Source organism: Erwinia rhapontici (genome assembly GCF_012271765.1).
GTDB lineage: Bacteria > Pseudomonadota > Gammaproteobacteria > Enterobacterales > Enterobacteriaceae > Erwinia > Erwinia rhapontici.
The window spans coordinates 115,344-173,014 of the sequence record NZ_VRKO01000014.1 but is presented as its reverse complement, the minus strand read 5'-3'; the positions used below and the strand labels follow the sequence as shown (position 1 = coordinate 173,014).

Sequence of the window (57,671 nt, the reverse complement as noted above, 5' to 3'; positions counted from 1 at the left end):
TCCCGCGCCGGAGGGGCCAATCAGGCCGATTTTTTCACCGGGCCGGATGGTCAGCTGCAGGTCATTAATCACCGTGCGTTCGCCGCCGTAGTTAAAGCGGATAGCCTCAAACTGGATTTCGCCCTGCTGCACCCGCAGCGCCGAAGCCTGGTCTTTATCACTGACTTTGACGGGCTGGGCAATGGTTTGCAGGCCATCCTGCACCATCCCGATATTTTCAAAGATGCCGTTCACCACCCACATAATCCAGCCGGACATGTTGACGATGCGGATTACCAGCCCGGTAGCCAGCGCAATCGCCCCAACGCTTAACAGTGACTGCGTCCACAGCCACAGCGCCAGCCCGGTAGTGCTGATAATCAGCAGACCATTCAGCGTAGTGATCACCACATCCATGCCGGTGACCATACGTCCCTGGCTGCGGGTTTTTACCGTCTGGTCGCCAATCGCCTCGCGGGCGTACTGACGCTCCAGATCGCTGTGGGCAAACAGCTTCAGGGTGGTGATATTGGTGTAACCGTCAACAATGCAGCCCATCAGACGGGAACGGGAATCGCTCGACGCCACCGAACGGGCTTTGACGCGCGGCACAAAGTAGCGTAGGCACAACACGTAACCGACAATCCAGATCAACAGCGGGATGGTCAGCCGCCAGTCTGCTTCGGCAAAGAGCACCAGCGTGGTGACGGCGTAAATCAGCACGTGCCACAGGGCATCGACCGCCTGCACCGCAGAGTCGCGCAGCGCGTTGCCCGTCTGCATAATGCGCTGGGCGATACGTCCGGCGAAATCATTCTGGAAGAAGTTCAGGCTCTGACGCAGCACGTAGTTATGATGCTGCCAGCGGATCATGCTGGTCATGCCGGGGTTGATGGTCTGGTGCACCAACAGGTCGTGCAGGCCAATAAACAGTGGCCTGAAGATCAGCGCCACCACCACCATCCACAGCAGTTCGCTGCCGTGGTCGCTAAAGAAGGTGGCGGCGGGGCTGCTATTCACCAGGTCGATGATACGGCTGAGATAGCGGAACAGCGCTACTTCGATCAGTGAGGCTACCAGTCCAATCACCAGTAACAGCGCGAAGCACGGCCACACCTGACGCAGATAGAACAGATAGAATGCCCAGAGGTTGTTGGGTGGCGTGTCGGCCGGGGCATCCCTGAAGATGTTGATCATCCTTTCAAAACGGCGATAAAGCATAAAGCAGGCTCATGTGTACGGCAGGATTGTTCAGCTTAGTGCATAACCGGGGTGAGGGTCGACCTCATAGAGCCCCCCACAAATTTTAGTGGCTGACAGTATGGCTTCGGGTCTGAGGCCAGTTTGAGCATGCCGAATAAGCAACGACCGCATCCCTGCGGGCCTCGCCACGCCGCTACGCGAGCGTCACTACCCGCAGCCGATCCCCATATTTCGTTCGCTGTTTCAGGGCCGGGGACTCCTCGGTGATAATCAGCGCGATTTCCGCCAACGGACACACATGTGCAAGCGCGCGATAGCCCATTTTACTGCTGTCCACCAGCACCACGGTTTTCTCTGCCGCCGCGATCATCGCCTTCTTCACCGGGATTTCGACGGTGTTGATATTGGTGATACCGCTGTCAAAGTGCACCCCTTCCGCCCCAAGAAACGCCCAGTCGACGTGCAGACTGTTAATCTTATCCACCGTCTCCTGGCCAATCAGGGTATAGACAGCATTCAGCATCATGCCCCCGGTGACGTGAATGGTGATCCCCGGGCAGGCACTCAGTGCCACGGCGGTCAGGACGTCATTGGTCACCACAGTCAGATTACGCTTATCGCGCAACGCCAGCGCCAGTTCATAGACGCTGGAGCCGTTATCCAGGATCAACGACTGACCGTCCTGCACCAGGCTTGCCGCATAACGTGCAATCGCCGCTTTCGCCGGATTGTTCATCTGACGGCGTACGCTGTAAGGCGTATCCAGACTGCTCTCCGTCACGCCGGATACCGGCAGCAATCCCCCATGCGTGCGCATCACCATCCCGTTTTTTTCCAGCAACGACAGGTCGCGGCGGATAGTCGAACTATCAACACCGAACACTTCGGACAGCTCTACGGCGTTCAGATAGCCCTTTTCCCTGATCATCTCAATTATTTGCAATCGTCTTTTTGATGCGCTCATGTGTCCTTCCTGTTGCGATACCTGCACACTTTCATGCACATACTGTACGAACATTGCCCTGATGTCAGTATAGCAGACAAAAAACAGGCAAATATTTGTGCTATTGCGCGAATAATGCACATTGACTGCACGAATTCGTGCAGCTACATTTAACTCATCGGTAACAACTTTCGGGAGGGCACTATCGATGTCAGCAACGATTCTCAGCGACTACGAAAAAGATATTGAGCAGCAGGTCGAGGCCCTGCGTGACCAGTTAGCTTACCAGCTACCGCAGGCACTCAGCGCACTGGATCTCAATCACTACGATCGTATTGTGCTGGCCGGAATGGGATCCTCTGATTACGCCCTGATCCCGATCGAACGTGAACTGATCGAGCGCGGTTACCCGGTATGGCGTATTGATGCGGGCAGATTGCTCGATATGCCAAACCTGGTCACCGCCAACAGTCTGCTGTGGCTGACATCGCAGTCAGGAATGAGTGGCGAAGTGGTGGCGTTGCTGAACAGCATCACCCCGCCAAAAACGCTGATTGGCATCACCAATGATACCGCCAGCGAACTGGCAAAAAAGGCACAGGTTCAGGTATTGCTGCACAGCGGGTCAGAAGCCACCGTCAGTGCGAAAAGCTACCTCAACACGTTAGTCGCCAGTTACCGGGTGTTGTACGCCCTGACCGGGCGGAATGAGAAACCTTTGCTGGCGACCGTGCATGCTATTCTGCCCGATATCGCGCAAATTATTCGCCAGCGCGCCGAAGCACAAACGCTCAGCGATGCGCTGCTGGCCCATAACCTGCCCCGCGTCGCGATGATTGGTATCGGGGCCGATGCCGCTACGGCGTTAACCGGAGCACTGATTACCAAAGAAGCGTCCAAAGTGGCCGCAGAAGGTTTTATTGGTGGCCAGTTCCGCCACGGTCCGATGGAAACCTCCGGCGCGGGGATGCTGGCCCTCCTGTTTGGTGATGGCAGCGACAACACCCTGAACACCCTGGCAGCCGATTTGCGCCAGAACGGGACGCTGGTGGTCAGCGTAGGGCCGGAGAAGTACGCCGACAGCGTGCATCTGCCCACACCCACCGAACCGCTGCCGCGTTTACTGTGTGCAATGCTGTGGGTCCAGCATCTGACTGTCACGCTGGCGCGTGGCAATGGGCGGATACCAGGGGAATTTCTCTACGGCCAAAAGATAACGGTGAAAACATGACAACCTCTGACGCACTCTCTCTACAGGCAGGCATGGATATCGGGGGTACCGGCACACGCATTATTTTGCTGGCCGGGCAGCGCGAAATCGCGTCAGAAACCGTACCGACCGCGTGGTTCGCCACGCTGCCCGCCTGGCAACGTGCCAGCGCACTGGCAGAGAAAGTGCGTCAGTTAGTGCCCGCCGGGCAGCGTTTAGCCAGCCTCGGCATCGGTGCCAGCGGCCCGGTGAACATGAACAATGAGATCATTGAAAACGAGGACACGCTGGCCTGCTTCTCCGGCTTCCCACTGGTGTCACAGTTGCGGGAACTGCTGGGTGTCCCCGTGGCAATCGACAACGATGCCGTTGCCGCCGCCCTCGGTGAGTTTCACTTAGGGGCAGGCCAGGGCAGCGGCCGCATGCTGATGGTCACACTCGGTACGGGAATTGGCGTAGCGATGCTGGAAGGCGGCACCCCGTTTCGCAACATTGATGGCAGCCATCCGGAAGCGGGCCACATCCCGGTTTCCGATGACCCGGTAGTGTGTTACTGCGGATTGCAGGGTTGCTGGGAAATGCTGGCCTCACGCGGCTGGCTACAGCAGGCGCTGACCGCCGCGATTCCCGACCTGCGCTGGGATGCCACGCTCAGTCAGAGATTAAGCCATCTGGCCGCGGAAAATCCGCGCATCAGCGGCATTCTTTATCAGTACGGCCAGATCGTTGGCCGGGGGCTAAATACCCTGCTGGCGCTGTATGGACCGGATGTGACGGTTCTCAGCGGCAGCGCAGCAGCACTGTTTCCGCTGTTTCAGGGAGGAATGGAGAAAGCGCTGGCGCGGGCCAGCGGCTATGCGGTTAACAAGCATATTATTCCATCTTCTCTGGGCGACGCGGCGGGCGCGCTCGGGGCGGCGATACTGCCAACACTCAGGGGAACCCGTCAACCATAATAAGCACGACCTATAAAGCAGTTCTTGATAATAAAGTTCTACCTTTGAAATATTTACGACAATAATAAATGTCTGGGCCGGTTAAGTTGTGCGGCTCAGCCATTCTATTGATCCAGGCGAATAAGAACGTGTTCTGACCGCTTCCTTTTTAGGTTAAATGGAGAGTAAGTAATGAAGAGATCCACCGCTTGCCTGATGACCCTGCTTGCTCTGAGCGCCTCCGGCGCTGCCTCTGCAAAAACCCAACTCAACGCCCTGTTTATGTCTCAGGCCGCCTACAGCGAAAGCGACGTGCGTGCCATGACCAGCGATTTTGAAAAAGCCAATCCGGGTGTCACCGTTAATCTTGAATTTGTGCCCTATGAAGCCCTGCACGATAAAATTATCGCGGCACGCGGCGCAGGTAGCGATGGCTACGATGTGGTGCTGTTTGACGATATGTGGCCCGCAGAATTTGCCAAATTTGGCCTGCTAAAAGATATCACCCGCCAGGTCAGCGCCGATGAGAAAGCGAAGGTGTTCGACGGCGCCTGGAGTACGGTCAGCTGGGACAAAAAACTGTGGGGCATGCCGTGGATCCTCGATACAAAATACCTCTTCTACAACAAAGCCATGCTCGCTAAAGCAGGTATTGCGAACCCACCGACCACCTGGCAGCAGGTGATGGATCAGTCCAAAATTTTGCAGGATAAAGGCATCGTTAAATATCCGCTGGTGTGGAGCTGGTCCCAGGCTGAAGCGCTGGTGTGCGACTACACCACCCTGGTGTCAGCCTTTGGCGGCCAGTTCTACCAGAACGGTAAGCTGAACTTCAGTGATGCCGGATCGGTGAAAGCCGTCACCTTTATGAAAGAATCGCTGGATAAAGGCGTCACAAACCCGAACTCACGCGAGTATCTGGAAGAGGATGTGCGTAAGGTGTTTTCCAATGGCGATGCGGCCTTTGCCCTGAACTGGACCTATATGTACAACATGGCCAACGATCCGAAGCAGAGCAAGGTCGCCGGTGATGTGGGAATTGTTCCGGCCCCCTCTGAACAACCGGGCAAAGTCGCAGCAATGAACGGTTCGATGGGATTGGGCGTGACCCAGACCAGCGCCCACCAGGATCAGGCCTGGCAGTATATCCGTTACCTGACCTCCCAGCCGGTGCAGAATAAATACGCCAAACTCAGCCTGCCTGTCTGGAAAGACTCCTACGACGATCCCGCCGTGCAGAAAGGCCAGGAGCCGTTAATCGCAGCCGCGAAAAAATCCCTCGATGTGATGCTGATGCGCCCGATTACCGCCGACTACTCACGTCTGTCGAACAGTCTGCAACAGCAACTGCAGCAGGTCCTTCAGGGCCAGCAAACGCCGCAATCCGCAATGGAAGCGGTGACGAAAAGCGCAGCCCGACTGCGTTAAGGGAACGCCATGCTCAGTCTGCAACGTCGTGAGCAGCGTCAGGCATGGGTGCTTCTGGCACCCATGCTGATTGTGATGGCCCTGTTAACCGCCTGGCCACTGCTGCGCACTATCTGGCTCAGTTTTACCGATGCCGAGCTGATTGGCAGCGGTGCACAGACCGGCTACATCGGACTGGATAACTACCTCTACGCCCTGACCGACCCGGATTTTCGTGCGGCGATTGGCCGTACGCTCTATTTCACGATGATATCAGTGGCGCTTGAGGGAGTGATCGGCGTACTCGTCGCGCTGCTGCTGAACCAAAAATTTATCGGGCGCAACGTGCTGCGCGTGCTGGTGATCCTGCCCTGGGCGCTGCCCACCATTGTTAACGCCATGATGTGGCGACTGAATTTCAACCCGGATTACGGCAGCATCAATGCGCTGCTGACTCAGGCAGGCATTATCGACGGCTACCGCAGCTGGCTCGGTTCCCCGGACTCAGCCCTCAATGCGGTGATGCTGGCTGACGTATGGAAAAACTATCCGCTGGTGACACTGCTGGTGCTGGCCGCCATGCAGTCGATTCCTGAAGATCTGTATGAAGCTGCACGTCTGGACGGTGCGCCGGCGTGGCGACGTTTTCGCGCCATCACCTTTCCGGCCATTGTCGGTGCACTGAGTGTGGCGTTGGTGCTACGCACCATCGACGCCTTCAAAGTGTTCGACATTATCTATGTGATGACGCGCGGCGGCCCGGTCGACAGCACCAAAACCCTCAGTTTCTATGTCTATCAGGAATCCTTCAGCTATCTGCGGGCCGGTAGCGGTGCGGCTTACGCCATTCTGATGACGCTGATGTGTAGCGTACTGATTGCGCTGTATATGGCGATGCTCTACCGCCAGCGCCGCAGGAGTCTTGCTGATGAAACGTAAACTGCGCCGCGTTTTACTGTATGCCGCCGCGCTGCTGCTGGCAGCGTCGATTCTCGGGCCAATGCTGTGGCTGTTTCTGATGAGCGTCAGCGCCAACAGCGACCTGACGCGTATTCCGCTGGAGTGGCTGCCGCGCCAGTGGGACTTCAGCCGTTACCGCGCGCTGCTGTCGCTCACCCCCGGTCAGCCCGGCGAACTGTTTCTGCATGCGCTGGGCAACAGCCTGCTGGTCGCGGGGTTTGCCACACTGATTTCCCTGCTGCTGGCGGTTCCCGCTGCGTTCAGCTTCTCGCGCTATGTCGGGCGCGATCTGTGGCTGTTCGCGGCGCTGGCGATCTACATGGTGCCACCCGTGGCCTTTGTACTGCCGCTCTATTTTGTGCTGCAACAGCTCGGCCTGCTGAACACCCATCTTGGTCTGGTGCTGGTCTACTGTTCGCTGATCCTGCCGTTCCTGACATGGATGCTGAAAAACCAGTTTGATGCCCTGCCACGCGATATTGAGCAGGCAGCCCGCCTGGATGGCCTGCGCTTCTGGCAGGTTCTGATGCGTATTACCCTGCCGCTGGCAAAACCGGTGCTGGGCGCCTCGGCGCTGTTCGGCTGGCTGCTGGCGTGGGATGAATTTTTCTATGCGCTGTTGTTTACCAGTAATCTCGACGCACAAACGCTGCCAGTGACCATCGCCGGATTTACTGCCGGACGCGCCACCGATGACGGCTTGATCGCCGCCGTGGGCATCCTCGCCTCATTACCGCCGTTGCTGATCGCCCTGTGGTTGCAAAAAAGCCTGGTCGGCGGGCTGGCCAGTGGCGGCAGCAAGGGGTAATTATGTCGGCAAATCGGGTCGGGCATGCCCGACCCCTACGGGAACACGCAGCCTGTTAATTGTAGGGGCGAGGCATGCTCCATACGGGACCACGCAGCCTGTTAATTGCAGGGGTGAGGCATGCTCCATGCGGGAACACGCAGCCTTTTAATTGTAGGGGCGAGGCATGCCTCGCCCGTCACCACGGGAAAACAGTATGGCACGGGTTGAACTGGTCAAAGTCACGAAACGTTACGGTACGCAAACGGTGTTGCACCCGCTCGATCTGACGATCGAGGACGGCAGTTTTACCGTGCTGGTCGGTCCTTCCGGCTGTGGAAAATCCACCCTGCTGCGTCTGCTGGCCGGGCTGGATACGATCTCTGACGGGGCGATCCTGCTGGACGATCTGCGAATAAATGATCTTGATCCCGCGGATCGCGATATCGCCATGGTGTTTCAGAGCTACGCCCTGTATCCGCATCTGACGGTGGCTGAAAACCTGGCGTTCCATATGCAGGTTAAACGGGTCAAACGGGACGAACAACAGAGCCGCATTACACGGATCGCCAGCATCCTCGGTATTGATAAACTGCTGAATCGCTACCCGCGTGCCCTCTCTGGCGGCCAGCGTCAGCGCGTGGCGATGGGCCGGGCGATGATACGTAATCCGCAGGTCTTCCTGTTTGATGAGCCGCTATCAAACCTTGATGCCCAGCTGCGTATGGAGCTGCGTGCGGAGATTAAATCGCTGCACCAGCGCTTTAAAACCACTATGGTCTACGTCACCCATGATCAGGTGGAGGCCATGACGCTGGCGGACCGCATTGTGGTGATGCGCGATGGGGTGATTGTGCAGCAGGGCAAGCCGCTGGAGATTTACGACCATCCGGTGAATACCTTTGTCGCACGCTTTATTGGATCGCCGCCGATGAATCTGCTGGCGGGTGAAGTAAAGACGCAGGATGGCATTCCCGGCGTCAACTGTAACGGACTGTGGTTTCCTCTGCCTGCTCGCTGGCACGACAGCGCCCGGCGTCAGGGCAGCCAGCCGGTGATCGTCGGGATTCGCGCCCATGATTTTGTCCAGGCACGCCACTCCACCCATCCCTCCGCATTATTGAAGGTGCTGGAAGTCACGGGCGAATCCAGCCTGCTGCACGCCGAATGGCAGGGTTTTCCCCTGCATATTCAGCTCGCCGGGCGCGTGACGCTGGAACCGCAGCAATCCCTTGCTCTGGATATCAATCCCGAAAAAATCCATCTGTTTGATGCACAAAGCGGTGCGCGGCTGGTTTAATGGTGTCATCAGGGCGAGGCATACCTTGCACCTACGATGGGATCACGTAGGGGCCGGGCAGGTCCGGCCCGTTTTTCTGCACACAAGGGAAAACCGTGGAACGTCTGGATTGCGATCGAATGTTTGTGGCGGTGCTCGAGCTGGGCAGCTTTGCCGCAGCGGCGGCCCGGCTGGGTACCAGCAGTGGCCAGGCCTCTAAACTGGTATCAAAACTGGAAAAAGAGCTGGGCGTGCAACTGCTGAAACGCAGCACGCGTGCGCTGTCCCCCACCGAAGTCGGGCAGGCCTATTTTTCTCAGGTCAAACATCTGCTGGATGAATGGGATGCGCTGGATGCCTCGGTGCGCCACGCTGCAGGGAAACCCTCAGGACGCATCAAACTCAGCGCGCCCATCACGTTTGGTGCCAGCCAACTTGCCCCGGCGCTGATCGCCTTTGCCCGCGAGTTTCCGGAAATTGAACTGGATGTCAGCTTCTCAGACCGTATCGTGAACATCGTCGATGAGGGATTTGACGTTGCCATCCGCATCGGAAAACTGAGCGACAGCAGCCTGATTGCCCGCCGCCTCAGCGATATGCGCGTGGTGATCGCCGCCAGCGATGACTATTTGCGGCGGCACGGTATGCCAACGCATACTCAGCAATTAGCCGATCATAACTGCATTATCGACACCAACTTCCGCGATCCTTATAACTGGCCGTTCGGCAATGAAGGCGAAACTGTGCCCGTCAGTGGCCGTCTGCGTTTTTCCAATGCCGAGGCCTGCCTGACCGCGGCGCTGAGCGGCTTGGGTATTGCCCGACTGCCGACCTTTATTGCCGGTGCCGCCTTACGAACTGGAACCATCCGGCCTCTGCTGATTGAGAGTGAAATTCCTCCGCTCGGCCTGTACGCCGTTTATCCCCCGGCACGCCATCTGGCCCATAAGGTACGGGCGCTGATCGATTTCCTTGTCAGCCATTATGCCGGGAAGCCAGAGTGGGATCAGGGCTGGTGATTACTTCCAATATGGAAGTAATCATTGCGCGAATGGCAGGATAATCAGTGCGGAGGAATGAGTGTAGAGTGTGTTTTATCAACCCTGACACTCACACGTTATAAGGCATCTCATCATGACTGATACCCGTACCGCCCCCTGGGCCGCGCTGATCCTGCGTCTTTCGCTTGGCATCCTGTTCCTGGCGCACGCTGGCCTGAAGTTTTTTGTTTTCACCCCGGCTGGCACCGCGAAATTCTTTGAGTCACTGGGCCTGCCCGGTGGGCTGGCTTACGTCACCATCGCCTGGGAAGTACTGGGCGCTGTGGCACTGATTGTTGGCTACCGCCCACGCATTGCCGCGCTGCTGCTGATCCCGGTACTGCTGGGTGCGATTGCTACAGTGCACGGTGCGGCGGGTTTCTGGTTCACCAACCCGAACGGCGGCTGGGAATACCCGGTATTCTGGACAATCAGCCTGCTGGTACTGGCGTTGATCGGTGACGGAAAATACGCGCTGAAAGCCTCCCTGCCTGCTTCACGCCTGAACTGAGGAACGACTGATGCTGGTAAACGGTAAATGGACGGCAGAGTGGCACCCGGTACAGGCCACCGATGAAAAAGGCGGCTTTGTCCGGCAGACCTCAAGCTTCCGTCATTGGGTGACGGCGGATGGCAGCAGTGGCTTCCTCGCAGAGCCAGATCGCTACCATTTGTATGTGGCGCTGATCTGCCCGTGGGCGTCACGCACATTAATCGCCCGTAAGCTGAAAGGGCTGGAGGAGGTCATCAGCGTCTCCGTCGTTGAGCCACAGCTGACCGATGAAGGCTGGCACTTTGGCGACTTCCCGGGTGCCGACCGCGATACTCTGAACCACGCGGAATATCTGCATCAGCTGTATACCCGCGCCGACGACAGTTTCACCGGGCGGGCAACGGTGCCGGTGTTGTGGGACAAAAAAACCGGCACCATCGTCAGTAATGAATCGGCGGATATCGTACGCATGTTCAACAGTGGCTTTGGTGCGCTGGCAACACAGTCTGTCGATCTGTACCCTGAATCCCTGCGTGCAGAGATTGACGCGCTGAACGCGGAGATCTATCCCCGACTGAACAACGGTGTTTATCGCGCCGGGTTTGCCACCACCGCCATCAGCTACCGTGAAGCCTTTAATGATGTGTTCGGCATGCTGGCTGAGCTGGAAACGCGTCTGAGCAACAGTGGTCCTTATCTGTTTGATGCTGTTCTGACCGAAGCCGATATTCGCCTGTTCGTGACGCTGATTCGCTTTGAAGTTGCCTATCACGGTCTGTTTAAGTGCAACCTGCGCCAGTTACGGGACTTCCCGGCGCTGAATGCTTACCTGCAACGTCTGCTGGCGATCCCCGGCGTGCGTGAAACGGTCAGCATCGACCATATTAAGCAGGGTTATTACTCTATTAAGGCACTGAACCCTAACGGGATTGTGCCCGCCGGGCCAGACATGAGCGGCTACGGTTTTTAATCTGATTTACGAGGCGAACAATGTCGAAAGGATTAGTTATTTTACTGCACGGCGTTGGCAGCAGCGGCGATGATCTGGCAGGCCTGGGAGACCACTGGGCGCCCTCCCTGCCAGGCGTAAGCTTTGCCAGCCCCAATGCACCGTACCACTTTGAACAGGGTGCAGGCTGGCAGTGGTTTAGCCTGGCGGGTATTACGCCGGAAAACCGCCCTGCACGTGTGGCAGAAGCGCGTGCCGCCTTTGACCAGACTCTCCAGGCGATCCTCGATCGGCATCAGATGAGCGAGCATCTGGATAAGGTGGTGCTGGTCGGCTTCTCGCAGGGCTCGATTATGGCGCTCGATACGCTGGTGTCAGGCCGCTGGCCGGTAGCCGGGATGGTGGCATTCTCAGGTCGACTGTCATCACCACAGCCGTTCACTCCGGCGCTGAATACGCCGGTACTGCTGGTGCACGGCATGGCCGATGGGGTGATCCCGGTACAGGAAAGCGAATCGGCAGAGCAGCGTCTGCGCGCTCTGGGTGTGCAGGTCAGCAGCCAGTTTGAGCCGGGCATCGGGCACACCATTTCGGCTCAGGGTGCACAAAAGGCAGTGGCGTTTATTGCTGCACGTCTGGGGTGAAACGGGCGAGATATGCCTCGCCCTGCCGTGATCCCCGTAGGGGCCGGGCATGCCGGCTCGATCTATTCCGCATAATCCTCAATCACCGGCGGCGGAGTAAGCGGCAGCGTAATGATAAAACGAGCACCGCCCTGCGGCCGGTTCTCCGCATGGATGGTGCCATCATGCAAAGTGACTATCGCCTGACAAATCGCCAGCCCCAGCCCGACACCCGGCACGGCCGACTCTTTGTTGCCCCGGGAGAACTTCTCGAAAATCAACTGCTCCTGCCCACCAGCAATGCCCGGGCCGTCATCCCACACTTCGAGCATCAGCCGCTGCGCTGACGACTGTGTGGCACGTATGCCGATGTTCGCCGCAGGACCTGCATATTTCAGTGCATTTTCCAGCAGATTGCTTAACACACGCTCCATCAGTGGACCATCGACATCCATCAGCAGCATCGGCGGCAGATCGAGCGCGATATTGCGTCCGGCCAGCAGTACGGAGAGCTGGCGCAACGTGCTGCCGACCAATTCATCCAGTGCCATCCACTCACGTTTCAGATGAAAGCCGCCGGACTGCAACCGCGCCATATCCAGCAGATTATTCACCAGCCGGATGGTGTTCAACGTCTGCTCTCGCATGGCACTGGCCTGCGGAGCATATGGTGAGTGCTCTGAAGCCAGGTCGAGCGTCAGAATTTCAGCCTGACCAAACAGCACCGTCAGCGGGGTGCGCAGGTCATGGGAGAGCGCAGATAACAGCGCATTACGCAGCTGTTCGCGCTCGGCCGCCAGCCTGGACACCGCCTCACGCTGGCTAAGATTCATACGTTCTAAGGCGTTGGCGATCAGCACGGTGAACGTTTCGACCAATCGCTGCTGTTCGGGGATCATCAGCTGACGCAGGTTGAGAGGTTCAAGGATCAACAGGCCCAGTGTTTCACTGCCGCTTTTCAGCGGCAGCATCTGCCAGGGAACACCGGGCAGCGTATCGGTTCCGGCCCCGGCGGGCTGGCCTTTATCAAAGCTCCAGCGGGCAATTGCCCGGTCCGGTACGGCACTGAGATGGGCTTCCCCCACCGCGACCAGCTCGCCCTGTTCATCAGGCAGATAAAGCTCACTGCGGGCCTGCAAGGTGCTCTCTACGCTGCGCTGGAGCGTGGCGGCAATATCACGCTGACTGAGCGCCCGGCTAAGGGCTTTGGCCATTTCATACAAATGGTGCGCCCGCTGTTCACGATAGCGCGCCACCCGTGCCTGATAGCGCACCCCGGCGGTCAGATTACCGACGATCACGCCGACCGCCAGCATCACGCCGAAGGTGACCAGGTACTGCACGTCCGACACCGCCATCGTGCCAGTGGGTGCCACAAACACTAAATCAAAGGCGACAATGTTCAGCAGTGTCGCCACCACCGACGGCCAGCGCCCGTAACGCAGCGCGACAATCACCACGGCCAGCAGGTAAACCATCACCAGGTTAACCGAATCGACCGCCGGTAGCAGCCAGCGCCCGGCAACGGTCACCAGCGCACAGAGTAACAACGCGGCGGCGCAACCCCGCAGTTGTGCATGCCATTTTCCTTCATTGCCGCCTCCGCCTGCGCGTGGAGCCAGTGGACTGACGGCATCTGGCGGCGGGTCATCCAGCGCGACGATCAGAATATCGAGATCCGGCCCCAGTTCGCCCAGACGGTCGGCAAAACGTTCGCGCCACCAGCGGCGGGTCGGACGGCGGCCGATAATAATTTTGCCAAGGTTGTGCTCGCGAGCGTAACGCAGCACCGCACTGGCTTCGCTCGGGTCTGAAAGCGTGGCGGTTTCCGCACCGAGCTCTTGCGCCAGTTGCAGCGTCCGCAGAATGCCGCGCCGCCGCGCTTCAGAGAGGCGATGCAGACGTGGGGTTTCGACATAAACAGCATGCCAGACACTGTCGAGCCGGGCCGCTAACCGGGCAGCACTGCGCACCAGCTTTTCACTGCCACTGTTATCACCAATGCACAACAGAATGGCATCACGCGTGTGCCAGACTTTTTCCCGTCCCTGAGTATCACGCCAGGCACGCATCTGGTCATCGACGCGATCGGCGGTGCGCCGCAGCGCCAGCTCGCGCAGAGCGATCAAGTTACCTTTACGGAAGAAGTTTTCGATGGCGCGTTCTGCGCCCTCACCGATATAAACTTTTCCCTCTTTCAACCGCTGACGCAGGTCATCCGGCGGCAGGTCCACCAGCACCACATCGTCAGCAGCATCGAAAAACGGGTCAGGCACGGTTTCGCGCACGCGGATGCCGGTCACGCCGCCAACCACATCGTTCAGGCTTTCCAGATGCTGAACGTTGACCGTGGTGATCACGTCAATACCGGCATCCAGTAGCTCTTCAATGTCCTGCCAGCGTTTCGGGTGGCGTGAGCCACGGGCGTTACTGTGCGCCAGTTCGTCCATCAGAATCACTGCCGGATGGCTGGCCAGCGCTGCATCAAGGTCAAATTCGGGGTGGCGATGCTGCCCGGTGGCCCGTCGCGGCAGCAGGGTCAGCCCGGCCAGCAACGCAGCCGTTTCCGGGCGGTTGTGGGTTTCCACCACGCCTACCAGCACCTCCAGCCCCTGTGCACGCAGACGGCGGGCCTCCTGGAGCATCGCCCACGTTTTTCCCACACCAGCACAGGCACCAAAGTAAATTTTCAGCTTACCGCGATGGCTTTCTGCCGCCAGGCGTAGCAGCGCATCCGGATCAGGGCGCTGGAGTTCGTCGTTCATCCGATTCCTTAAACAGGGAAAACAACGGGCGAGACATGCCTCGCCCCTACGCGAGTTTCGCAGGTGAGCGAGCCCTTACCACCGTAGTGGTGGGCATACCCGACCCGTCAGGGTTTAACGCTGTAATGCATCCAGTGCCAGGTTCAGCGCCAGCACATTCACACCCGGCTCCCCGATAAACGCCGGGCGCGGCGTCATCGTATTATCGGCAATGAGCCGTTCAACCGTTTCCAGTGGAAGCTGGCGTGCCTGCGCTACGCGTGCTGCCTGCCAGTGCGCTGCCGCAGGTGAAATCTGCGGGTCCAGCCCGCTGCCGCTGGCAGTGACCAGATCCACCGGCACCTGATGGCTGGCCTGCGGGTTCGCCGCACGCAGTGCCGCCACGCGTTCAACAATCGCCTTGTCCAGCGCAGGGTTGCTGCCCGCCAGATTGCTGCCAGAAGAGGCCAGCGGATTATACGCCGCATCACCCGTGGCCGATGGCCGCCCCTGGAAATAATCAGCACGCGTAAAATTCTGGCCGATCAGGGCCGAACCGCGCACGGTACCCTCCTGGCGTAACAGCGAACCATTGGCCTGCTGCGGGAACCACCACTGCGCCAGCCCGGTGGTTAACAGAGGATAGAGCAGCCCGGTGACCAGCGTCAGTAATATCAGTAAAAACAGAGCAGGACGTAATTGGCTCATCATATTTTCCTTATGCCATGCCCAGAAGGGTCAGTAACATATCAATCAGTTTAATCCCAGCGAATGGCACCAGCAGGCCGCCGACACCATACAACCACAGATTACGACGCAGTAGCGCGGCAGCACTCAGCGGGCGATAGCTCACCCCTTTCAACGCCAGCGGGATCAGGAACACAATCACCAGCGCGTTGAAGATCACCGCTGACAGAATGGCGGAGTTGGGTGAGTGCAACTGCATCACGTTCAGCATATTGAGCTGCGGCAGCGTGGCAGCAAACGCGGCCGGGATAATGGCAAAATACTTTGCCACATCGTTAGCGATACTGAATGTGGTCAGGGAACCGCGCGTCATCAGCATCTGTTTGCCGATATGCACCACTTCCAGCAGTTTGGTCGGGTTGGAGTCGAGATCGACCATGTTACCCGCCTCTTTTGCCGCCTGGGTACCGGAGTTCATGGCCACCGCCACATCAGCCTGCGCCAGTGCCGGGGCATCGTTGGTGCCATCTCCGGTCATCGCCACCAGCCGTCCTTCGGCCTGATACTGACGGATGAGTGCCAGCTTGGCTTCGGGGGTCGCTTCTGACAGGAAATCATCCACGCCAGCCTCGGCGGCGATCGCGGCGGCGGTCAGCGGGTTATCCCCGGTGATCATCACTGTTTTAATGCCCATTTTTCGCAACTCGGCGAAGCGCTCTTTAATGCCGCCCTTCACAATGTCCTTCAGCTCCACCACGCCCAGTACCGTTACACCATCACAGACGACCAGCGGTGTGCCGCCCGCACGCGCCACCTGTTCCACCATGCCGTTAACCTCTGGCGGGAACTGGCCGCCGTTGCTGTCGATATAGCGGCGCACCGCATCAACCGCACCTTTACGCACCGTGCGCTGCTGCACGTTGACCCCGCTCATGCGCGTCTGCGCCGAGAATGGAATAAAAGTGGCATCCAGGCTTTTCAGGTCGCGTTCGCGCAGATTAAATTTCTGCTTCGCCAGCACCACAATACTGCGCCCTTCCGGGGTTTCATCGGCCAGTGAGGCCAGCTGTGCGGCATCGGCCAGCTGCTGTTCACTGATACCCGCGGCTGGCAGGAATTGCGTTGCCTGGCGATTACCCAGCGTAATGGTGCCAGTTTTATCCAGCAGCAATACATCAACATCCCCCGCCGCTTCTACCGCACGGCCGCTGGTGGCGATCACGTTGGCCCCCAGCATACGGCTCATGCCCGCCACGCCAATCGCCGACAGCAAACCGCCGATTGTGGTGGGGATCAGACATACCAGCAGCGCCACCAGCACCGTCAGGCTCACTGGCGTCCCTGCCCAGGCGGTAAACGGCCAGAGCGTGGCGGTGGCCAGCACAAACACGATGGTCAGCGCCACCAGCAGAATAGTCAGGGCGATCTCATTCGGCGTTTTACGCCGTTTCGCCCCTTCCACCATCGCGATCATCCGGTCGAGGAAGGTTTCCCCCGGGTTGACGCTGCACTGCACCACCAGCCAGTCGGAGAGAATCCGTGTACCGCCGGTGACGGATGAGAAGTCACCGCCAGATTCGCGGATGACGGGCGCCGATTCGCCGGTGATGGCGCTTTCATCCACCGATGCGCCACCCACCAAGACTTCGCCGTCGCAGGGGATCATATCGCCCGCTTCCACCAGTACCCAGTCGCCTTTGCGCAGGGATTCTGCGGACACAGACTGCTGACGGGCAGTGTACTCCGGCGCGGCCAGCTTTTTGGCAAAACTGGTTTTGGCGATGCCCTTCAGGCTATTAGCCTGTGCTTTACTGCGCCCTTCTGCCAGCGCTTCCGCCATATTGGCAAACAGCACGGTAAACCACAGCCAGACGGCGATGGCGGCAGTGAAGCCCGTTTCACCCGGGGTTTTCCCGGCCGCCATTGCAATGGCCAGCAGCGTGGTCAGCACGCTGCCCAACCACACCACAAACATCACCGGGTTGCGTACCTGAATGCGCGGGTCCAGTTTTTTCAACGCATCGAGCAGCGCGACACGCATCAGCGCCCCATCAAACAGCGCCTGTTGATTACGACTCATGTCTCTTCTCCGCCCGTTAACGACCGATCATTTGCAGATGTTCCGCCACCGGCCCTAAGGCCAGTGCCGGGATAAAGGTCAGCGCACCGACCAGCAGCACGGTGCCTGCCAGCAGGGCAATAAACAGCGCCCCGTGAGTAGGCAGCGTGCCCTGGCCAGCAGGCTGGACCTTTTTCAGCGCCAGAGAACCGGCAATCGCCAGTACAGGAATAATGATGCCAAAGCGGCCCACCAGCATGCAGAACGCCAACAGCAGGTTCCAGAACGGCGTGTTCGCACTCAGCCCGGCAAAGGCGCTACCGTTGTTATTGGCCGCCGAGGAGACGGCATACAGCACTTCCGAGAAGCCATGTATGCCGGGATTCAGCATGCCGCTGCGCCCGGCCTCAGTCATCATTGCCAGCGCCGTGCCCAGCAGCACCAGGCTCGGTGTCACCAGGATCGCCAGTGCGGTCATTTTCATTTCCCATACGTCGATTTTCTTGCCGAGATATTCCGGGGAACGACCGATCATCAGCCCGGCGATAAAGACCGCCAGCATCACAAACAGCAGCATGCCGTACAGCCCGGCACCCACGCCGCCGAAGACCACTTCCCCGATTTGCATCAGCCACATCGGCACCATGCCGCCAAGTGCGGTAAACGAATCGTGCATGGCGTTGACGGCACCACAGGAGGCTGCAGTGGTAATCACCGCAAACAGGCTGGAATTGAGGATGCCAAAGCGCGTCTCCTTGCCTTCCATATTGATAGCGCTGTCAGCACCGAGCGTGAGGAAGTGTGGATTCCCATTGAGCTCGGCCCACATCACCACCGCCACCGCCAGGATAAACATCAGTGACATCGTCCACAGCAGCACATGTCCCTGACGGGTATCGCGCACCACCTCACCGAAGGCAAAGCACAACCCTGCCGGGATCAGGAAGATCGCCAGCATCTGGACAAAATTGCTGTATACCGTCGGGTTTTCAAACGGATGAGCAGAGTTGGCGTTGAAGAAACCACCGCCGTTGGTGCCAATCATTTTGATCGCTTCCTGCGAAGCGACAGGCCCCATCGGCAGCGTCTGCTTCACACCTTCCAGCGTGGTCAGGCTCAGATAGCTGTCGACATTTTGCAACACACCCTGGCTGACGAGGAACAATGCCATCAATAGCGACAGCGGCAGCAGGACATACAGCGTAATGCGGGTAATATCGCGCCAGGCATTACCCAGCTCCCCCAATGCTCGCCGAGCAAATCCGCGCATCAGCGCGAAGGCCACGGCGATCCCGGTGGCAGCCGAGAGGAAGTTCTGAACAGTCAGCCCGACCATCTGGCTGAAATAGCTCAGGGTGCTTTCCCCGGCATACGCCTGCCAGTTAGTGTTGGTGACAAAGCTAACGGCGGTGTTGAGCGCCAGATGCCAGCTGAGGTCCGGTAGCTGCTGAGGGTTCAACGGCAGACTGGCCTGGTTCGCCAGCATGACAAACAGCAGCAGTAAGCCGCAGGCGTTGAACAGCAGGATCGCCCAAAGGTAACGCTGCCAGCTCATGCCTTCCGAGGCCACACCACTAAGACGCCACAGGATGCGTTCCGCACCAGCCAATCCGGGGAGCGGACGGTCATCCACCAGACGTGCCAGCCCTTTCCCAAGCGGACGGGCCAACAGCATCAGCAACACCATGTAACTGGCAATCAGTAAAAAAGCAGGTGCGGCCATTAGAATTCCTCCGCATGGATTAGGGCATACACCAGGTAGCCCAGCAGCAAACAGACCAGCACAATGCCAGTAGTGACAGCGACGCTCACAACACACCTCCAAAGGCGTTTTTCAGTAACGCTATTGTTGCGAGTGGCGTGCAAAGTTGATGTAAAAATGCAGGGCTGGGGTGTAAAGAAAGTATAAAAATGGGCGTGAAAACAGGGGAATCGATATGGTGGCGACAGGGCATTGCCCTGTCGCGCTGATAATGACTAAATAACGTAGCTGTTCATCTTTGAAGTCATGCTCCGTCAGGGTTTTATCACCACCTCTTTAATCTTTGGTTTTGGCTTGATACCCCCCGCGACCAGCCATACCGCGACGATGATCACCAATCCTCCGGCGATAAATCCTTTTGAGAGGGTTTCTCCAAGGAACAGATAACCCCACAGAATGCCAAACGGCGGGATGAGGAAAGTCACCGTCAGCGTTCTTAGCGGGCCAATATCGGCAATCAGACGAAAGAACAAAATATAAGCCCAGGCAGTACAGATCAGCCCCAGCGCCAGCACACAAAGCCATACGCCTGGATGGTTCCACTGCACGACAGGCTGGATGATCAGTGAACCGATAAACACCGGAAGAAGAAAGATACTGGCGCCAATCTGGCTGCCCAGCGCGACCAGCCGGGCATCCAGACCACCGCGATCGCCAATCCACTTTTTAGTCAGAAACCCGGCGCTGGCGTAACAAGCCGTCGCCACCAGACACGCGGCAATACCCAGCAGCACCTCCTGTGTCAGGGCCAGGCTGCCGGTAGTGGTCAGCAGTACAATTCCCACCAGGCCCAGTACCACCCCAACGATTTTTCTCAGCGTAAAGGTTTCACTGAAACAAAGACCCCCAATAAGCACACCCATCAGCGGTGTAGTGGCATTAAGGATCGCCGAATAGCCCGCAGGCAGCCATTTTGCCGCCAGGCAATACATCACAAAAGGCACAGCCGAGTTGATCACCCCCAGTAACATCGCCGGCAACGCTTTACCATGAAAGGCGATATGGGTCCGTAGTACCAGCAACAGCGCTATCAGGCCAACACAGCCAAACACCACGCGTAAAAACGCGGTATTCAGCGAACCAAAATAGGGAGTGGCTACGCGCATAAATAAAAAACTGGCTCCCCAAATCGCCGCGAGTAACATTAAACGACCGATATCCCCTTGCTTCACAACACGCTCCTGAAGACTGATTATTGACACTGAACGGTCACACGCCGACTGTGGTTAATCCTCTTTATAGACTGCAGCAGAAAAAAAAAGCAACCTGTCTACTGGTGATTACCCCTCGAGGACCGATAAGAAATAGCATGATTCAATAGAGACAGTTCAGAAAGGGAAATTGTATGCTTCCATAAAAAACATCGCCAACACAATAAAAACAGAAGAAAACTCCAAATAAACGGAATTAACATAGAATGACAAAATGTATTCTGTCTTTAAGGATATGATAAAGAAAATAACCAACTCATGACATGGACAGTCAGATATTATGAAAATTTTAATTGAAAGTGAAAATTTTTTCTATAAAAAAGGATTGGAGTCGTTGCTTCAACAATCAGCACTAGAAAGTGCATTAAGCGACTTTGGATTTATTACTGATGATGATAGCACAGAGAAGAGCGAGATAACTAATATTACACTCAGAGATTCATCTATAAGTATAAATTTATTCAAAAACACAAAAAAATTGGATGAACCACACATCAGCAAAGAAAAATCAACTTTGCACATTCCTTTTGCTTGTAAAAATAAAAAAATAACTGATATAAAAAGGATAATTGAAAAAATAATTTTCATCGCAAGCATGGATAGCAATGACTTCATAAATGATGATTTTTACAGAATAACAGGATTAAAAAAACATGAGCAACTGTCTCTAACCGAAACTAAAATAATGCTATTACTAGGCAGGGGGAATAACATAAGGAATATATCAAGACAGATAAATCGTTCTGAGAGAACGATTAACGTTCATTTTAGAAACGCATCAAGGAAGATGAAATTCAATAAAAAAACTGACTTTTATAATTATGCAAAATTTATTGTAACCTGTCGACGAAATGAAAGAAAAACGTTATGTATATAACGTACAACATTGAATATTCGAATGAATCATTAAGAGGAGGTCGATTTTATCACGGACCTCCTCAGTAAAGAAAAATCAAGGATTCAAATGGAAGTAAAACATTTGGTAAACATTATTTATTTCCTAGTGGTTTAGTTTTAGGTGTAAATGAATTCATAATTTGAACATAATGCTTACGCTGAAAATCAGTGAAATCCTGATCGGCGACAAGAGTAAAAATCATCAACATATTATTTCCAGGATTGTAGTCTGGATGCTTAGGCAGTTGCGTATAAGACTGGACTTGACGGACAAAATTGCCATTTTCAAGATAACGATGAGCGACCTGAACGACGGGGAGTTTTGCAGGCCCAATTTTATGTTCGAGTTGTTTTCCTTCACTCTTAAAGCCAGGAAGGGTATTTTGCATTGTTTTCATCTGCTTCTCGCAAAAAGTCACCACCGTTTGGCCTTCTGCCATCATAACCCGGTTAATAATGATATTATATTCGTAATCTTCAGGATCGCGAAAACGCATTACATTAACAGTAACATCGACAACAGGGATATCAGTGAGGAAATCGCCCTCTAATACTTCATAAGTAATCATTTGATAACTCGCTTGTTAAATAGAAAATATTACAACTTAATAAAGCTGTGATTTTTTTTGTTAAAAAAAAAAAGCCGCTACCATTTTTCCTCGATGACTTCACCCCACCCTGCTCTGTCGATGAATGGACTAATACGAACAGAATGAGGGTTTAAACTTTCTTCCGAAGTAAAATCAAGCGATAGTGAAAAACTGCCATCTTCCGAATTAGAAATTCTCTCATTTATTTCAGCGTTATAGAGAGTATGCTGTTCGAGCAGCGTGTTATCTTCCGTATAGACACCGACATACCAGTAAAGAGCATCTCTTCCTAACGTGGTTATTCTGGATGAGTCAAAGTTAACCGTTCTTTTTTTGACACCGACAAGCAATGAACGCCAAAGCCCTTCGATCAATTCCCCGTTGGCGAAATAAGCTTTATGCTCATCTCCAATGACATCCGGATGAACCAGACAGCGAGAAAAATCCACTCCTGCCGTTCTCTCGAAATCACTCAGGCTACGTTGCTTACCAAGACAGTAAATGCCATGATCACACTGCTCAGTGGTCTTATGGCCGAGTAAGGTTTTTACTCTGTTTTTAGATATAGCGTCTCTTTCCCACCAAGCTTGATCAATGCTGCCTTTAGTTTTTGCCTCATTGCCATGATCTGTCCAGATTTTCACATGGTCTTTTCTGCCGTAAAAATGCCATAGCAATACTTTTTGAGGATGAAAAATGTCATAGCCATGAGTAAATGCCCTGACTGCCATGGCTATTTCTTCACCCTCAAAAAATATCTGAGGATCATTAGGAACTTCTGTAACGAAGCTCCCTAATGAAAAAATAAATCCTCCAGCAAGATAACTTCCTCTGACCGGGTACGTAACATCGTCAGTCATCACATAAGGGCTCAGCTGTAAAATTTTTTCCTGAGAAAACCCTCTGAACATTAATCGAGTCAGATCGTTTTTTCTATCCTCTAAATTATCCGGTTGATAGGACGGTGGATAACATGTGAGAATGGGTTTAGGACTCAAAACAGTTAAATCATTCAATACCTCAACCATTTGGCTATCCCAGCCGGATATAAAACGACAGTGGGAGTCAATCTGCAGGAAGTATTCTTCCTTATTATAAAGTGTTTCTGCAATATGTCTGGCCCAACAGGCACCCTGGCTCTGGTAATAATGAACGCTTATCACATGGATCACCGCGCCTCGATAGCTGAAGAGATAGAGTTGAAAGCCATGATGAAGTCGCTGCTGGGTAAGCTGCATTCCTTTATCGAGAAAAATAGAGATGTCTTCATCACACTGCCAGCAAATACTGATATGTAGGGACTGTGGGCTGACAGACTGAGAAATCATATCCATTAAAGTAGGAATAAGTTCTGAATCGCGATAGCTCGCGATGCTAACAAAAACACAAGGTACATTATCCATTTTATACCCTCATCTTAAATATTAAATATGTGTTAATTTACTTGTAATACAATCTCAGCTCTGGCATCAAATTTACCACCGGTGGGTCTTTTACTTGTCTTGCCAGGTGACGCTAATGTCGCCGTCCATTTAAACTGCGCAGGGACTTTATCGTTGCTTGTTACTTTTCTCAAACTTGAACCATCCACGGCAATACTGGCTCCTTCATTATCTCTTATTTGAATTCTCAGACGATCCGTATATCCTCCGGCATCGGTGACAGTAATATATTTACCATCAGGGGTACGGGCGTCCGCAATGATTGAAGCAAAGACAGAATAGCTTCCATAGTCAGTCCTGCAGTTCATTTCAAAGTCGAGGGGACGTTCAACCCCTGAATCCGCCAGGGCTGGTGTGACAGTATTAAAATCGATGTTTTTTGTGCTCTCAAAAGTACAGGCCGGTGTACTATTGAGTGTAATTTTTCCTATATTAAGTTTTTGTGCATAATTCGACATTGCATTGACACCAACATAATTATAGGCGGAATCACCGCCATCAAAGACAACATTTTCTTTATTAGGCATCAAACGAATCACTTCTGCCGTTTTAAAAAACTCAACTACGAAATAAGAATTAGCAAAATAGACTATGCGACTTAACTGCATAGGGAGATTACCGGCATAAGGGATGTCTTTTTTAACAGTGCCATTATCCCACCGAATTTTCATACTCACACCAGGAATATTGGTAGAGTACATATTATTTCCATCCGGAGTAGGAAGACCGTAAGGCATTCCTCCATAAGAGATGCCAGGCGTACAGTTGATATAGGTCACAGCGTGTCCCGCCAGGGGGGAAGTGATCGTAGCGAATGGCATGGCGGTATCGACGGGCTTATCGGCACTGATACTCAAAACCTGCGCAGGGAGAATAAACGTAACGGGGGGGCCCCTATCTGATTCCCCGGTTGTGTCGAGGGTACATTCAGCCTGCAAAGCGGTACTGACTAACGCACAACATGCCATTAAAATTTTCACTCCAAAAAATTTCATTTATGTGTTCTCGCTGTCAATTTTATTAATGAGTTCTGATGGAAGGATTTTCATTAGCTCAGTGAAACGTTTTCCAACCATGCTTTCTGTTAGTTCCAGTAATAAGATCACTGGACTACTTGGCTCCATACGCGTAAACCACGATCTAATCTCAATTAACTGTGCTAAAGCATCCTGGCGATTTTCTATCTTATGGTTAATTTTCGCTGTTGAAACAGAGCACTTTGCAGACTGCAATGCACCTTTTTGCACTTCACGTGGTGTGGTGCTGGCATCGTCCTGCACTGATTCAAGATGGGTTTCATCGCTTTCAGGTTCAGATAAATCCGCTTCAACAACAGATGACGATTGTGGAAAAAGAGTGAGGAGATGGGTGATAACCGGCAACTCGGGAGCCTCTTCACCGAGGCTGTCCCTCAAGGAGTGCCGGATTGCCAGCAAAGATTTCATCGCACAGTTCAAAGAGATAATCTCTTTATCAGCCTGTTGATGCCACTCCTCTAACATTGCAGAGATCATCGCTTCGGGAAGCGCATCCGGTTCACGAGGAGTGGCGAATGATTTCTCAAAATCCTTTAAGGAAATAACCTGGCCCGCCGCTTTAGGCAATTTGTGATTTCTTAAGTCTGTAATTAACCCCGAAGCATCATCCATTTCTGAAAATGCATTGGCCCGCATGACGGGCTCAAAGTCACCTTCATCAAGCAATAAGGGGTAATACTGTTCAGGATAAATTTCGATGAGGGCTTTTAAGGCTGTGATTCCTTCCTCTACCGCCAGTAAACCGATTTGCCTTAAGCGACAGCGGATCATAATAATAAACAAACGTACATCTTTGCTTTTCTGCATCAAGGCAGCACACTCGCGCTGAACCTCTGACCAATTTACAGGTTCTGCCTGTTCAACAAAATTACCGTATTCAGCACCCTGTTTCGGTTGAATTTTAGACAGGAGAAGAATAAAGGCTGAATCATACTCAAGACTATCGCCACATGGAAATTCATCCGAAACAGGCTGCAAAAATCCACTATAAAATTGACTTAGTTCAGTGATGATAGTATCAGACACAGGCTCCCTCCTAATTAACCTCTGGCATATATGCCCATCCCCGGCATACACGAGATAAAAACCACAGACCATCTAGCTGTGGCAATAAATTTCCGGTTCAAAGCTCATGCCAGAAACCGGTTCGATGTTATTCAGTCTTTCGAGCCAGGTCGCATAGCCAAGCTGATGTGTACCATTTAGCGTTGCATGAGGAACCTCTTCTGCAGCCAAAACCAGCTGTATATCCCATGCATACTCATACCCAACAAAGTTTTTTACCCACTCCTGCAAGACTGGAAGATCATCTCCCCAGGGACTGAACTGCATATATTCTTTAAGGGTTAGAGGGCCTAAAATGAGTTTGAACTTGTGCTGACAATCTCTCACGGTATTGCCTAGAATAGCCCCGTCGCCAAGCAGCATCGCACAGGCATCATCGCCTAAAATAGTTTGATCGCACTTATCCAGACGTATCCACTGTTCTGCAAACTCCTCCATTCGCACAGGTACCTGAAAATAATAATGTAAAGCGCCAATGATCCCTTCCGGGTTACGGGATTCACGAATCAGGTGAGAAGATGATGCTAATCGAGCGTGTGGCGGTAAGTGAGAATGTTCAAGTTCTTGTGCATCAATACCGATTAGGCTTCCGATATAAAATGAAAATCTCTCATCATATTTACGGTCAAGAGAGGCCGTATCCTGCGATAAAAACCACGCACGATACAGCAACGATAATGCGCGATGATGAAATATATTAACAAAATCAATCAGCGTATTATCGTAAGCTTCTGATCGAGAATAGGCCAACTCAGAAAAATGCAGCGGCATCGCCCCCTGAGGGCCCCATATTCCTAAACCAAATAGCTCAAGGTTAACCTTGCCGTTCTCCATTGAAATAGCCGATATTTCACGCGGAGCAAAAGCCATATAAGCACACTGCCCGACCCGGAAAGCCTCCTGCACAGGAAGTTTAGCCCTGCCAATCGGTGGCATATCAGTCGTCTTTGCCGCTATTGCACGCATTAAGCTAATGTAGCCCGCATTCCAGGGTTCATCCTGCTTGAACCACGTGTCTAGCTCGGAGGCTGTTGGTTGAATATGCGAATTGTCTTTCATATTCACAGTGCTCCACGCCTTCCAGGCCGCGCTCCCCAGCGTGCAATAAGCCCTCTCTGCATTGAGTGTAATTCTGTCTCAGTAAAAATATTTATCGCAGCATGGCGAGCCAGATAGTTTTCCATGATAAGGCCAAATAAGTATGGACTAATGCCCGAAAATCCCTCTTCATCTACCGTTAAGGTACAGCGAACTCCCCGACCGTAAACCAGCAGGCCATCTCCTGGAATACGCCGAATGACAGGTTCACTTTTGCATCCCACAAGACTGTTAACCTGAGCGATCGACTCCTGATCCGCACCATTGAGGAAGAGGCTAAGCATATTACGCAGCGATTCCCCACCTAACCCATGGTCCATATCCGAGAGTGGAAGGTAATTAAAACTTAGTTGACGAATTAACCGCCATGATGCTTCTCCCAAGGCAAATGCCGCACGCGGAGTACTGGGTTGGCAGACAAACGTTGCACCATGAACAGGAACTGAACCTGGCATTGTCAGATCGAAGCTACCACTTGCCTTGATAAGGCGAGGAAGATCCCGATTAGTCACCATCGCATCAATAGACAGATACCTGATATCATCGCTAAAAGGCGCCTCATTCTGATCGACCAGTGAAACGAATACTTCAGTGCTCACATAGGGGATCCGAGTATCATATTTTCGGGTATTTCTATCCTTGACTCTGGCTTCTCTACGAATAGAAAAATAGCGCCCAAAGTTTCCATCATCAGAATGTCGGGTATGGTACAGGGGTTTAAAAACAACCTCATCACTGCTTTCAGCTTTCTGCCCCAATAGTCGATTTACTGAGAAAACTTCATAGTCTAAAGGCCTGCTCCGGTCAGGAACAACATGGAAACTATTCAGTGCCCTGTTAACTTCGATTCTATCAACTAACTTAGGAAAAAGATTGATAACCGGGGTGCAGTGCAGAAGAAACCGGGATGCGTCAATATGGCCGATTAAATCTTGTGGCAATCGGTCAAGTAAAATAATGAGTTCAGCCTCATTGGAGTTATTTTTTTTCAGACTATTTGCCAGATGATTTAACGTGAAAAAATAAAATCGCTGACGACAGGAGAAATACTCCTGGATGAGGTTATGGCCGTGGAACATGTTCCATGAAAGCGGCAAAACGCTTTGTTCCGGTTTTAGCCCCTCGAAGGTAAGTGGTTTTTCACTGACAACGACATCTTCTACCTTAGTCTCACCTGATGCATCACCTGCGCGCACAACCATAGCCACATGGCTGGTATGTAATAGTTCAAAAATATGTGAGACGATCCTTTCATCACCATCAATATAAAAAGGTAACTGGTCGAGACCTTCTAGCTGTGAGAATACGATATCACCCTGTAATTTTAGCTTGATGCGTAACGCACCTTTGAGTCGGGAATTAGATATGCGATATCGCTCCAGATTGGGGAGATCAGGAGGAATAGAGGTCAGGCGTGCGTCAATAATTTCAACCGGCCAAAGTGTGAGATCCTGTCCGTTGCGAAACTCACAACGGGTAGCCTCGCCCGGTAAAATCCTGGTATGAAAAGTGCTATTTTGGGGAACTAAATACCCCTGCATCAAATCACCTTCTTTCAGATTAGGCTGTAATTGCACAACACCGATTGAAGGAGTAGGAGAGTTATAATTTGGATAGACAACATCCAATAACCTTTGAGTAAATTTAGGGAATTCAGCATCCAGTTTTATTTGAGTACGGGCGGAAAGAAAACAAAATGCCTCAATAAGTCTTTCAACATAAGGATCAGCAACATCTATGCCATGCATTCCCAGGCGGCCAGCAATTTTAGGATGTTTCTCAGCAAACTCACGTGACATTTCTTTCATAAACGTAAGTTCCTGATTATAATAATCAAGAAATTTATGATCCACTGACATTTCTCACTAGATTTGTATCAGCCACTCTTATTAGCGAATAATGATTTTTCGCTAGCTATTTTCCACTAATGATGAAAATCGACACTTTTTATATTTTCAAGGTTCTACTTCATCTATATAGACGAAAGAACATAACATAAAAAAAGAAAAACAAAACTACAAAAAATTGTCCAAAAAATGACTTTAGGAATATTGACCGATTCATATTCCTAAATCAAATTCAGACAAGAAGTTTATCTTCAGTTGCCATATTGAAATTTAGTACTATTGAGAAACAGATGAAGTTAATTTTATCAGCTTCTTCTTCATTAGGATTAAGGGATGAATTAGTGGCTATCACAAGAAAAAACTTATTTGGAAAACTTAACAATTCGTTGTTTAAAAGCATTGAAAGTGCGACAACTTATTGTAAACTTCGCGGCAATCCATATGTCGAAATAACCCATTGGCTCAACCAGTTATGGCAGCAAGAAGACAGTGATCTGAAAAGTATTTTCAGGCATTTTGAACTTGATGCTGCCACCCTGGAGCGGAATCTTTCTGAAGCAATCATCAGATTACCTACAGGTGCCAGTACTATTTCTGATTTTTCATATCACATTGAGCTCGCCATTGAGCGTGCATGGATTTATGCAAGTCTGGAATGCTACGCCAGTCGTATCAGAAGCGGTCACCTATTGATTGCGATGCTGACGACGATGGAATTGCGGCGTGTATTATCCGCGATCTCTCCAGTATTCGACAATGTTCAACTTGATGTATTAACTAAAGATTTTAACTACATTACGCGTTCATCTACTGAAGCAAATGAGTCAGAAGATGATGTACAACATGATAGCGATCTGCCGGGTCAAGCCAGCAATGCTATCAATACAAATGAAAACTCAGCGTCTCTAAGGCAATACTCTACAGATCTTACTGCATTAGCACGTGAGGGGAAAATTGATCCCGTGCTGGGTAGAGACCATGAGATCAATACCATGGTCGATATACTGCTGCGCAGACGCCAAAATAACCCGCTATTAACCGGTGAAGCCGGCGTAGGTAAGACAGCAGTAGTGGAAGGATTAGCCCAGGCGATTGTTGCTGGTAAAGTTCCACCTTCGCTTTCTCAAGTCCGACTGTTATCTCTGGATATCGTTGCTCTCTCTGCGGGTGCCAGTATGAAAGGCGAGTTTGAAGCACGCCTGAAATCCGTGCTAGATGAAGCCATTGGATCACCCCAACCCATTATTCTCTTTATTGATGAAGTCCATACGCTTATTGGTGCAGGAGGCAATGCAGGAACAGGCGATGCAGCCAACTTGCTTAAGCCCGCTCTTGCCCGTGGCCAGCTTCGTACGATTGGTGCAACCACCTGGAGTGAATTTAAACGTCACATTGAGAAAGACCCTGCGTTAACGCGACGTTTTCAGGTATTGCAAGTCGAGGAGCCTGATGAAGATACCGCTACGTCAATGTTACGTGGTCTGGTTCCTATGCTCGAAAAGCACCATAAAGTCTGGATAATGGACGAAGCACTACAGGCCGCAGTACGACTTTCTCATCGTTACATTCCCGCCCGTCAGTTGCCTGATAAAGCGATCAGTTTGCTGGATACGGCGTGCGCACGTGTTGCAGTCATGCAATATGCACCGCCAGCTGAGCTTCTGCTCAGAAACTTCCAGGCAGAAACAGCCCAAACGGAGCTATCACTCGCAGAGAAAGCACTTGCGTTCGGTAAAGAGCAACGTCAGCGCATTGATGAGTTACAGCAAGATATTACGCAATACGAAGAGCAGGCACAGGTTCTTTCTTCACGTTGGGAGCAGGAAAGAACACTGGTTGCTGACATCGTCGCAACCCGAGAAGAGCTCAATACACTGATCCAGCAAGAATCATCATCAGAAGAGATCAGCCTTGCCCAGAAGAAACTTGGCGCACTGGAAACAAAGCTCAAAAAGAGCCGACAGGAACATCCGCTGGTCCAGGCTGAGGTTAACGCTGAAGTCATAGCCAGTATTGTTGCTAACTGGACAGGTATACCCGTCGGCCAGATGATGAAGGATGATATTCGGACTGTACTGGAGTTGCCATCACGTCTTGAGGAAAGAGTGACAGGCCAGCCTCATGCTTTAGATTTGGTAAGTCAGAGTATTCAGGCCTCCCGATCAGGTTTAGCCGATCCCGGAAAACCTATTGGTGTGTTTATGCTTGTGGGACCATCTGGTGTTGGAAAGACAGAAACTGCACTGGCACTGGCTGAGCAACTGTATGGCGGTGAGCAGAATCTCATCACTATCAATATGAGTGAATATCAAGAAGCCCACACCGTTTCTTCGCTAAAGGGATCGCCTCCAGGTTATGTTGGATACGGTGAAGGTGGTGTCTTAACGGAAGCCGTACGCCGGAAACCCTACAGCGTCATATTGCTGGATGAAATTGAGAAAGCGCATCCAGATGTTCATGAGCTGTTTTTCCAGGTCTTTGATAAAGGCTGGATGGAGGATGGTGAGGGGCGCCACATAAATTTCAAAAATACTATTTTACTGTTAACGAGTAATGCGGGTAGTGAAGTGATCAGCAGTGTCTATGCGGATATTGATACGGCCCCAGACATAAATGGCTTAAGAAAATTATTACAACCAGAACTATTAAAAACATTCCCAGCGGCATTTTTAGGGCGTGTCAGTGTTGTTCCCTACTTACCATTACAACATTCTACACTTGAGCATATTGTAAGAGTTCATTTGGATAGAATCGGAAAACGTTTACATGAACAACATCATGCGTCGCTTCAGTATGATCATCAGTTGGTGAAGTTCGTTGTAGAACAGTGTCCTGTCGCAGAAACAGGTGCACGTATGTTAATTCGTTTTATTGAGCAAAACATCATGCCAGAGATGGCACGTAAAATACTCAGCAGTGAAAATGGTGTTGATGGAAAAAATATCAACTTAAGCATAAATGCGGATAAGGAAATAACCATACTATTCCCAGAAAAGGAGATTCTACAAAAAGGAAAAGTCAAAAGGGCAAGCAGCGCAATAGTTTAAGTACAAAAACATTATCACTAGGATTATAGAGGTTATATATCATGGAAAAGATGAAGATTTATGCAACCGTTCTGGCACTTAGCCTCACAGCTTCTTACTCTTATGCTGAAGATCTAGGGGTCGGCCAAGGTAAAGTGACATTCAACGGAAAACTGATTACTGAAACCTGTCAGCTTGTAGATGGCATGGATGATATTATCGTTCCCCTGCCAACATTATCGATAAAAACGCTCGCAACTGCTGGTGCCACAGCAGGTAGTAAGGTTTTTGAGATCAAGGTTAAAGATTGTCCTACTGAAATAACAAAGGTTGCAGCACACTTTGAAGCCATTGGCAGCACTGGCGTGGATTCAAAAACAGGCAACCTGGAAAATAAGGCAGTGACTGTAGGCGAAGATAAACCGGCAACAGGTGTTCAAATCCGTCTGTATAACTCTGATGCAGAGCAGAATCAGCTGTTACTGGGTGATACGGGTGCATCATTTGATGTTCAGGAAGGAGGAACAGCAACAATGCGCTATTATGGTGGTTATTATGCGACTGCTGCAACAACCCCAGGTCTTGTTACCGCTACAGCCCTGTATACCCTGAGTTACCCATAAAACCCGTGAATACTTGGGCGGGTAATTAATCCGTGATTATTCATTAATCACGGATTAGGAATTGAGTGAGTCAGATAATACGAAATGCAACAGTTATCTGGCTCCTCTGCTGCTTTATGCTCTCCTTTTCATATTAAGATGATAATGCAATGATCTATAAAACATTCATAGCGGCAGTTACTTCTATTACATTGTCAGCAAGCTCGATGGCAGCGATGACCATCGCAGGGACGCGTGTTATTTTCCCCGGTGGTGAACAAGAAGTCACAGTAAGAACAACGAATAAAGGAGATAAACCTACTTTAGTTCAGGTTTGGGTTGATGATGGACGTTCTGATGCTGATGTCAACACAATGAAGGTACCGTTCATTATTACTCCCCCGGTGTATCGCGTAGAGCCAGGTAAAGGACAAAGCCTACGACTGATCTATAACAACATGGTATTGCCAACAGACAGAGAATCTGTTTTCTGGTTAAACATGCTGGAAATCCCCCCCGTCTATAAAGGTCCAGCGAAAGACAGGTTAGAACTGGCTTTCAGAACAAGAATAAAAATATTCTATCGTCCTAAATCTTTGGACAAAGCGACGAGTAAGCTGGGAGCGAAAGACCTGAAGTGGACGGTAGTAAAACAAGAAAAAAAGGTGAAGGTCAACAACCCTACTCCTTATTACTATTCTTTTGACACCATGACGCTCTTTTCTGGCGCACAAAAAGTGAAAGTGAATGCAGAAATGGTCGCGCCATTTTCATCATCAGAGTTTGTTTTTTCCAAAAATTCACCGGCAATTACGAATATTACTAGTGGCGAATTTAGTTTACTAAATGATTACGGGGCAGCTGTGATTGGTAAACTGAAGGCAAAAGGAGATGAATTAACGCTCGAAAGTATGAAGTAGAAAGCATTTCATCTAAAGATTCTCATTGGAAAAAGGAGCTTACCAATTGAGCAATTTAATATCGAAAAGAGGCATAGCACAGAAAAAAATTAACAACATCAGCATTCGAATTTTCAGTGCATGTAAACTAGTCGCAGGCATGGTTTGCTCAGTTGCTGTCGCACAAGATGGCGGAGAGACAAAAATAGCCAATGGCGAAAGCGATCCAATAAAAGTTGATTATAACCCGATGTTCATCCACGGTTCAGAGGTGGACGTTTCACGTTTCAGTGAAGGTAACAGAATTGAGCCTGGTGTTTATAGTATTTTCATAGTGGTTAACAAAACTCACCGTATAAAATATGACGTCACCTTTAAAAACTCCAAAGACAATCCCAACTCTCAGCCGTATTTTACACTTCAGGATCTAAAAAACCTTGGGATAAAACTGAACTCAGAAAACAAGCTGCATCTACAAACTGATGAAAAACAACAAGATGCCAGTTTCACATTAAAAAGTATCATTGAAGATAGTTCGGTGCATTATAATGCCGGAGATTATGAGTTAAATATCACCGTACCTCAGATAAATATTATTTATCGCCCACGAGGTTATATTGATCCCAGTACATGGGATGCTGGCGTTCCTGCTATTTTCCTTGATTACAATGCAAATATGTATCGCAGTTATACTGGCTCAAAGTACGGAACCAGGAGTAATAACATTGTATACACGGGTAATATTGGCATGCAGACAGGATTTAATGCTAAAGGATGGCGCTTCAGAAAGCGTTTGAACTTGGGTATGTCCAGTCGTGGGAGTTCGCACACACAGAATTTATTTGGTTTTGCTCAAACGGACATCATTAGGTTACAAAGCAGCCTCACGATTGGTGATAGTAATACCAGAGGAGATATCTTCGATAGTTATAATATTCGAGGCATTATCTTACAATCAGATGAGCGTATGTTGCCGGAAGGATTAAGAAACTATGTTCCTGTATTGAGAGGCGTGGCAGAAACAAATGCTAAAGTCACCATTACACAGCGCGGGCAGACAGTATATCAAACAGTCGTTCCACCTGGACCGTTTGAGCTTACTGATGTTGGGGCAATGGGATATGGTGGCGACCTCGAGATGACGGTAACAGAAGCCGATGGTCGGGTCAGAAGTCAAAGCATTCCCTTCTCAGCACCACCTATGTTACTACATCAGGGTGTATCTTTGTTTAGTGTCAATGCAGGGGAGCTCAGAGAAGATAAATTAAGAACGAAACCGAAAGTGATGCAGGGTGTCTACCAGTACGGTGTGGGCAATATGTACACACTTTATGGTGGTGGACAGTTTGCGCAGCGTTTCTATTCAATGGCTCTGGGTAACGCATTTAACACGCCGATTGGTGGATTATCGCTGGATGTCACACACGCAAAAAGCCAATTATCTGAAAATAAAAATAAAACTGGTAATAGTTTTAGAGTGGGTTTTAGTCGATATTTAGAAACAACAAATACAGATCTCACCCTTGCTGCGTATAAGTACTCAACGGCAGGATATTATACGTTTAGAGAAGCAAGTCTTGAGCGGTACGCTCATAGCACTAACCAAGAATCAGATTATCGGGCTAAACAACGCCTGACACTGACTATTGGCCAGCGTTTATGGAATGATGCTTATCTAAACTTCACTGGCAGCATGTATCAATACTGGGACAATAGGCCCGGAACCAGACAATACTCCCTTACCTATAATAAGTCTGAAAGATACTTTTCTTACTCACTTACGGGTATGCGAACGATGAATAGTAACCGTAGAAATGAGAACACGTATATGTTGTCTTTCAACATACCACTTGGCCAGAGTATCAGCAGCCAGCCAGTATTTAACTCAATATATACCACTCTTACGCATGATGAGGGTGGAGGATCCTCTCTGCAGGTCAATGCCAATGGTAGCCAGGGTGAAATGAATGAGCTGAACTATGGGATTGGAACAACAACGACGAAAAATCATAACGAAGGGACTAAGGAAACAGTCTCTGGTAATGCTTTCTATCGTTCTCCTGTAGGAAACCTCGGCCTGACAGCATCGGCTGATAATAAATCAACCAATCAGGTTTCTTTCTCTGCTAACGGGAGTGTGATCGGTCATCAGGGCGGCATTACGGCGGGCCCGCCTATAGGTGATTCTCCTTTTGCTATCATCAACGCCCCAGGAGGAAGGGGGGCTAAAATACTAAACGGCTATGGTTCTAAAGTTGACTCAAATGGATATGCCATCATGCCTTCATTAACCGCATATCGGGAAAACACAGTCTCTATCGATACCAGAGGACTTCCAGCCACGGTTGATGTGCTAGAAAGTGAAAGCACGGTTGTACCAAGAGCGGGCTCAGCCATTTTGGTTAATATGAAGACAATTGTTGGCACGCCTTACATACTTATAGTAAAGCGTTCTGATAACAGTTACCTTCCGATAGGAACCGAATTGTTCAATGAGAATGGCGTAAGCCAGGGAATTATTGGGCAAAGTGGAATGGCATTTATTCGCGGCTGGGATCCAACGATAAATACACTTAATGCTAAATGGGATGAAGGCCGAAGTGTGTGCCGTATTCTTCCTAACAAGAAATGGATTGCGCCATCCGACAAAGGTAATAATCAGATAGTTACCATGGAGGTAAAATGCATAATTTAAATAACTCCCACCCATTTTTGAGTAAAATCCTATATTCAGGAATGCTGTTAGTGGTTATAGTAACAGTTAGCCCAAATATTGTAGCTGCTCAAGACTGTAAGAACTGCACAGTCGATGTTTCATTTACTGGAATATACAATGATGAAACATGCGAAATTGTGATCAATGGCAAAGAAAACACGGACATTGTTGAATTACCAGTAATATCGACTCAAAGCCTTAAAGTACCAGGAAGTGAAGCCGGCAGTGGCGCATTTGATATTGGTCTAAAAAACTGCCCGACGAATAGAAATATAATTTTAAAGTTCGTCAGTAATACATCACAAGCAGACCCATTAACTGGAAACTTATTAAATACATTAGGTGATGGATATAGCAAAAACACACAAATAAGACTCCGAAAAGAAGACGGAACACAAATTAGCATCGATGACCAGGTCAGCGCACAGAACTACTTTATTTCTGAATCAGGCGATATGGTAACGCATGACTATATTGCAAACTATTATTCAAGTGGTAAAAAAGGTGTGACTCCTGGTTTAGTAAAAACCACGGCGGGAATAGAGCTTTTTTATAAATAAAAACGTTAATGACACCAAACAGCGTCCAAAAAAAACAACTTTACAACCAGATAAATTATAGATAAATATCACTCTCGATATTAATCTATATGCTCATGGAACTTATTAAAAAGGAGTAGTAATGGCGATCAATAAGAGCAGTGCGCAGAAGTTCATTGCCAGAAACCGGGCACCTAGAGTCCAGATCGAATATGATGTTGAAATTTACGGAAGTGAAAAAAAAATCGAGCTGCCTTTTGTGATGGGCGTGCTGGCTGATTTATCTGGAACACCTTTAGAACCACTTCCCGCGGTTGTTGACCGAAAGTTTCTTAGTATTGACATTGATAACTTCGATGAACGAATGAAAGCAATGAAGCCTCGGGTTGCATTTGCTGTACCTAATACGTTAACCGGAGAAGGCATGTTAATGATTGATATGACCTTCGAAAGCATTCACGACTTTTCACCCGATGCTATTGCAACAAAAGTTGATTCTTTATCTCAGTTACTTGAAGCAAGAACACAACTGGCTAACTTACAAACTTACATGGATGGTAAAGCAGGGGCTGAGAGCCTGGTCACTCAAGTGCTGAAGGATAAAGCATTACTCAATACACTGGCCAGTGAAGCAAGACCGACCCCGCCAGATACCAATGCTTCTGAGAACGACTGATTATTGTAGAGGGAACTATGTCAACTCAAACTGTAAAAAATGAAAAGCCGGCTGTAGCGACAACCTCCTATAGCGACTTCAATGCTCTTTTGACAAAAGAATTTAAGCCTAAATCTGAACAGGCGAAATCTGCTGTTGCATCAGCAGTCAAAACATTGGCTGAACAAGCGCTGGCGAACTCTCTGACAATTGCTGATGACGCATATAAGAATATTGCTGTCTACATCGCTGAAATTGACAGAAAGCTCTCAGAGCAGATCAACCTGATTCTTCATCATGAAAAATTCCAGTCGCTGGAAAGTGCGTGGCGGGGACTGCATTATCTTGTCAATAATACTGAAACAGATGAAAAGCTGAAACTTCGTTTTATGGATATATCTAAAAACGAACTGAGGCGTAACCTGAAAAGATATAAGGGAATTGCCTGGGATCAGAGTCCTTTGTTTAAACAGGTTTATGAAGAGGAATACGGTCAGCTGGGTGGTGAGCCTTATGGTTGTCTGGTTGCGGACTACTATTTTGATCATACGGCACCCGATGTTGATCTGCTGGCATCAATTGCTAAGATTTCTGCTTCAGCTCACTCCCCATTCATCACGGGTGCTGCCCCATCGGTGCTGCAAATGGAGTCATGGCAAGAACTCGCCAACCCGCGTGATTTGACGAAAATTTTCACGCAAAACCTGGAATACGCAGCATGGAATTCACTGCGTAATTCTGAAGACTCACGCTACATCGGCCTCGCAATGCCTCGATTCCTGTCACGTCTCCCTTACGGAATTCGCACAAATCCGGTAGATGCTTTTGACTTTGAGGAAACAACGGACGGAGCTGATCATAGCAAATATACGTGGTCGAACGCAGCTTACGCCATGGCAGTCAATATTAACCGTTCATTTAAACACTACGGGTGGTGCACCTTGATTCGTGGCGTTGAGAGTGGCGGTGTAGTGGAAGATCTTCCGTGTCATACTTTCCCTACAGATGACGGCGGCATCGACATGAAATGCCCTACGGAGATTGCAATTTCCGATCGCAGGGAATCTGAACTCGCTAAAAATGGTTTCATTCCATTAATTCATCGTAAAAATACAGATTATGCGGCTTTCATTGGAGCCCAATCACTACAGAAACCTGCTGAATATTACGATCCAGATGCAACCGCGAACGCTAATCTTTCAGCACGACTTCCTTATATGTTTGCCTGTTCACGCTTCGCTCATTACCTCAAATGTATTGTCCGTGACAAAATTGGTACATTTAAAGAACGTGATGATATGCAGAGTTGGTTGAACGACTGGATAATGAACTACGTCGATGGCGATCCAAATAACTCGTCAATGGATACCAAAGCGCGTCGTCCATTAGCAGCAGCTGAGGTTGTTGTAGAGGATGTTGAAGGAAACCCAGGGTTTTATCAGGCCAAATTCTTCCTGCGCCCTCATTTCCAACTTGAAGGTCTGACTGTGTCTTTGCGTATGGTTGCTAAACTACCTTCACTTAAAGGCTCTAACTGATAAAGCCTGAAATAATAAAATTGCATTCGGATTTATCAAATAAACCACAATATGAAAAAAAATTAAATTTTCCTAAAGTAGGAAATGCAGCTGTCGCACTTGTTGTGGCTTTTATCACATAGAAAAAAGGAATTATCATGTCACAAGATATGTTTATCAAAATTGATGGTATCGACGGTGAATCTCCAGATGCTGTTCATAAAAACGAAATTCAGGTCCTGAAGTGGAAATGGGACGTGAGTCAGCATTCGAACATGCACAGTGGTTCAGGTGGTGGTTCAGGAAAAGCATCCGTTAATGATTTTTGCTTTGAGCACTATACTGACAAAGCCAGTCCTAACCTGTTGAATTACTGTCTGACAGGTAAGCACATCAAAAACATTCAATTTGTCGTACGTAAAGCGGGTGGTAACCCTCTTGAGTATTTGATGATTAAATTTACAGATGTCATTATCACCTTAGTTGAAATGACAGGTTCTGTAGAAGATGAATCTCGCCCTCGTGAAACCGTGAAATTCTCATTCTCGAAAATGACACAAGATTACATTATGCAGAACGCCGAAGGTCAGAAGTCTGGTGTTATTTCTGCGACTTATGATGTTAAAGCTAACCAGCACGGTTAATATGTATCTGGGAAATAACTCACGATCTTAGTGATAGTGAGCATTGCCAATAGAAACATTGCCCAGGAAATCACTTGGCTTCCTGGGCATTCTAAATTCGATTTTCATACTGATTAACACAGTTGGTATTTATAGCATTAAGAACAATCGTACAGCTTAAGTTTTATGCCGCGTAGTCTTCTTTTATTACATTTTATAAAATAGATTTTTATGATGACAAAATGGTTAAAAACGTCCGCAGAACGCTATACACTGCTATTTTTTGCAATTTTTTTCATCTCAGCTTTGACATCATGCAGTTTGTTTCCTGGAGAAAAAAGCCAGGAAGTTATAAAAGTTACATTGTTAGCATCGAGTGATGTAAATCTTAACATTCATAACAGGCCATCACCTCTTGGCATTTACATTTATGAGTTAAAAACACCCGATACATTTGATAACAGTGATTATTACTCAATAATAAACAACACCAATATCGAATTTTCACAACAATCGAGCAAATTATATCAGGCTATTTTGATGCCAGGTGAAAAAAGAAATATTGAGATTAAACCTGGAAAATCCAGTGTAGCTCTGGGCGTCGTCGCCGCATATCGGGATATAAACATTGCGGAATGGAACAAAGCTATCATGTTTCCAGATGTTAAACCTGTTCCTTGGTGGAAGTTAATACATTCAGAAGAACCAAAAGCCCTGAGTATTGACTTTAGTAAAACTTCAATCTCAACAATAAAATGGATTAAGATGTGAGAACGAATAAAGTCGTCTGGAGCGAAGGACTGTTTCTACGTCCCCAACTATTCCAACAACAAGAACGCTATTTAGAATATTTTGTACATAAGCGCACAGCGACCCTCAATCCTTTTTTTTGGGGTTTTTCCCAATATGATATCGATAAAGAAGCGCTGGCATATGGGAAACTGGTTCTCAGATCAGGAGGCGGCGTTCTACCTGATGGAACACCATTCGATATCCCTGAGCATGCAGAAATTCCTGAGCCACTGACCATCAGTCCAGACCATTTAGGAAAGATGATCTATCTTGCCGTTCCACTTCGTCTGGAAAACAGTGATGAGACGATCTTTGATAGCAACAATCAAAGTTCTCTCGCACGATTTTTGGCCTATGAAACGAGTCTTAACGATACTAACGCGATTAGACAAGGCGCTAAACCTGTTCAATTAAGTAGGCTACGTATGCGCCTGGTACCCGAAACAGAAATGACGGAATCCTGGCTCGGTCTGCCATTAACTAAAGTTAAGGCAATGCAACCGGATGGTAGTGTATTACTTCACTCAGAGGACCATATTCCACCAGTCACCGCTTACGCAGCCAATATACTTCTGACAGAATGGTTAACACACCTTAATGGACTGGTTAAAATGCGAGCAGAAATGCTAGCAACTCGTCTATCCGCTAGTGATGGAAAAGCGAGTGCCGGTGCAGAGGTTGTTGACTATTTGCTGCTACAAATTTTCAATAAATATGAACCACTTCTTGATCATATCAGGCATATTCCTGAGCTGCCACCGATCCTCATATATCAAGAACTGGCAAAGTTTTCGGGTGAATTATCCACTTTTGTACGAACAACAACACGCCGCCCGATAGCTGCGCCAGGTTACGATCATGCTCGACTTTATGAATCGATTCGGCCATTGGTTGATGAAGTGAACTATCTTTTGAATCAGATATTGGTACGGGCAGGACAAATGATCCCGTTACTACCAAAAGGAAATGGTGTCTGGTCTGCATCTATGTTGCCTGCAGAATTACACTCATTCTCAAACCTTGTGCTTGCTGTCCATGCACAACTCTCAATGGATGTGTTGCAGCAGCAATTTACCTCACAGACAAAAATTAGCGCCCCACAGCAATTGCATGAGCTGGTTAGATCGCATCTACCAGGGCTAGTCCTGCAAGCCTTACCGGTTCCTCCACGGCAGATTCCTTACAGTTCAGGTTATGTCTATTTCGATCTGCTCAAAAGTGGACCATTCTGGGAAAAAATCTCTGCTACAGGTGCAATAGCCCTACACGTAGCTGGTGAATTCCCTGGGATAAAAATGGAACTTTGGGGAGTCAGGAACTAATGAGCGAAATACAGGACCGTGGTCTTGAGGCTGAAGACGTCCCGCCAGAAGAACTTACACCTCAGGCGCTCGGCAGATTTCTGCCGGATGAGCACAGTATTTCCATTGATCATAGTGTTAAACAAAGCAATGAGGAGGATGAAATTGAACGATTTCTTCATAGCGAGAAGAACTATCTAAACGAAACATCGTTAAGAAGTGAGAGTGTCCAGCAGCGCCTGGTCAACATCAGGCAGGCTGAAAACCCACTACTGGAAGCGAGCCAATATTTGCTTCGCGCGTTAAGTGAAATGCCTGAACATGTCGATTCGGCAGAACATGTCGAAGTGCTCAAAAGAAGTATAAAAAATGAAATTAATCTCTTCGTTATTGTTTGCGATGAGATAGATGTCTCGTGGAAGAAAATGGCCATTGTTCGCTACTGTCTGTGTACGGCACTGGATGAAGCAGCGCATGAAAAAACGTGGGCGCAAAATGCTGGCTGGTCACAGAGCAACCTACTCAACCACTTCGAAGGCGATAACGACGGGGGTAACAAATTTTTCCTGTTAGTTGGCCGCCTCTCTATGAATCCCCATGAATATGCAGATGTTCTTGAGGTACTCTTGCGTATTCTTGGCCTTGGATTTGAAGGTCGTTACAGTATTATTGAAGATGGTGACCGTCAACTGACGAAAATAAGACAACGATTACTTACCATTATTCAAAGCACAAAAGATACAGCGTCGACGATTTTATCGCCACACGGTCTGGTTAGCCGCGGAAAGCCAAAACGTGAGAAGTTAATCGTTCCCGTACGTGTGACATTATTGTTATGCGGGATTTTAATTGCCTCAACTTTTTTTTGGTATAAGTACTGGTTATCCGTTAACCAGAGTGTTATTGAGCATAAAATTCTTGCGATGAAAAAATTGAACGTGGCAAAACCTGAGGCAAAGAAACTTAGGCTCGCATATTTACTAAGAAATGAAATAGCGAAAGGTCTGGTCAGTGTTGACGAGACGAAAGAGCAAAGTAAAGTCATATTCAAAGGTGATTCAATATTCGAAAGCGGTGCAACATCTGTAAAGCCTGAGATGGATTATGTTATGAATCGTGTCGCTAAAGAAGTACAAAGAGTCAATGGTAGTGTCCTTATTATTGGACATACCGATGCAACGCCGATTCACAAACCTGGAATTGAAAACAATACTATTCTTTCAGAGTTACGCGCTAAGGCGGTAGCCAGGCTTTTTGTTAACACCGGCTTATCTGAGAAAAAAATACATACTCAAGGCGTAGGTGATACTCAGCCAGTGAGTAGTAATAGCAAACCCGAAGGTCGTGCGCAAAACAGACGCGTAGAATTCTTCGTTACGTATTGATGAGATCAGAAATGTCTTTAATTAATAGATTATTTTCAACCCGTGTAACAAAATTCATGCTGACAGTGGCATGTTTCATTTTGTTGGTGCTCTTTATTTGGTATTTAGGACCATTTTTCGGATTTGGAGAAACACGACCATTAGAAAGTGTTGAGCCACGCATCATTTTGATCGTTCTTTCGCTGTTCTGTACGATAGGAATATGGTTCAGATTCCCTCTATTTATTATGGTATTACTGGCGCTTAGCTGTGCAGTCTGGATCATGGGCCCATACCTTTTAATGGGTAAGTCCTATCCACTTAATAGCATAAATCGTAGAGTGATCGTAATTGGTTGCATACTCGCACTTGCTTTTATTTATGGTGTCTGGAATCTCATTGTTGCGTTAAAGAGAAACCCAAAATTCTTAGATAAATTCATTAAAGATGAAGAGGTAAAGGAAGATTACAATCAAGCTGAAATTTTCTCAATAATTCGAAATGCTAACAATTACATTAAAAATATCAGCAAGAATGCTTCGAAATTTAAGCAGTTTTTCCTGCCAGAAAAATTCCTTAGCGATCTCCCTTGGTACATGGTAATTGGGACTGAAAATGCCGGTAAAACATCATCAGTACTGTCGTCAGGGCAGAGTTTCCCCGATCCAGAACAATTAAAAAAAATTGCCCGAAAGACGATGGCAACAACCAATTGTGAATGTTGGTTTTCGAATGATGCTCTATTCTTAGATACCGCTGGTAAATATGTTAGTCAGGCGGAAGAAAGTAATAATGAATGGAGCAATATTTTAAATGGCATCAAGAAGTACCGATCTATAAAAGCCATAAACGGTGTTATTATCAACATTTGTGTTACTGATGTTATGGGGCGCAGCAAGGCCGAATTGTACGATCTTTCAGCTAAAATTAGAGCAAGACTCGATGATACTCGAAAAACGCTTGGAATACACTTCCCGGTCTATGTACTGGTGTCAAAAGTCGATCAACTTTCTGGTTTTTCTGAATACTTCAGGATACTGACAGAGCAGGAACGCGAACAGATTTGGGGCGTCACCTTCCCTTATGGCGAAGAAATGAAAATGCCGGCTTCTGACCTGCGTGAGCGTGTTGACGCGGAGCTGGCACTGCTGGAAAGTCGTATTGAAGAGAAGATGACATTACGCCAGCAGGAAGAGCTGAATCTTAGCGATAGAAAAAGAATGTACAGCTTCCCTCAGGATTTCCGTGTTCTGTCACAAGAAATATCTGACATGCTGCAAAATATATTTTTCACCTCCAGATATGACGAAAGCAAAGGTTTCACCAGTTTGCGTGGGTTATATTTCGTCAGTAATCACCAACCTGCTGATGTTTATCTATTAAATAACAGTACGTTAATGCACAAGTGGGATAACTTTGTTCACAGACGCTCCGTTAACGCGGTTGAATCCGTCACAAAGCGATATAATGATGCTGATTTTTTAGTCACTGACAACGCTTATGGCCGCCATTATTTTCTCAAGACCCTATTTTCAGAGATCATCGTTAAAGATGCCCATCTGGTGCGCCATAACTTAAGTGCTGAATCTAAATACCGATTCCAGAACATATTTATACATTGCTCATGTATTTTGTTAACTGCATGGCTTATCAATGGTTTCTATCATAGTTATTATAATAATGATGGATACCTCAACACTATTCGTGAAAAAGTGGTTTCCTTAGAAGGTAAAGTTGAAGAGTTTGAGAAAGCAAACAACACAGAGCTAATTCCGACATTGCTATCCATGGCTCAGTACATGCCTGAATATAGTGACCTGGACGTTGAACACCCGCCATTGGACTTCAGGTTCGGCCAATATGTGGGCTGGGATATCACATCAAAATCGACCTCATTATATCACTACTTCTTACAGAGACTGCTTTTTCCAAATGTGCAAAATGAAGCGCAAGATAAGCTTCAGGATGCACTTCTTGGTGATGATAATGGTGAGATATATACAGCGTTAAAAGCGTACCTGATGCTCAATGGGAAAGGAAAGTTCGATAAGAAATTTCTTATTGATACCATCACTAAGGCCTGGGATGATTCTGGTAAAATTATACCTTACGCCGATAAAGAAATTTTCATTTCTCATTTAGATAATCTGTTTGATTTACCGGAATGGAACCATTATTCACAACCGATAGATGCTGAACTGGTTGCACAGGCAAGGGATGTATTGGGACGTATTTCCCTCAGTGACCGCCTTTATGAACGCATGAAGGTGATTATGCAGGATGATGCCCCAGAAAACCTGACGTTAGATAAAATGACCGATGGTAAAGCTAACCAGATTTTCACCCTGGATGAAGCCGATCATCATGCGACCAGCATTCCTGGATTGTTTACCTATGTCGGTTACCATCAGGTTTTTAAAAAAAAAGTCACCGCCCTTGTTACCAGACTTAATGATGAAGATAGCTGGGTCATGGAAAGTAAACATAACACCTCGTTAGCAGAATTCAGCTCAGCCAGAATGCATGCAGAGTTGGGGCTGCTCGGCTCTGCCATGCTGGCAAACGCTAAACGCATCGATCCTATAAAGCAAAAGATTATGCAGCGTTACTATGATGAATATACCCAACGGTGGAGTCGCTTTCTCAGTGAGATCAGCCTGAATTCAAATCGTTCACAGAATCGAAATGGACAGTTAGCACTGTCCTTTGATATTTACTTGCTGCGGACCATGGTTTCATCAGATTCACCATTGGTGAATCTGGCGCAAAGGGCTGTTGAGGAAACGACACTCTCGGCCTTACAGAACGAAGAGTTAATTGATAGCCGCTCTTCAAATACACGTTTGCTACAAAACGTGAATAAAGCCAATCAGTTGCTGATATCACTAGAGAAAAAGCGGTTATGGGAAGGTGTCGATAGTCACTTCTCCACCCTGCGAGAGTTTGTTACAGGCTCTACACGTCCAAGTGAAAAGGCGGGTAGCACGGCCATGACTGGCAGCCGTTTAAGGAACATCATGGGGGTTCTCCATGACCAGTACACCCTCTTTGTTCTTTCTGATAATGCACTCAAAAGTGGCAATATGCCGACGCTGTCAGATGCAGGCCTTAAGATCAGTGCAGAATCACAAACCTGGCCTGACCCACTAAAGAATATTATTGAACCACTTCTGAATGGTGCTTATAAAAAGGTCAACCATCTGGTTATCTCTGAAAGTAATAAAAAGATAGAAGCGGATCTGGGTGAGGTATGTAGAAACACTCTTGAGGGACGCTATCCTTTTACCAAGAGTCTTGAAGAAGTACGTGTTCGTGATTTTGAACATTTCTTCGCACCTGGTGGCTTGGCTGAGATGTTCTTCAAAAATAATCTGGCTGATAAGGTCAATACGTCCGTCAAACCATGGCGCTATAACAGTGACAATGGAGAGAACGACTCCAGCACACTGAAGACGTTCGAACAGGCCCAGGACATCCGTAATACCTTTTTCCAGAACGGAGAAAGTAAACAAATGTCGATTAACTTCTCGATCTCTGTGCCCTACATGGCACCTACCATCACCCAGCTCAGTATGAATTTCGATGGGACGACGATGGACTACTCACACGGGCCGGTTGCTCCGGAAACATTTACCTGGCCGGGCAGTCGCATGGGTTCCATTGTCAGTATGACCGCCCAGCCAAGAATGGCTGATAAAACCTCCGGCCTGGTTTTCACTGGCCCCTGGGCTCTTTTCCATTGGATGGACAACGTGAAAAAAATCGAAAACTCTTCATCTGCTAACCCTGTCATGGTGTTCTCCTTGAGTAACCGACGCGTGGATATCAAAGCATCAGGAATCACCTATGATGATCGATTAATTACGCGTTTACTGCGGGACTTCCAGTGTCCAGGGTGACCTTTGGTCTATTTAATTTTCATAAATATTACCAGAGGAGGTGAATATGACATTGCAGATATCTGTTATTGATGATAGTCGCCACTATCGCTGGTATCACTGGCGTAGAAAGCATCATCGGAGAATACTTAAATTCTTACAGGATATGGTTGAACCTGAGATTAAAACGCTCTCTCAGAGTAATGAACTATCCGATAGTTATCCATGGTGCTTTGTTTTTTCGGCAAAACAACTAAACCGAAAACACTATTACATCGGTGCATTGACTATTTCTAAAAATAACTGTAATAAAGATAGCCTTTGTGTCATTTTTTCTCGACTTCCTTATAATGTTATAGCTTTGGACTTCAAAAAAAAATTTCACATCGCTTTTTGGCAGTCAAGAATCCTTGCAGCTCGACAAGGTGAAATGAATGCCAATAAAAAAAACCCTCATTTTTTGGAGTGGATTAAAGCCTTACAGATACACTATTCGCCATTTTTAGAATCTGTTTTAATTCGTAAAAGCTATAGATTCATTAATACATCTGAGCCATTACTGTCAAATTGCCACATTTTGGACAATCAGATACCCATTAATGGGGGAGTGGAGTTTATGCCATGGAAAAACTGGCCTGAGTGCATTCAGAACGGAAATTCAGTCTGGCTTTGGCGACAAAGTCGATATGGTCGAATTATCGACTCTAAGAAAATATCGGTACCGATGGATATTACTAACGCCCGCCGTTAGTGGTTATGGATAATCAATTTCGTATAAGGTGATTCTCATGTCACGAACTATTAACTTGTACAGCGCTGCAATGCCTCTCTTGTTAGGGGAACCGGCGTTGGTCCCATCGACGCTTAAAGGTGAAGAGTCATTATCTACACTTTACTCGTACACCATAATGACCAAAACTGCCGCTAATCCCTTGATCCCCTGGCAATCTGCGTCAAACATTGAGATTAAAGATCTCATTGGAAAAGAAATGACGATCGAGATAGAGCTGGATGGCAGCGGCCTTGATGCGGTTACAGGCGTTGGGAAAGGGATACGCGAAATATCAGGGCTGGTGCAGCAGGCGAGATTTCTTGGGCGTGATGCCAATCAGGCCAAGCATGAATTTGTTATCAGACCTTGGCTTTATCTGACTGATCTAACATCAGATTATAAAACTTTTCAGCATATGAATGTGGTCGAGATCATTGATGAAGTGTTATCTGATTATCATTTCCCATTAGATAAACGTCTTAGTGGCAGTTACCCACAGCTCGATTTTCAGGTTCAATATGGTGAAACTGACTTTAACTTCATCCAGCGTTTGATGGAAGAATGGGGCATTTACTGGTTTTTTGAGCACCATGGACATAAGCATAAAATGGTTATTGTCGATCATGTCGGTGCCCACAAAAAATTTAAGAGTGCTGCTTACCATACGCTCAAATATGAACCTGATTTACCGAAGGCAGGTGGAGAGTATGTTACCCGATTCGATCATCAGGAAACTATCACCACAGGTTCATGGGTGACCAACGACTACGACTTCACTAAGTCACGTGCTGATATTATGGCATTGGACAGCAAACCCCGTAAAACCAGTTTTAATGACATGGAAGTTTATCATTGGCCAGGCGATTACGATCAGCCCGGCATTGGTGAGCAATTAGCGAAAGTACGTATTGAGGAATTAGGTGCAATGGGTTCTCGTGCAACTGGATTTGGTGAGTTGCGCGGCGTTGTCTGTGGGTCTAATTTTAATCTCAAAGGATTCCCGGTTAAAAAAGTTAATCGCGAGTATCTCATCATTTCCAGCAAATTAGACGTTGAAGAAATTGGTCAGGTATCAGGGCAGGAAGATTTTAAATACCAATGCGAATTTACCGTACAGCCGACAACCAAAATTTATCGTCATCCACGAACTGCGATAAAACCTAAGACTCGTGGCCCACAAACAGCCATTGTGGTTGGCCCTCCGGGACAAGATATCTGGACCGATAAATATGGCAGGGTCAAAGTTCATTTTCTGTGGGATCGCTACGGTAAAAATATCGAATCAGACTCATGCTGGCTGCGTGTAAGCCAGGCCTGGGCAGGTAATAATTTTGGTGGAATCAACATTCCTCGTGTTGGTCATGAAGTCATTGTCGACTTTCTTAATGGCGATCCCGACAGACCTCTGATTTTAGGTAGTCTTTACAATAACGTTACGATGCCTCCCTGGGATCTTCCGGCTAATGCCACACAAAGTGGCCTGGTCAGCCGTACTGTCGGTGGCGGACGAACCAACTTCAACGGCGTACGATTTGAAGATAAACCTGGTCTTGAACGCTACTGGGAGCAAGCTGAGCGCGATATGAGCCGCCTGACAAAAGCTAACGAAAAACAGGTTATTGGTGCGAACTCAAATCTTAAGGTTGGCCTTTCCAGAACGAAATTTGTCGGTGGTTTCCAGACAGCAAACATATTGGGCTTCAATAGCCTACTCGTCGGTGGTGTTATGACCACTGTTGTTGGCGCTGCCCAGTCAAATACCGTAGGTGGAGCGAACTCCGTCAACGTAGGTGGTGTTATGGCAACCTGTGTGGGCGGCGCTAACTCACTCGCTGTGGGTGGAGCAAACGCCATCAATGTGGGGGGGGCCATGGCAACTGCCGTAGGCGGTGCCATTTCAACAGTTGTTGGTGGTGCCAGTGCACTGGCAGTGGGTGGTGCAGCTTCAGCCGTTGCCGGGGGGGCTTTCGCAATCAGTTCAGGTGGCATGCTCACCATCTCGGCTTCAAACATTAAAATTGTCGCCGGTGGAAAAATTGTCATACAAGCTGGTGAGGTTGATATTAACCCCGGTGATTGTTGCGATTGTAAAGGCGGCGGTGGCGGCGGTGGCGGCGGTGGCGGTGGTTTTTTACCCGGTTTACCAGGGCTGACAGCGTTTGGATTCATTCCTTTACCGCTACCGTTACCACCCTTGCCAATATTCCCGCCTGTCACTAAGCCTCCAGTAACTGTGCCGCCGGTGACCAAGCCTCCGGTAACCAAACCACCTGTGACCAAGCCGCCGGTGACCGAGCCGCCTGTGACCAAGCCGCCTGTGACCGAACCGCCGGTGACCCCGACGTGGGGCCCCTAAGCAACGGGGATAAACACTAAAAGGGCCGGACCTGACTCAAGCCAATCATGGCGAAACAGTTCGGGCCCTTTTTACTTGATCATGAATTAATCAACATGAGGTGATTTATGCAAAATGCAGCCAGAGTTAGTGATGCAGTCTGCCACGGTGGAGTGATTGTTTCAGGTTCAGGCGATACCACGATCAACAGCTCTAACGCCGCTATCACGGGCGGCAGCGTTGCGACCTGTGCCATTCATGGTGCTGCACCGGTTGCTTCCGGTTCGGGATCTGTGTTTATCAATAGTTGCAACGCAGCCCGTCTGGGAGACGTCTGCGGATGCGGTGCCGCAGTCGCCAGTGGTTCTGGTGATGTTTATATCGGTGGATAAATAATGTACTTATCAATCACCTGGCCTGATCAACACTATCGCTTCAAACTTGATGAATCTCATACATCAGAAGCGCGTGTGGGCTTCAACGTCATAAAGGGGGAGTTTTCAGACGAGCATCCTGCTCTACCAGAAGAGAATACTGTGTATTTTTACTGGACACTCGCCGGGGTCGCCGTTTTCAATGCCTGTAGCGATTATGTCTGTATCATTGATGGGATCCCTGTTGAAAAGAACGAAATTCGCACCCTGAATTTAGGTTCAGAAATACAAATAGGCCATTATAATATTCAGGCAGTGGTGAGCGAGAGCACGACGGCTCTTGATGATATATTCTATACATTGAATGGCTATGAAACCGACAGAAGCAACACTCACATTCCTGAAATAGAAGATATTTTACCGAGTGGCGCACATTATATTGCCGATCTTAATTACTCAAATGAGATGTTCTCGGAAAGAGTCAGTGAGAATGATGCAATTAAGCCGCTAGAAACTGAATATAAGAAGTTCCTGATTTGGGGGCAGATCAACAGCAATCTTTATAATAAGGATGAAAAAAAATCTCATTACGTTATTAATGATGATGGTTTCTTTGATGCTACCCGATCGGATATGCAATCGAAAACCATCATGGAGTGTATTCTGGATGCTCCTTCACTGATTGATAAAGTCTGGGATGAACTTGAAGTTGCCAACCTGCAGGATGATGTTCTGTATGAAGAAGAAAAATATGAAATATTAATGCTACTGGCGCCGGAAAAATTCACGGCAAAAGAGAAAAAAGTTATACCTGAACTTGCTTTCCAGGATCTTTATAAGATTGGTCTGGACAGTCATTACTAAAATATACTCTGAAGGAAAAGTAGATGGATACTACAAAGTCATTATATGGATCGTTGAAGACCGCCTCACTTGAGGAGGTCCTGGCGAATTGTTTGTCTCAGGTTAAAGCTAAACCTGATGATATCTCCTTACGTGAAACACTCTACAAACTATACTGTATTGAAGGTTCGTGGCAAAAAGCACTGATGCAACTGCAAACCATCGAAGTCATTAATAGTGATTCATTACAAGAAGTAGAAATTGCAAAAAACCTGATATTCAGTGAATTAATCAGAGAAGAAGTGCTGCGTGGCGAACGCTTACCTGGCATGCTCAATCTTGAGTTACCCGAATGGATTAACTTGTTAAATCAGGCAAACAAGTTACTGTCTGACGGAGCGCTGAACGAGCAGGACGAACTGCGTAGCCAGGCTTTCTCTTTGGTGAATGGAAGCGCCGGGGAAAGTCCGCACATAGGGTCCTTTTCCTGGATTTCAGACAGTGACGGGCGTATTGGGCCTGCCTGTGAGTTTATTGCTGCCGGTGGTTACCGTTGGGTACCCTTCTCCGAGATAAAATCATTGAGCATTGAAAAACCGAAAGAAATCATCGATCTGATCTGGTCTAAAGCCCATATTCAGACCCATAGCGATGTGTATTACGGTTACATCCCTTCACGCTATCCCCTGATGGAAAATGCCAGTAAGGATGCCAAACTCGGTTTAGTCACAGAGTGGGAAGATGTCTCTGCCACCTGTTCCAAAGGATCAGGACGCAAGGTCATCATTACCGATGCAGGTGATTTCTCTTTACTGGAAAGCGGAAAAATAACGTTTGCCTGAGGATTCAGTGATGGAAAAGAAAAGGCAGTTTTTGCCTACATTACTGGAAAGACTGCAGGATGACGAGCCGAAAAAAAGTAGTGAACGCTTTGATGAATTTTTTTTTGATTCGAGAAAGATGCGATCAATTGTTCAGAAAGATATCGCTACGATGCTGAATAACACCAACATCGAAGACAGTCTTGATGAATACAGGCACAATCTGGTCGCCGATTCAGTGGTAAACTATGGCGTAAGTGCCCTGGTCGGAAGCTTTGCCAATCAGCATCGATGGCATTCGATTGAAAAAAATATCAGAACAGCGATCTTGAGATTTGAAACAAGGATTATTCCTGAATCACTGATGGTGCGTTCGCTACTGACCGAAGAGCACCCCACGAAAAATGGTATGATTCTTTTTGAAATAAGAGGGCTTATTGACTGGCATCCTCATCCAATCGATCTCTGTTTCCACGGACGTTATGATGTAGAAACCTCGCATGCTGAAATAAAAAGCATGTAAATGACAAGATTCCTCACCGTAGCGGAAAGCTGCGCTAGCGGTGAGGGACCTTATTCAGGTCAGACCGCCTTCACGTTTGTCGCTTCAGTCCTCGCGCTTCGCTACCCAGTTAACACAATGGAACGCTCCTCCTTCCCATCTTCCTTTCAGGATGGTTAAATCCGTTATTGACCACTGACCGGAGGTATTATGCTGTCCTCACATACTCTTAGCCTGGCTATCCATCGTAACTGGGTAGATTTGTATGAAACGATCTGGAAACCGGAGTTTTTCCCCAAGTGGGCTTCGGGTCTGAGTCAGGGGCCGCTTGAGCCAGATGGCAATAGCTGGAAAGGGCGTGGCCCACAGGGACCGGTCAAAGTACGCTTCACCGAACATAACCCGTTCTGCATTATGGACCACTATATTGACAGCGGTTATAGCAAAGAAATCTTCGTTCCTATGCGCATTGTCGCCAACGAAGAGGGCTCACAGGTGTTAATCACCGTTTTTCGCCAGCCACTGCTGTCGGATGAAAAATTCGCCCAGGAACTGGAATGGGTGAAACGTGATTTACAGGCGCTACATCAGCTGCTGACCACCTGACAGCCAGAGAGACACCGCCGGACTGGTCAATATCAGTCGCAGGCAGATGCGTCGGCACTCATTCAGCGCCGACGTAGTTGCCATAAAAACCAGGGTGCGCCGATCAGTGAGCAAATTATCCCTGCCGAAACGGGCCACGGCCAGGCGATGTTACGTCCGAGCCAGTCGGCCAGCACCATCAGCGTTGCCCCCAGCAATGCTGCCAGCCCAATCTGAGCGGACACACTGCGCGCACCACTGTAGCGAGCAAGCTGTGGAGCGATCAGTCCGACAAAACTCAGCGGCCCGATCAACAACGTACCGCCCGCCGTTAGCGCCGCCGCCAGCAGCAGAATTAACAGACTATGGGTACGCAAATGCAGCCCCAACGACTGCGCGGGCTGTGTGCCCAATCCCAGCAGTTGCAGACCACGCCGGAGCAGCAGCGTCAAAGGAATCAACACGACCGCCAGCCCTGCCCCGAACAACGCAACGCTGGCCGTGATACCTGCGGTCGAGCCAGTGCTCCAGTTCAGCAATTGCAACGCACGCGGGTCACCGCTTAGCATCAGCAGGCTGGTCAGCGCGCCGCTGATACTGGTCAGACACAACCCCACCAGCACCAGACGCTGTGGTTGAAAACCCCGCCGGGCCCCCAGCCACAACATCGCCCCGGTCGCCAGCAGGCTGCCGAGCAGCGCGGCAGGAAACATCCATGATAACGGTCCCGCCAGCATAAACAGTAGCAGTATCGCCAGGGATGCGCCGCTGCTGATGCCCAGCAACTCAGGGCTGGCCAGCGGGTTGCGCGTCAGGCGCTGAATTAACACACCCGCCACCGCCAGCATCGCTCCGGCAGCCAGCGATCCCAGCAGCCGCGGCCAGCGCCACGCCAGCAGCATCCCTTCAGTGAACTGACGATTCCATCCCAGCGACAAGCCGATCGTCAGCAACAGCAGGCACAGGAGTAGTGCGATCTTACGGCCACCCAATGGTGGAGAAAAAGCAGGTACATCCGCTGCGGCCTGAGGAAAACGAATGGTCCGCTGGCGGGACAGCAGCAGCAGGATCAGCGGCGCACTGAATAATGCGGTAATCGCGCCGGTTGGCACATCGCCCGCTGCGGGAGAAAGTGACTGTGCCAGTTGGTCAATCAGCCATAACAGCAATGCCCCAAAGGCCAGGGTCCAGGGTAACTGCTGGCTGAAACGGCGTACGCCCAGCAGCCGCACCAGTGCGGGAGCCGCCAGGCCAATAAAGCTGATAATGCCTAGCTGACTGGTGACCAACGCACTGAGCGCCACGGCGATCAACAGCGTCAGCAGGCGAACGGTCAACGGTGAAGCGCCGAGGCTGGCGGCACTCTGCTCTGACAGACCGATCAGCGTTAACGGTCGAGCCAGCAGCAGGCTTCCACCACTCAGCAGCAGCAACGGCAACAGCAGCAGACGCACACTGTCCCAGCCATTCTGACCGAGTGCCCCCGCCTGCCAGCTGAACAAATCGCTGAGATAGTCGTGGTTAAACATGACCAGCAGCGTAGAAATGGCGCTGGCATACAGGCTCAGTACCATGCCCGCGAGGAGGATGTTCAGCGTCGCCAGCTGCTGCTTCGCCACCAGCAACAGCAGTAACAGAGTGGTGATGCCCGCGCCCACTAGCGCCACCGGTGCCATCCCCCACACCAGCAGACCGGGTGCCAGCACCAGCGCCAGCGCAATCGCCAGATTCGATCCAGCGGCTACGCCAAGAGTGGCAGGTTCGGCCAGCGGATTACGCAGTACCTGCTGGAAAAGCAGACCGGCCAGCGCCAGTGCGCCTCCGGCCAGCAGGCTGATCGTCAGTCGGGGGAGAAAACTGTAGTGCAGCAGCAGGTGACCGTTGCCCTTGTCGTGCAACAACGGCAACAGATGGTGGGCCGTCAGCGCCAGCGCCAACAGCAGCAAACCGCAGAACAGCGCCAGCGGCGCATAGCGTGACATCAGGGTTCACTCAGCAGCCGCAGCGCCAGGCTGTCGGCAAGACGCAGGGCGGTGCGTACACCACCAAACGGAAAAAAGGAGGGCAGCGGGACGGCATCGCCCTGCTGCACCAGAGGAAGATGCTGCCACAACGCGCTGGACTGCCGTGCCTTGCGCAGCCGGTCAGCGGTGGTGGGCAATTCACTATAAAACAGCCGGGTATCAGCCAGAGTCGCCAGACGATCGATGCTGACATTCGCCAACCCAATGCGGTTACCCGGCTGTTGCCAGGCATTTACCAGCCCCAGCCGATCCAGTACGCACTGCACCAGACTGTGCTGGCCATAAACCGTGGCATGCTTACCGTCCTGATTGAGCACCGCCACACACACTTTCGGACGCGCACGCGTCGCCAGTTGCTGTCGTAAATCAGCCAGATGCTGGCTGGCCGCATCCAGCAATTGTTGTGCCTGCGCCAAACGATTAAGCCGGGCCGCCAGCGGCAGCAGCCAGTCACACAGCGACTGCCAGGCATCCCCCTCCGCCGGGTAGATATTCACCACTTCCACCGGAGCAATCCGCGCCAGCGCCGTCAGGATTGACGGCGACAGCGCATCACTGAGGATCAGTGATGGCCGCAGTTGGGCAAGATACTCCAGATTGGGTTCCCAGTAAGGGCCGATATCCCTGACCACGGCAGGCAGCACCGGGTCGGGGATGCGGCGGCGAAAATAGCCGCTGTCGGAGATCGCCAGCGGCGTGATCCCGAGTGTCAGCATCAGCTCCGCTGCCGCCCAGTTAATCGCCACAATGCGATCTGTCGCCAGCGGCTGCGCGTACAGATCGCGACTGAACGCCAGCGGTGCCAGCAACAGCGCTTTCAGGCAGTCGCGCCGCCGCCACAATCCCTGTGACATCAGAAGTTATATTTCACGGAACCAATCAACGTACGCTCCTGGCCCGGATAGCAGCTGGTGGTGCCGTCACAGGTGCCAACATACTGATGGTTCAGCAGATTCTGCACATTCATCCCGAAGGTCAGATGCTGGTTAACCTTATACGCAGCGCCCGCATCAACCAGAGCAAAGTTCTTCACCGCCACCGTATTTTCATTATCGCCATACATGCTGCCGACGTAGCGTGCGCCGCTGTTCAGCGTCAGGCCATTCAACACGCCCTGGGTGAAGCCATAGCTCAACCATACTGACGCCATATGTTTCGGGACGTTAGCCTGTTTATTGCCCTGCACGCCGTCATTGCTCTTGGTGATTTCCGTATCGGTATAGCTGTAAGACGCCAGCGCATGCAGATTTTGCGTCAGCTGCGCCTGGGTTTCCCACTCAATACCGCGTGAACGCACTTCGCCCGAGGCCGTCTGGTAACCGGTCGCCAGGCCATTGACCAGTTCGTTGGTCAGCACATTGGTTTTGGTGATTTCAAAGGCTGCCAGCGTCATCAACAGGTCAGCATCGGGCTGGTATTTGATCCCGGCCTCAACCTGGTGTGCCTTACTCGGCGTGAACGTATTATTGCTGCTGTCTGTCCCGCTGTTCGGCGTAAAGGACTCAGCATAACTGATATATGGCGCCAGGCCGTTACCCACCAGCCAGGTCAACCCGGCGCGACCGGTCCAGGCATCTTTATCCAACCAGCTGGTGTTCTCCGTCAGGTTGTTCTGGGTACGCATACTGATATCGTCATGCCGCCCCCCCACGGTCAGCAGCCAGTTCGGCGTCAGGGAGATCTGGTCCTGCGCATAGACGCCAAGCTGGGAGGTGGTCTGATTGTTATTATTCACCAGCGTGGTCGGGTCAGAAATATCCACACCGTACTGTGGCTGGAAGATATTCAGCGTCGGAGCAGCCTGGTTAAAGCGTTTTGCGTTACCGTCCAACCAGCTGTAATCGATGCCGGTCAGCAAAGTGTGATTGATCGTACCAGTGGCAAAATCAGCCTGTAACTGGTTGTCGATGTTGAACGCCTGCATATGCTCATCAAAACGCACAGCATTACGTGCCTGGGTGCCTGCGGTGTAATCCGTCGCGCCCGGCAGCAGGTTATTGAGGATGGTATCGGTCTGACCAAAACGCAGGTTCTGGCGCAGCTGGATAGCATCATTCAGTTGATGACTAAACTCATAACCCACGGTGAACTGCTCGTTGCGGAAATGGTTATAGCTGTAATCGCCCAGCAGCGTATCGGTGACTTTGCCATCAGGCTCCGTCAATACGGCGATGGTGCCGCCGGAGCTGTCGCGCAGGTAGTCGGCACGCAGCGTCAGGCTGGTGTCGGCATTCGGCAGCCAGGTGAATGAGGGGGCGATATACACGCGATCATCTTTCACTTTCGGGCCGTTGGCGTACTGGAACTGGGTATTGCTGTCGCGCGCTACCCCCACCAGACGGTAGAGATAACGGCTGTCATCATTAATCTTGTCGCTAAGGTCGAACTGCAGCTGGCGGCGGTCGAAGTTGCCAAGCTGCACTTCCACTTCATGCACGCCCTGGGCGGTCGGCAGTTTGCTGACGCGGTTGATAATGCCACCGGCATCACCCAGGCCAAACAGGGTGGATGACGGGCCGCGTACCACATCGATGCGTTCCAGTGCATACGGCTCGGTACGGAAATAGCTGTAGCTGTTGTTGAGCTGGCGCAGACCGTCACGATAGTCGTTAGTGGTTAATGCATTGAAGCCACGAATATAAATCCAGTCATAGCCTTTTGGGTCAACGCCGTAGGTTTCGGTTTTTACCCCCGGCACATAGCGCAGTGCTTCCGTCACACTTTGTACGTTCTGGCGGTCCATCTGCTGGCGACTGATCACGGAGACTGACTGCGGGACGTCCAGCAGTGAGCTGTTGGTTTTGGTGGCGCTGCTGGTCTGCTGCGGAACACTGCCGCCCTGCTGGCCGCTGTTGGCGGTGACTGTCAGCGTGTTGCCATCCAGGGTATCGCCCGGCTCGACGGTGACCATATCGTTCTGGCGACTGTAGTGCAGGCCACTGCCCTGTAACAGGCGGTCGAGGGCGCTTTCCAGCGTCATGGTGCCGCTCACGGCAGGGGCGGTTTTATTGGCGACCGCCGATGGCGCAACGATAAGCTGAACGCCAGCCTGTTGTGCCAGCGCGTTCAGCGCCGACGACAACGGCTGCTGCGGCAGTGAAACTGCCACGGTTGTACTTGCCGCAGCAGCATAAGGCGCCAGCGTATTCAGTGCGATAGCCAGCGATACTGCGCTGTATTTAAGAGATTTTCCCGGCAGTGCAGCAAAGGTAAACAGAGCCATGTGTCAGTTCCCAAAGGTTATGTAATAAGAATC

Annotated in this window: 47 protein-coding genes (1 of these 47 only partly in view); 30 read left to right on the top strand and 17 right to left on the bottom strand. The window is 49.7% G+C overall.

The genetic code is table 11. From position 1 onward, the window contains the following. Together FVB43_RS14430 and FVB43_RS14425 are read right to left on the bottom strand one after the other, a co-directional pair. On the bottom strand, positions 1-1,200 hold the 5' portion of the coding sequence (locus FVB43_RS14430) for an ABC transporter ATP-binding protein (RefSeq protein ID WP_167864217.1). The gene continues 633 nt to the left of window position 1, outside the view; only the first 1,200 of its 1,833 coding nucleotides appear in the window; the start codon lies at positions 1,198-1,200; the stop codon falls past the left edge of the window. A 175-nt stretch (positions 1,201-1,375) separates the two neighbouring features. Then, positions 1,376-2,146 (bottom strand): DeoR/GlpR family DNA-binding transcription regulator, encoded by a 771-nt coding sequence (locus FVB43_RS14425; protein WP_133844448.1) that lies wholly within the window; start codon positions 2,144-2,146, stop codon positions 1,376-1,378. 187 nt (positions 2,147-2,333) lie between these two features. Here FVB43_RS14425 and FVB43_RS14420 point away from each other — a divergent pair, with 187 nt between their 5' ends. From FVB43_RS14420 to FVB43_RS14375, 10 genes are all read left to right on the top strand, one after another. Beyond that, a complete protein-coding gene (locus tag FVB43_RS14420; protein WP_133844450.1) occupies positions 2,334-3,356 on the top strand; it encodes an SIS domain-containing protein in 1,023 nt (340 codons plus the stop codon). Further along, positions 3,353-4,291: an ROK family protein gene (locus FVB43_RS14415; protein WP_159337718.1), complete on the top strand. Its 939-nt coding sequence runs from the start codon at positions 3,353-3,355 to the stop codon at positions 4,289-4,291. The genes FVB43_RS14420 and FVB43_RS14415 overlap by 4 nt, the downstream gene beginning before the upstream one ends. A 171-nt stretch (positions 4,292-4,462) precedes the next feature. Further along, positions 4,463-5,698: an extracellular solute-binding protein gene (locus tag FVB43_RS14410; RefSeq protein ID WP_133844454.1), complete on the top strand. Its 1,236-nt coding sequence runs from the start codon at positions 4,463-4,465 to the stop codon at positions 5,696-5,698. A 9-nt stretch (positions 5,699-5,707) separates the two neighbouring features. Further along, complete coding sequence (locus FVB43_RS14405; protein ID WP_133844456.1) at positions 5,708-6,616, top strand: carbohydrate ABC transporter permease; 909 nt, start codon at positions 5,708-5,710, stop codon at positions 6,614-6,616. Further along, positions 6,606-7,445, top strand: a complete 840-nt coding sequence (locus FVB43_RS14400) for a carbohydrate ABC transporter permease (protein WP_133844458.1) — start codon at positions 6,606-6,608, stop codon at positions 7,443-7,445. The genes FVB43_RS14405 and FVB43_RS14400 overlap by 11 nt, the downstream gene beginning before the upstream one ends. A 196-nt stretch (positions 7,446-7,641) precedes the next feature. After that, positions 7,642-8,724 carry an ABC transporter ATP-binding protein gene (locus tag FVB43_RS14395; RefSeq protein WP_133844460.1) on the top strand — a complete coding sequence of 361 codons (1,083 nt, stop codon included), beginning with the start codon at positions 7,642-7,644 and terminating at the stop codon, positions 8,722-8,724. Positions 8,725-8,819: 95 nt separating this feature from the next. Beyond that, positions 8,820-9,722: a LysR family transcriptional regulator gene (locus FVB43_RS14390; protein ID WP_133844462.1), complete on the top strand. Its 903-nt coding sequence runs from the start codon at positions 8,820-8,822 to the stop codon at positions 9,720-9,722. A 115-nt stretch (positions 9,723-9,837) separates the two neighbouring features. Then, positions 9,838-10,254: a DoxX family protein gene (locus FVB43_RS14385; protein WP_133844464.1), complete on the top strand. Its 417-nt coding sequence runs from the start codon at positions 9,838-9,840 to the stop codon at positions 10,252-10,254. A 10-nt stretch (positions 10,255-10,264) separates the two neighbouring features. After that, a complete protein-coding gene (locus tag FVB43_RS14380; RefSeq protein WP_167864216.1) occupies positions 10,265-11,206 on the top strand; it encodes a glutathione S-transferase family protein in 942 nt (313 codons plus the stop codon). 20 nt (positions 11,207-11,226) lie between these two features. After that, entirely contained in the window at positions 11,227-11,829 is a 603-nt protein-coding gene (locus tag FVB43_RS14375) for an alpha/beta hydrolase (protein WP_133844468.1), read from the top strand. Positions 11,830-11,891: 62 nt separating this feature from the next. Here FVB43_RS14375 and kdpD read toward each other — a convergent pair whose 3' ends face one another. From kdpD to FVB43_RS14345, 6 genes are all read right to left on the bottom strand, one after another. Further along, a complete protein-coding gene (gene kdpD / locus FVB43_RS14370; RefSeq protein WP_133844470.1) occupies positions 11,892-14,573 on the bottom strand; it encodes a two-component system sensor histidine kinase KdpD in 2,682 nt (893 codons plus the stop codon). Positions 14,574-14,687: 114 nt separating this feature from the next. Continuing rightward, positions 14,688-15,260, bottom strand: coding sequence for a potassium-transporting ATPase subunit KdpC (gene kdpC / locus FVB43_RS14365; RefSeq protein ID WP_133844473.1), 573 nt, complete (start codon positions 15,258-15,260; stop codon positions 14,688-14,690). 10 nt (positions 15,261-15,270) lie between these two features. After that, complete coding sequence (gene kdpB, locus FVB43_RS14360; protein ID WP_167864215.1) at positions 15,271-17,319, bottom strand: potassium-transporting ATPase subunit KdpB; 2,049 nt, start codon at positions 17,317-17,319, stop codon at positions 15,271-15,273. 16 nt (positions 17,320-17,335) lie between these two features. Beyond that, positions 17,336-19,021 carry a potassium-transporting ATPase subunit KdpA gene (gene kdpA, locus FVB43_RS14355; protein ID WP_159337708.1) on the bottom strand — a complete coding sequence of 562 codons (1,686 nt, stop codon included), beginning with the start codon at positions 19,019-19,021 and terminating at the stop codon, positions 17,336-17,338. Beyond that, positions 19,021-19,110, bottom strand: a complete 90-nt coding sequence (kdpF, locus tag FVB43_RS24905) for a K(+)-transporting ATPase subunit F (RefSeq protein WP_133844480.1) — start codon at positions 19,108-19,110, stop codon at positions 19,021-19,023. The genes kdpA and kdpF overlap by 1 nt, the downstream gene beginning before the upstream one ends. Positions 19,111-19,314: 204 nt before the next feature. Next, the gene (locus FVB43_RS14345) at positions 19,315-20,232 is read right to left on the bottom strand and encodes a DMT family transporter (RefSeq protein ID WP_133844482.1); all 918 of its coding nucleotides are present in this window, start codon (positions 20,230-20,232) and stop codon (positions 19,315-19,317) included. Positions 20,233-20,551: 319 nt separating this feature from the next. Between FVB43_RS14345 and FVB43_RS14340 the strand changes: the two genes are divergently transcribed. Further along, positions 20,552-21,148 (top strand): LuxR C-terminal-related transcriptional regulator, encoded by a 597-nt coding sequence (locus tag FVB43_RS14340; protein WP_159337706.1) that lies wholly within the window; start codon positions 20,552-20,554, stop codon positions 21,146-21,148. Between the two features lie 112 nt (positions 21,149-21,260). Here the strand turns inward: FVB43_RS14340 and FVB43_RS14335 are convergent, their stop codons facing one another. The 6 genes from FVB43_RS14335 to tssF form a co-directional block, all read right to left on the bottom strand. Further along, on the bottom strand, positions 21,261-21,737 hold the full coding sequence (locus FVB43_RS14335) for a DcrB-related protein (RefSeq protein WP_159337704.1): 477 nt from the start codon (positions 21,735-21,737) through the stop codon (positions 21,261-21,263). A gap of 77 nt (positions 21,738-21,814) precedes the next feature. Continuing rightward, entirely contained in the window at positions 21,815-23,161 is a 1,347-nt protein-coding gene (locus FVB43_RS14330) for a GlcNAc-transferase family protein (protein ID WP_167864214.1), read from the bottom strand. 32 nt (positions 23,162-23,193) lie between these two features. Further along, positions 23,194-24,195, bottom strand: a complete 1,002-nt coding sequence (locus tag FVB43_RS14325; RefSeq protein ID WP_159337700.1) for a fimbrial protein — start codon at positions 24,193-24,195, stop codon at positions 23,194-23,196. After that, positions 24,196-25,263, bottom strand: coding sequence for a type VI secretion system protein TssA (locus FVB43_RS14320; protein WP_133844492.1), 1,068 nt, complete (start codon positions 25,261-25,263; stop codon positions 24,196-24,198). It abuts the gene before it with no gap. Between the two features lie 72 nt (positions 25,264-25,335). After that, a complete protein-coding gene (tssG, locus tag FVB43_RS14315; RefSeq protein ID WP_133844495.1) occupies positions 25,336-26,361 on the bottom strand; it encodes a type VI secretion system baseplate subunit TssG in 1,026 nt (341 codons plus the stop codon). Positions 26,362-26,363: 2 nt separating this feature from the next. Next, complete coding sequence (gene tssF / locus FVB43_RS14310; RefSeq protein WP_167864213.1) at positions 26,364-28,253, bottom strand: type VI secretion system baseplate subunit TssF; 1,890 nt, start codon at positions 28,251-28,253, stop codon at positions 26,364-26,366. 335 nt (positions 28,254-28,588) lie between these two features. Here tssF and tssH point away from each other — a divergent pair, with 335 nt between their 5' ends. The 19 genes from tssH to FVB43_RS14215 all read left to right on the top strand — a co-directional run bounded on the left by tssH (position 28,589) and on the right by FVB43_RS14215 (position 52,412). After that, a complete protein-coding gene (gene tssH / locus FVB43_RS14305) occupies positions 28,589-31,294 on the top strand; it encodes a type VI secretion system ATPase TssH (protein ID WP_167864279.1) in 2,706 nt (901 codons plus the stop codon). Between the two features lie 41 nt (positions 31,295-31,335). Then, positions 31,336-31,896, top strand: coding sequence for a fimbrial protein (locus FVB43_RS14300; RefSeq protein WP_133844499.1), 561 nt, complete (start codon positions 31,336-31,338; stop codon positions 31,894-31,896). 149 nt (positions 31,897-32,045) lie between these two features. After that, on the top strand, positions 32,046-32,795 hold the full coding sequence (locus FVB43_RS14295) for a fimbria/pilus periplasmic chaperone (protein WP_167864212.1): 750 nt from the start codon (positions 32,046-32,048) through the stop codon (positions 32,793-32,795). Positions 32,796-32,841: 46 nt separating this feature from the next. Continuing rightward, the gene (locus tag FVB43_RS14290; RefSeq protein ID WP_227535498.1) at positions 32,842-35,469 is read left to right on the top strand and encodes a fimbria/pilus outer membrane usher protein; all 2,628 of its coding nucleotides are present in this window, start codon (positions 32,842-32,844) and stop codon (positions 35,467-35,469) included. Further along, the gene (locus FVB43_RS14285; protein ID WP_241008309.1) at positions 35,457-36,050 is read left to right on the top strand and encodes a fimbrial protein; all 594 of its coding nucleotides are present in this window, start codon (positions 35,457-35,459) and stop codon (positions 36,048-36,050) included. Before FVB43_RS14290 ends, FVB43_RS14285 begins: the two co-directional genes overlap by 13 nt. Positions 36,051-36,171: 121 nt before the next feature. After that, complete coding sequence (tssB, locus tag FVB43_RS14280; RefSeq protein WP_133844503.1) at positions 36,172-36,705, top strand: type VI secretion system contractile sheath small subunit; 534 nt, start codon at positions 36,172-36,174, stop codon at positions 36,703-36,705. Between the two features lie 17 nt (positions 36,706-36,722). Then, the gene (tssC, locus tag FVB43_RS14275) at positions 36,723-38,222 is read left to right on the top strand and encodes a type VI secretion system contractile sheath large subunit (RefSeq protein WP_133844505.1); all 1,500 of its coding nucleotides are present in this window, start codon (positions 36,723-36,725) and stop codon (positions 38,220-38,222) included. A gap of 137 nt (positions 38,223-38,359) precedes the next feature. After that, positions 38,360-38,845 (top strand): Hcp family type VI secretion system effector, encoded by a 486-nt coding sequence (locus tag FVB43_RS14270; RefSeq protein WP_133844507.1) that lies wholly within the window; start codon positions 38,360-38,362, stop codon positions 38,843-38,845. Between the two features lie 210 nt (positions 38,846-39,055). Further along, on the top strand, positions 39,056-39,595 hold the full coding sequence (gene tssJ, locus FVB43_RS14265) for a type VI secretion system lipoprotein TssJ (RefSeq protein ID WP_159338374.1): 540 nt from the start codon (positions 39,056-39,058) through the stop codon (positions 39,593-39,595). Next, complete coding sequence (tssK, locus tag FVB43_RS14260) at positions 39,592-40,938, top strand: type VI secretion system baseplate subunit TssK (RefSeq protein ID WP_133844511.1); 1,347 nt, start codon at positions 39,592-39,594, stop codon at positions 40,936-40,938. The genes tssJ and tssK overlap by 4 nt, the downstream gene beginning before the upstream one ends. Next, the gene (gene tssL, locus FVB43_RS14255) at positions 40,938-42,302 is read left to right on the top strand and encodes a type VI secretion system protein TssL, long form (RefSeq protein ID WP_167864211.1); all 1,365 of its coding nucleotides are present in this window, start codon (positions 40,938-40,940) and stop codon (positions 42,300-42,302) included. Before tssK ends, tssL begins: the two co-directional genes overlap by 1 nt. An 11-nt stretch (positions 42,303-42,313) precedes the next feature. Then, positions 42,314-46,180 (top strand): type VI secretion system membrane subunit TssM, encoded by a 3,867-nt coding sequence (tssM, locus tag FVB43_RS14250; RefSeq protein ID WP_167864210.1) that lies wholly within the window; start codon positions 42,314-42,316, stop codon positions 46,178-46,180. Between the two features lie 46 nt (positions 46,181-46,226). Continuing rightward, positions 46,227-46,910: a hypothetical protein gene (locus FVB43_RS14245; protein WP_167864209.1), complete on the top strand. Its 684-nt coding sequence runs from the start codon at positions 46,227-46,229 to the stop codon at positions 46,908-46,910. Positions 46,911-46,980: 70 nt separating this feature from the next. Beyond that, a complete protein-coding gene (locus tag FVB43_RS14240; protein ID WP_167864277.1) occupies positions 46,981-49,287 on the top strand; it encodes a type VI secretion system Vgr family protein in 2,307 nt (768 codons plus the stop codon). Between the two features lie 107 nt (positions 49,288-49,394). Beyond that, positions 49,395-49,658: a PAAR domain-containing protein gene (locus FVB43_RS14235; protein WP_133844521.1), complete on the top strand. Its 264-nt coding sequence runs from the start codon at positions 49,395-49,397 to the stop codon at positions 49,656-49,658. Between the two features lie 3 nt (positions 49,659-49,661). Next, a complete protein-coding gene (locus tag FVB43_RS14230; RefSeq protein WP_167864208.1) occupies positions 49,662-50,504 on the top strand; it encodes a TagK domain-containing protein in 843 nt (280 codons plus the stop codon). 23 nt (positions 50,505-50,527) lie between these two features. Next, a complete protein-coding gene (locus FVB43_RS14225; RefSeq protein ID WP_133844525.1) occupies positions 50,528-51,325 on the top strand; it encodes a type VI secretion system accessory protein TagJ in 798 nt (265 codons plus the stop codon). A 10-nt stretch (positions 51,326-51,335) separates the two neighbouring features. After that, positions 51,336-51,827: a type VI secretion system baseplate subunit TssE gene (locus FVB43_RS14220; RefSeq protein ID WP_167864207.1), complete on the top strand. Its 492-nt coding sequence runs from the start codon at positions 51,336-51,338 to the stop codon at positions 51,825-51,827. 189 nt (positions 51,828-52,016) lie between these two features. After that, complete coding sequence (locus FVB43_RS14215; protein WP_133844529.1) at positions 52,017-52,412, top strand: polyketide cyclase; 396 nt, start codon at positions 52,017-52,019, stop codon at positions 52,410-52,412. A gap of 62 nt (positions 52,413-52,474) precedes the next feature. Here FVB43_RS14215 and fhuB read toward each other — a convergent pair whose 3' ends face one another. From fhuB to FVB43_RS14200, 3 genes are read right to left on the bottom strand one after another with little or no spacing between them, the layout of a single operon-like run. Then, positions 52,475-54,373 carry a Fe(3+)-hydroxamate ABC transporter permease FhuB gene (fhuB, locus tag FVB43_RS14210; protein WP_167864206.1) on the bottom strand — a complete coding sequence of 633 codons (1,899 nt, stop codon included), beginning with the start codon at positions 54,371-54,373 and terminating at the stop codon, positions 52,475-52,477. Beyond that, the gene (locus FVB43_RS14205) at positions 54,373-55,269 is read right to left on the bottom strand and encodes an ABC transporter substrate-binding protein (protein WP_167864205.1); all 897 of its coding nucleotides are present in this window, start codon (positions 55,267-55,269) and stop codon (positions 54,373-54,375) included. The genes fhuB and FVB43_RS14205 overlap by 1 nt, the downstream gene beginning before the upstream one ends. Further along, positions 55,269-57,638, bottom strand: a complete 2,370-nt coding sequence (locus FVB43_RS14200; protein ID WP_133844535.1) for a TonB-dependent siderophore receptor — start codon at positions 57,636-57,638, stop codon at positions 55,269-55,271. The genes FVB43_RS14205 and FVB43_RS14200 overlap by 1 nt, the downstream gene beginning before the upstream one ends. Positions 57,639-57,671 lie beyond the last annotated feature (33 nt).

Bases quoted from the DNA above. Each gene is read 5' to 3' on its own strand.
- tssJ (WP_159338374.1), top strand. From the start codon at position 39,056: ATGATGACAAAATGGTTAAAAACGTCCGCAGAACGCTATACACTGCTA.
- FVB43_RS14385 (WP_133844464.1), top strand. From the start codon at position 9,838: ATGACTGATACCCGTACCGCCCCCTGGGCCGCGCTGATCCTGCGTCTT.
- FVB43_RS14420 (WP_133844450.1), top strand. From the start codon at position 2,334: ATGTCAGCAACGATTCTCAGCGACTACGAAAAAGATATTGAGCAGCAG.
- FVB43_RS14325 (WP_159337700.1), bottom strand. From the start codon at position 24,195: ATGAAATTTTTTGGAGTGAAAATTTTAATGGCATGTTGTGCGTTAGTC.
- FVB43_RS14215 (WP_133844529.1), top strand. From the start codon at position 52,017: ATGCTGTCCTCACATACTCTTAGCCTGGCTATCCATCGTAACTGGGTA.
- FVB43_RS14240 (WP_167864277.1), top strand. From the start codon at position 46,981: ATGCCTCTCTTGTTAGGGGAACCGGCGTTGGTCCCATCGACGCTTAAA.
- FVB43_RS14335 (WP_159337704.1), bottom strand. From the start codon at position 21,737: ATGATTACTTATGAAGTATTAGAGGGCGATTTCCTCACTGATATCCCT.
- FVB43_RS14270 (WP_133844507.1), top strand. From the start codon at position 38,360: ATGTCACAAGATATGTTTATCAAAATTGATGGTATCGACGGTGAATCT.
- FVB43_RS14230 (WP_167864208.1), top strand. From the start codon at position 49,662: ATGTACTTATCAATCACCTGGCCTGATCAACACTATCGCTTCAAACTT.
- FVB43_RS14375 (WP_133844468.1), top strand. From the start codon at position 11,227: ATGTCGAAAGGATTAGTTATTTTACTGCACGGCGTTGGCAGCAGCGGC.
- FVB43_RS14225 (WP_133844525.1), top strand. From the start codon at position 50,528: ATGGATACTACAAAGTCATTATATGGATCGTTGAAGACCGCCTCACTT.
- FVB43_RS14410 (WP_133844454.1), top strand. From the start codon at position 4,463: ATGAAGAGATCCACCGCTTGCCTGATGACCCTGCTTGCTCTGAGCGCC.
- FVB43_RS14245 (WP_167864209.1), top strand. From the start codon at position 46,227: ATGACATTGCAGATATCTGTTATTGATGATAGTCGCCACTATCGCTGG.
- FVB43_RS14220 (WP_167864207.1), top strand. From the start codon at position 51,336: ATGGAAAAGAAAAGGCAGTTTTTGCCTACATTACTGGAAAGACTGCAG.
- tssC (WP_133844505.1), top strand. From the start codon at position 36,723: ATGTCAACTCAAACTGTAAAAAATGAAAAGCCGGCTGTAGCGACAACC.
- tssG (WP_133844495.1), bottom strand. From the start codon at position 26,361: ATGAAAGACAATTCGCATATTCAACCAACAGCCTCCGAGCTAGACACG.
- fhuB (WP_167864206.1), bottom strand. From the start codon at position 54,373: ATGTCACGCTATGCGCCGCTGGCGCTGTTCTGCGGTTTGCTGCTGTTG.
- FVB43_RS14330 (WP_167864214.1), bottom strand. From the start codon at position 23,161: ATGGATAATGTACCTTGTGTTTTTGTTAGCATCGCGAGCTATCGCGAT.
- FVB43_RS14285 (WP_241008309.1), top strand. From the start codon at position 35,457: ATGCATAATTTAAATAACTCCCACCCATTTTTGAGTAAAATCCTATAT.
- FVB43_RS14300 (WP_133844499.1), top strand. From the start codon at position 31,336: ATGGAAAAGATGAAGATTTATGCAACCGTTCTGGCACTTAGCCTCACA.
- tssL (WP_167864211.1), top strand. From the start codon at position 40,938: ATGAGCGAAATACAGGACCGTGGTCTTGAGGCTGAAGACGTCCCGCCA.
- kdpC (WP_133844473.1), bottom strand. From the start codon at position 15,260: ATGAGCCAATTACGTCCTGCTCTGTTTTTACTGATATTACTGACGCTG.
- tssB (WP_133844503.1), top strand. From the start codon at position 36,172: ATGGCGATCAATAAGAGCAGTGCGCAGAAGTTCATTGCCAGAAACCGG.
- FVB43_RS14395 (WP_133844460.1), top strand. From the start codon at position 7,642: ATGGCACGGGTTGAACTGGTCAAAGTCACGAAACGTTACGGTACGCAA.
- FVB43_RS14415 (WP_159337718.1), top strand. From the start codon at position 3,353: ATGACAACCTCTGACGCACTCTCTCTACAGGCAGGCATGGATATCGGG.
- FVB43_RS14425 (WP_133844448.1), bottom strand. From the start codon at position 2,146: ATGAGCGCATCAAAAAGACGATTGCAAATAATTGAGATGATCAGGGAA.
- FVB43_RS14380 (WP_167864216.1), top strand. From the start codon at position 10,265: ATGCTGGTAAACGGTAAATGGACGGCAGAGTGGCACCCGGTACAGGCC.
- FVB43_RS14340 (WP_159337706.1), top strand. From the start codon at position 20,552: ATGAAAATTTTAATTGAAAGTGAAAATTTTTTCTATAAAAAAGGATTG.
- FVB43_RS14235 (WP_133844521.1), top strand. From the start codon at position 49,395: ATGCAAAATGCAGCCAGAGTTAGTGATGCAGTCTGCCACGGTGGAGTG.
- kdpD (WP_133844470.1), bottom strand. From the start codon at position 14,573: ATGAACGACGAACTCCAGCGCCCTGATCCGGATGCGCTGCTACGCCTG.
- kdpA (WP_159337708.1), bottom strand. From the start codon at position 19,021: ATGGCCGCACCTGCTTTTTTACTGATTGCCAGTTACATGGTGTTGCTG.
- FVB43_RS14400 (WP_133844458.1), top strand. From the start codon at position 6,606: ATGAAACGTAAACTGCGCCGCGTTTTACTGTATGCCGCCGCGCTGCTG.
- kdpB (WP_167864215.1), bottom strand. From the start codon at position 17,319: ATGAGTCGTAATCAACAGGCGCTGTTTGATGGGGCGCTGATGCGTGTC.
- tssM (WP_167864210.1), top strand. From the start codon at position 42,314: ATGTCTTTAATTAATAGATTATTTTCAACCCGTGTAACAAAATTCATG.
- FVB43_RS14295 (WP_167864212.1), top strand. From the start codon at position 32,046: ATGATCTATAAAACATTCATAGCGGCAGTTACTTCTATTACATTGTCA.
- FVB43_RS14405 (WP_133844456.1), top strand. From the start codon at position 5,708: ATGCTCAGTCTGCAACGTCGTGAGCAGCGTCAGGCATGGGTGCTTCTG.
- FVB43_RS14200 (WP_133844535.1), bottom strand. From the start codon at position 57,638: ATGGCTCTGTTTACCTTTGCTGCACTGCCGGGAAAATCTCTTAAATAC.
- FVB43_RS14205 (WP_167864205.1), bottom strand. From the start codon at position 55,269: ATGTCACAGGGATTGTGGCGGCGGCGCGACTGCCTGAAAGCGCTGTTG.